The organism is uncultured Adlercreutzia sp. (assembly GCA_910585575.1).
Classification (GTDB): domain Bacteria; phylum Actinomycetota; class Coriobacteriia; order Coriobacteriales; family Eggerthellaceae; genus Adlercreutzia.
Window position 1 is genome coordinate 1 of record CAJUFS010000017.1, and the last position, 46,514, is coordinate 46,514.

Sequence of the window (46,514 nt, forward strand, 5' to 3'; positions counted from 1 at the left end):
CCTCCGGCGGCCGCGCCCTCACCCAGCTGCGCAAGAGCGGCTGCAAGACCGTGGTTGTCGACCCGCGCCTGACGCCCGACGCCGCCAAGGCCGATGTGTGGCTGCCCATCCGCCCCGGCACCGACGTGGCCCTGGCGCTGTCCTGGATCCGCTACATTCTGGACAACAAGCTCTACGATGAGGAGTTCGTCATGAAGTGGACGAACCTGCCTTACCTCATCAACGAGGAGACCAAGCTCACCTATCGCGCCGATGAGCTGGGCCTGGGCTCTCACGACGACTACGTGGTGTGGGATGCCAAGACCAACAAGCCGGCCGCCATGCCCTATCCCTGGGACGACAAGCTGGAGCCCGTGCTCGACGGCGAGTTCGAGGTGAAGGGCAAGAAGAGCCGCACCGCTTACCGTGCGCTGTGGGAGGCTTGCGAGGAGTACACTCTGGAGAAGGCCGCCGAGATCTGCTGGCTCGACGCCGACCGCATTGAGGCCGCCATCAACACCTATGCCGAGGGCGCTCCGGCCGCTGGCATCAGCCTGGGCGTGCCCACCGACCAGTACGTGGCCGCCTCCGACGGCCCCATGGCCATCGCCATCCTCGACATTCTCATGGGCAACATCAACCGTCCCGGTTCCTGGGTGCAGAAGCGCCCGAGCGGCCCGGCCGGCGTGGCCCAGCCCTGGGACAACAACGGCTTCAACGAGCTCGTGCCCACGCTCTGCGTGCCCGCCGAGCAGCAGGCTGCCAAGCTTGGCTATATCGAGCACAAGGGCCTCGAGCACTGGCACGCCTCGCACATCCCCACCATTCTGGAGGCCGTGCGCACCGGCAAGCCCTATCGTCCGAAGATCTGGGTGGACTTCTCGGGCAACAAGCCCATCATGATGGGCAATGCCGCCGGCTTCATTCAAGACATGCGCGACAATATCGAGCTGGCCGTGCACTGCTTCATGTATCCCACGGCTTCCTCGGTGGAGCTGGCCGACATCCTGCTGCCCACCTCCGAGTGGCTTGAGAACTCCTACATTGCCTACCGTATGAACACGCTCGTGGTGCGCCAGCCCTGCACCCATCTGTTCGAGTCGGTGGACAACCACATGATCTACGGCTGGCTGGCCAAGGCGCTTGCCGACCGTGGCCACAAGAACTGTCAGCTTACCTTCCAGGATCCCTTCCCGGATCCCAACTTCGGCGGCTACTGGAAGACGCTCGACGAGTTCCAGGCATGGCTGGCCGACCAGGCCGATCGCAAGGTTCTGCACAAGGGTCTTTCCTGGAAGGAACTCTGCGAGCAGGCTCCCATCGAGTTCATGCCCATGGACGAGTGGCAGAACAACTACGAGCAGTTCGCTGTCATCGATGAGGAGACGGGCAAGCCGAAGGGCTTCAACACCTCCTCGAAGAAGTGCGAGCCCTACGCCGAAGGGTTTACCGTTATGGGCCGTACAGGCGGTCGCTTCGGTGCCGACCACAACGGCAACGTGCAGCCCGCGGCCAGCGCCGACTACGAGCCGCTGCCCCATTACGAGGAGCCGGCCGAGAGCCCTCTGACGGATACCGAGTACCCCTACGTGCTGACCTCCGGCCGCGTGCCCATGTTCCACCATGGCACCCTGCGCAACGTCCCCTGGCTGCGCGAGATCTATCCCGTGCCCCAGTGCTGGATGAACCCGCAGACGGCCGCTGAAGTGGGCGTGCAAGAGGGCGACTGGGTGAAGATCGAGTCCCGTCGTGGCGAGACCCACGGCAAGGTGCTCGTCACCGAGGGTATCGCGCCCGGCGTGGTGGCCCAGGAACGCTTCTGGAACCCGGAGCTTTTGAACTCCGAGGACCCGAGCCAGGCGTGGAAAGCCATGAACGTCAACGTGCTCACCAAGAACGATCCGCCCTACAACAACGTGTACGGCTCTTACACGCTGCGCGGATTCACGGTGAAGATCAGCAAGTCCGAGAAGCCCGCCGGCGTGTGGGAGGAGCCCGAAGAGTTCACGCCGTGGCTGCCGGAGTACTCCGAGTACACCGGCGGTGGTTATGCCGCTTACGACGCAGGGGAGGCCAACTATGCGTAACGCGATCGTCGTCGATCTCGACCGTTGCATCGGATGCTTCGGCTGCGAGATCTCATGCAAGATGGAGAACAACGTCGCCTTGGGCGAGTACTGGAACAAGGTGATTATCGAGGGACCCCATGGCACGTTCCCGGATGTGGAGGAGTACTGGCTACCCACCATGTGCCAGCAGTGCGAGAACTCTCCCTGCACCCATGTGTGCCCCACGGGCGCCAGCTATCGCAACGAGGACGGCGTCGTGCTCATCGACAAGTCGGTGTGCATCGGCTGCAAGTACTGCATGATGGCCTGCCCCTACGGTGTGCGTAACTGGAACAAGGAGCAGAACGTTGTGGAGAAGTGCACGCTGTGCCAGCATCTGACGAGCCAGGGCAAGGAGCCCGCGTGCGTGCACAACTGCCCCGGCGAGGCCCGTTTCTACGGCGACTTGGACGATCCCAATTCCGATCCGTCCCGCTTGATCGCCGAGTCGGCGCCCGAGGATGTGCACCACCTGAAGAACGTAGGCAACAACCCCTCGACGGCCTACATCCTGTCGAGCCGGTTCGGAACCTGGAGGAACGGAGACTAACATGGAAATCGCCTGGTCCCTTGTGCTGTTCACGGCACTCACTGGATGCGGTGGCTGGCTGTTCGCCGGCGTGGCCATCGACGAGTTCGCGAAGAAGACCTCAAAGGCCAACTTCACGGCCGGCATCGTGGCCCTGGTGCTCATGATTGTGGGCGGTGTGGCTTCGGTGACCCACCTGGCCCACCCAGAGAACATGCTGGCGGCCCTGAACCATCCTACCTCCGGCATCTTCATTGAGGCCGTGCTGGTGGGCATTGCCTCGGCCTTCATCATCGTGTACCTGGTGGCTTACAACCGCAACGAGACGGTGCGCCGCGTGTGCGCCGTGGCCGGCGCGGTGGTGGGCGTGGCCCTGTCCTTTATGGCCGGTCACTCCTACCTCATGGACGCGGTGTACACCTGGAACACCATGCTGCTGCCCCTGGCCTATCTGGGCACGGCGGCGGCCAGCGGCCTGGGTGCCTATGCCCTGGTGGCGGCTATCCGTCACAACGAGACGACGCCGGCCGATCTGAAGATCGCCTTCATCCTGCTGGCGGTCGGCGGTGTGGCCGCAACGTTGACTTCGCTGCTGTACCTGACCGGGGTCATGGACGCGGCCGACCTGATGCTGGTGGCCGTGGGCGCCGTAGCCGTTGGCGGCATCGTTCCTCTGGCCTGCGGCATTGCCGGCCTGAAGGCAGCCAATTCCGCTCTGGTACTGTCCGTCGTGGCGACGGCCTGCGCCCTGATCGGTGCTGTCTGCCTGCGTTGCGCCATGTGGATGGCCTACGTGCCCCTGGAGAACTTCTTCGGGATTGCGCTGTAGCGGCAAAGAACTAAGATAGGCGGGATGGCAGGGGCAAGCCTGCTATCCCTTTGAGGAGAGGATAAGCGAGCCCGAGGGTAAAGCCTGTGGGCCGCTGGAAAAGGAGAGGGTCATGACCGAGGAGCTGTCCGAGCAGATTGCCGAGAATCGCGCTCGTGCCGAGATGTATCGCTTGCTGGCGTCGGTGTTCTTCCGCGAGTTGGACGAGAGCCAGATTGCCACGCTGAAGGCCGCGCCGCTGGCCGCTCCCGAAGAGGGACGGATGAAGCGAGGCTCCGATGCCGTCTACCGCGCGTTCCGCCTGGCGGCCCCCGACGTGCTCACCCGCCTGCGTGTTGATTATGCCCGCATCTTCTTGGCGGCCGGCGTCTACGAGGGCGATACCGCCGTCCCCTTCGAGTCGGTGTTCACCGGCGAGGAGGGAATCCTCATGGACGAGGCGCGCGAGCAGGTAGTGGCCATCTTCCGCGCCGAAGAGGTCACGGTGGACCCCGAGCTGCAAAGCCCCGAGGATCACCTCTCCTTCGAACTTGAGTTCATGGCCATCCTCTCTGATCGCCTTGCGGAGGCGTGGGAGCGCGAAGACGAGGCCGAGGCGCGCCGCCTCATGGAGGTGCAGGCGTCCTTTGCGCAGGATCATCTGCTCAATTGGATGCCGGACCTGGCCGAGCGGGTTTCCTCCTTCGCCAAAGAACCCTTCTACCCGGCTTTTATGGATTACGCCATTGGCTTTGTCGAAGATGACGAGAGCTGGCTCAAAGATTCTCTCGCCCAGTAAGCCAAAACATACTTTACAATGGGGCCGATGCTGTTGACGACGCATCAAGTCGTCGCGCAGCATCGGCCCCGTCGTGTTTTCCGCCCGTACTTGCCTGCGGGCGTGCTGCAGCGCAGGGAAGGAATCCTCTATGCCGTGGTCATCGCGCAGCGAGATGCTGTCAACGCTTAATAAGCTGCTTCCGAACGTCAAGTATCTGGGCGCTGCCTTCTGGGTGGGTTACCTGCTGGTGCTCTACGGGTGCGAGGTCAATTTCTTCGGCATCACGCTCGACGACGCAGCCGTCTCGGTGGTGTATGTGGTCAGCAATGCCTGTTTTGCTCTGGCATTGCTGGTGGTAGGCGCGCAGCACCGCCGTTTCCACCAGTGGCTGCAAGTGCCTTGGTTCGTGTTTGGTATGGGTCTTTTGGCCACGGTGGGCACCGTGCTCGTCTTTGCGCTTCAGCCCGTGGGTGGCCTCTGGTATACACTGGGTGCGGCACTTATCGGTGTGGGCACGTCGTTTGTGGCGGCTAAGGCTATGCTGCAGTTTACCGAGCTTGGCCCGCGCGAGGTTATCTTCATGGCCGCCGTCGTGCAGGTAGGCGGCATGATGCTCGACTACACCGTGCTGTCGGTGTCGTGGATGGTGCAGCCTTGGCTGTTCTTCGTTATGCCGGCGCTGGCGGCCGCCGTGCTGCTTATCGAGCCTGTCGACGAGCGCCATGAGATGCCCGATGACAGCTGGCAGCCACCTGCGTGGCTGTGGCGCTTTGTCGTAGGCGTGCTGTTCTTCGCCATTCCGGTCAGTATTTGCCGTGCGTGCTTCCCGCTGTTTTCCGATAACGTATCGCTTTTGGTGGACTATCGCCGCATCTCGGGCTTTCTCATTATCCTGTTTATGGTGGCCATGGGCCTGTTGGCCCTGCGATTGCCGAAAGACGCCCGTTTTGGCCGCGTGGTCTACGCCATCATTTTGGTAGTGTCCTTCGTCTATATCGGGCTGTCGGTTATCGGCCCCCAAAGCGGCTTGGTCATGGCCATCAGCGGCGGAGTGAATGCCCTGGTGAGCCTGTGCGTATGGGTGCTCATTGCCCGCATTTCGTTTAAATCGGGCGCTTCGGTGCTTCGGGTGTTCGGCTTTGGCTACGCCTCGTACACCTTCGGGGCCATTATGGGCTGGGCCGTGGCCTTGGTGGTGGCGGCTTTCGGCCTGAGCCTTGAGACTGTTCTGGCCATTATGGTGGTGTCGGCGGTGGTCATGCTGCTGGTGGCGCTGTTCCTCTTCCGCCAGCAGGACCTTCACACGATGATGGAGCCCTTGCAGGGAACCTTGGACGACCAGGAAACCGAGCCGCTGGGCGTGGCCTGCGAAGGGTGCTCCCATGCCGAGGGCGCCGGGGGCGATCTTGCGGCCGTGTGCGCGGCGTGCCCGAGCGCCGTGGTGCTGCGCAGCGCCGAAGCCGAGGAGTACGCGGCTTGGCGGCGTGCCTGCGCGCTTGCCGTGCAGAACGCGCAACTCTCGCTGCGCGAGGCGGAGGTGTTCGACGGCATGGTCCGCGGCCTTTCGGCACGCGCTATCTCCGATGATCTGTGCATCTCTTACAATACGACGCGCAACCACATCCAGCACATTTACGTGAAGTGCGGCATCCACAGCAAAGACGAGCTGCAGGACTACATTCGTAGTTTCATATAGGCGGCAACACCCGATTTTATCTTTGTTGGTACCCGGTGATTCGTTCTTCCTCCGGCCGGGCCGCGGCGTTGCATCTCTGCGCCCCTTCTTGGGTGGAGAAAGCCCCTGATGCATGGTTTAACTGGGAAAATGCTAGGCAGTGCAGTTTGCACTATCGGTCTTATTTCCCGTAAATAGTGCGACTTGAACCTTCCGCGCACCCCTTGTTTGGCGGCACAATGCTAGTCATCGAGAAGGCGTTCTTGAAGCTGAGGAACTTGGGACGCCGCTGTATTCGTCTCGTTGAGAAGAGGGGGTGCGATCTTGAATCGCGAAGAATCGCCGTCTCCGGAGAAGCCTGCGGTGAGCCGCCGCGGCTTGTTGGCCGGTGCCGGCTGTGTGGCTGCCATGGTGGCCCTGGGCGGGGTCGGTCAGGCCTTTGCCGGAGAGAATACCTTGATCCGTCTGCCGGGCGGCCAGGACGACCAACGCTTTCTTGCCACCTGTCTTAAGTGCGACAAGTGCCGCAGTGTCTGCCCGCAGCAGTGTGTTTCCATTGCCGCCCTTGAGGACGGCCTGGTAAATATGCGCACGCCCTATATGGATTTCCATAAGGGGTTCTGCGATTTCTGCAACCGCTGCATCGAGGTGTGCCCCACCCAGGCGCTCCTGCCGTTCGATCCGGAAACCGAGAAGCTGGGCATTGCCGTCATCGACGAGGAAGAGTGCATTGCCTGGAAGCAGGGCGGTTGCGTCATGTGCGTCGAGGCGTGCCCCTACGAGGCCATTACGCTGAACCAGAACGATCGTCCCGTTATTGACGAGACGCTGTGCAACGGATGCGGCGCCTGCGAGTTCGCCTGTCCTTCGGCCACCTATACCAGCTATTCGGGTTCGCGCCGCCGCGGTGTGAACGTTGAGAGGGAGGCGTAGCTATGAAGCCCTCGACCTTACGTAAGATTACCGTTGCGGCGGTGTTCATCGCCGTCGCCGTCTCCCTGGCCACCAATGCGGCCACGGGCACGCTCTCGGCTATCGGCTTCGAGTCCATCGCGCTTCTGTGCCCCGTCGGTGCCTTGGAGGTTATGCTGGGGCTCCACCAGTTCCTGCTGCATCCCTTCTTGCTGCTGTTGCTGGTAGTGGCTGCCGTTCTGTTGGTGGGCAAGGCGTTCTGCGCGTGGCTCTGCCCCACACCCATACTGCAGGCGCTGTTCCGCCCCAGCAAGAAGAAGGCGAAAAAGGCCGAGGAGTCTGAGGATCATGACGCCAAGCACGGCGCTACGGCGGCTGCTCCGACGGCGAAGGCAGAGGGCGGTAATGCGACGGCGACGGCTTCGATGGCTTTGAGCGAGGACGAGAAGGCATCGCTGACAGGCTGCTCCCATTCCTGCGGAAGCTGCGAGGCGCTCGCGCCGTACGGCGGCAAGCGCGACGGCTTCAAGCTTGACACGCGTTTTGCGGTGCTGGGCGGTGCTCTGGCCTCGGCGGCTATCTTCGGGTTCCCGGTGTTCTGCCTGATTTGTCCCGTGGGCTTGACCTTCGCCACCTTCATTGGCGTATGGCATCTGTTCCAGTTCAACGAGACCACCTGGGGGCTTATCGTGTTCCCCGCGTTGCTCGTCCTTGAGCTGGTGGTGCTGCGCAAGTGGTGCCATAAGTTCTGCCCCATCTCGGCCATTCTGTCGCTTATTTCTACGGGCAACAAGTTCTTCAAGCCGCAGGTGGACGCCGAGAAGTGCCTGCGCACGCGGGGCATTGATTGTCATGCCTGCGTGGATGCTTGCCCCGAGCTGCTCGACCCGCATATGAGTGACATCCCCGACTGCTCCAAGTGCGGCAAGTGCAAGGAAGTGTGTCCCGCCGGAGCTATCACGTTCCCCTTCATGCCGCGCCGCAAGGCCGGTGCGCCGGCACTGGAGCGCACGCCGTCGCCTGGTGCGGCATCCGATGCCGCTGCGGCCACCGAGGAATCCTTCCTCGACGACGAGCTTGTCGAAGCGTAGCTTCTCTCGATTACCGCATCTTCCTGAATAGAGCCTCTCCTCTCTCCGCCCCGAAGCCCCCTTCCTTCGGGGCGGCTCTGTGTCTAGGGCGTTTCTTCGTGGATGAAAGAGCGAGGCGCTACGCGAGGTCGGCCTACAGGACGACGCTTCCGCGACGCAGGTGCGAATCGGCGACGAAACTTTTGCGATGCGGTCATCATGCACTGTCCTTGCCCATGTCAACGTGCAAAGGGGAGGTCGACGATGGAAGTGCGCGATCTGCGGTTTAGCGAATGGCCTATGTTCAATCGAGTTATGGAGGACAATCCCGAGATCTGCCGAATGCTGTTGGAGGCCATTCTCGATGAGCCGATTGGCAGGATTGGCGAAGTGATGGTGGAGAAAGCCATCGAGCCGCGCTTGGGAGCGAAAGGCGTGCGACTTGATGTTTTCATGAAAGGCTCGGGAAAGGTGTACGACGTAGAAATGCAAGCTTCGCCAGTGGCTGATTTGGGGCTGCGCATGCGCTATTATCAGTCTGCCATGGACACCCTGTCGCTTGGTAAAGGCCGGGATTACGAACAGCTCCCTGAAAGTATCGTTATTTTCATAGGCACTCAGGACCTGCTGCACGGTGGCCTGCCGATGTACCATTTCGGGATGAAGTGCGAAGAGAGGGTCGAGGTGCATTTCTCGACGCGTTTTCAGTGGATCGTTCTGAATTCCTCGGCCTATAAGGATTTGCCTCAAGGGAGGCTGAGAAGCTTGCTAGAGTACATTGCCGTGGGATATATTGGGGAAGATGCGCTTGTGCGTACTATTTCCGAGTCTGTTGCGCGAGCTAACGCCGATGCCGTCTGGAGGGCCGAGGGGGTCAATATGCTGACGTATATCGAAGATGCGCGAATTCAAGCTGAGATCCGCGAGAAGCGAGGCCGCGAGGAAGGGCTTCGTGAGGGATTCGAGCAGGGCATCGAGCAAGGGCTCGAACAGGGGCTCGAGCAAGGGCTCGAGCAAGGGCGGCAAGAGGGAGAGAAGCGTTTTCAGACACTCATGCAGGTGCTCTATGAAACGGGACGTGCTGATGAGGCGCATGCTGCCGTTATGGATGCTGCTCGTCGGGAGGAACTGTACCGAGAGTTGGGCGTCTAGCTTTTCGTGGCTCTGTCTAACCCTGCCGATCCGGCTGGTACTGAGTCGGATCTACTTCGGTGGTCTTGATAAGTTGGATAAGCTCCTCGCGGGAATGCACGCCAGTTTTGCTGTATATGTTGCGCACGTGCGTACGCGCTGTATAGAGCGAGATGACCAGTTGCTCGGAAATGTATTCGCTGCCGTGGCCCAAGGACAGAAGGCGTAGCACCTCTTGTTCGCGAGCAGTGAGCTGGAAGGTGTCGCATACGGCGTCGCAGCGGCGGCGCCACAGCGCCTTGCCTTTGGGCGCTTGGGGAAGGGAATGACTTGAGCTTGCCGCAGGGGATGTGTTGCCCGAAGGGATAGCCGGCGAAGCGTTAGAGCCTTCCATGCTTTCGGGAAAAACAGCTTCAACTTCGTCCGTTGATTCAGGAGTGGGATCGGCGTCGTGATCGTCGATGGGAATGAGAGCAACGGACAGCACGCGCTCGGGCGCTATGCCCACGAGGGCTACGACAACGCAGAAAATAACGAGGCATGTAAGGGCGATGTTCGAGCCCTCGGTGGAGACAAGCAAAAACCCCAATTGGCTACCGGCTAAAATGCCGACGGATTTAAAGCCGTGACTGATGCCCATGGTCTTCGAGGGCGACATTTTAGATTGGTAAATCAAATAGAAAATGATGGTGTCAAAGGCCACGTTCATGAGGAAAAGTGGCACGGAGGCGCATTCTGCCAGGATGGCCGATAGAATGCTGTTTCCGTTCTCGGAAACAATCAGGTTGACTACCAAAAAGCCTACAACGAAGAGACTGATGGAGTAGTACAGAAGCTCGGCTTTGCAGGTGTGGCCCGACAGTTGATAGTACAGGACGAGGCAAACGCAGCTAATCAGCACAATAAAGGCGCCGAGTCCCTCCCAAAGAGGGGGAGAGTCCCACGATGAGCCAGGAGAGAGAAAGGGGCTGCGAATAAAGGACGCGGCGCCGGCGACGATAAGCATGGCAATGAAGAACCGGACGCTTGCCATGGTAAGAGGAACGCGCTGAGCGAGATCCTCGGCTGTTTGTTTTCGCGAAGCGTCTCCGATGGCTGCGAGGGTGCCCGAGATAAGAGGAATAGCGATGCTGAATACGCAGCGAAGGTAAAACGGTGCGGAGACGCCAACGAAATAGACGACACAGCACAGCACCATGCAGTCGCACACCATGAGGAACGACTGGGCGGGAGGCAAGGAGCCAATGATGGGGCCATAGGCAAGACAGAGGATGCCGTTGCCTATGCCATCAAGGAAACAAGCGGCGTAGAACAGCAGGGGATCGCTGATGACTCCAGCGAAGGTGCAACAGACGACCAAGGTCGAGCATGCTGCTAGGAGACCTCCCGTTAGAGGAAACCAGCGTGTAATTAGCCATTGATCGGTTTTCTTGAGAAGGGGGAGCAGAATAACGGAGGTAATGACACCTATAAGGGACAGCATCATGAGGGCGCTGGTGTCAACCTGCTGAGCTCCCTCGAGAACCGCTCCGGGGCCCGCGTTGAGAAAGCCATTGGAGTAGGTAATGAGGGACCAAGCCTGCCAAAAGCCAAATCCCATGCATCTTAGCTTCAGCAAGCTGCAATCGGTGGTGCTGCCGAACAACAAGAGACCCCTCTTCCCTTTTTGATGGTTGTAGCCGTAATAGCTACAACTTTGATTCTAGCAGAATCGTAAAACGGCACGTACTACACCATGAGGTATTTCCCGTGCTAGATGCCGATAGTGTTACTGGAAATTGCCTGATCAAACAGATCTTCTTCTTAGTTCTCAGATTGATGGCAGCGTGCGGTAATACTTAGCGAATGAAAAGGAAATACCCCATCCCGTACGTTTGCCGCCGAGCCGCGAACCGCCACTATTTAAGTGCTGACAAGCATTGGCCGAGCGGGTTCGAGGTCTGTCTCGGCTGCAAGGAAAGGAGAGGAAATGCCGACTGGGAAGGAAACGCTTCTCGATGCGCTGGTGGAAACGGTTCGGGAGGGAGGTGATTTTGCCGAAGGAGGATTTTCCTTTGGCATGGGCGTCGCTCAGCAGACTTCAGCGGATGTGGGCATTATGGCTGATGCTGACGCGAAGCGCGGCAACAGCGGAGAGGCTCCTGATGTGAAGATCGAGCCGAACGTCGAAGCCCTGAGCGCCATGAACTCCGATGAGCGCATTGAGCGTATCCGCGAAAGCGTGGAACGCCATCCGCGTCACCGCGAACTGGAGTATCTGATTATGGCCTATGTGGGAGAGCACGCTGGCGCCTCCTATGAAGAGGTTGAAAAGTACATTGCGGGACTTCCGCAGTTTGCTTCTTCGCTGCAGTCCGAGCGCATTCTCATTGCCATCTTGGAGCGAGCTGGTGCTTTGGAGTCCGATGGAAGCGACGACGGTGCCCTGACGCTGACCGAGGCGGGCCAGCAATTCGAGGCGTCTTTCACGCCAGAGGCGCGCCTGAAGGAGCTCTTCGACGAGGCCGAGGACGACCAGGTTGAAGCCTATGAGTACCTACTCAAAGCGTGCGCTGAGCAGAAACGCACCTTTGAGGAGCTTGATGCCGCAGTGCAGAAGCTGCCGGCTGTGCGTTTTCTTGATAACGGCCAAATGGCTATTTATCCCAGCACCTATATCGATCGTCTGGAGAAGGCGGCGGGTCTTCGCTGGGAGCTTGGATGGGTGACTACCGACGCAGGTAAAGCTTATGTCAAGTAGATCGTACGCAGATGCTTTTGACGGAGAGAAGTTCGCTTTTTAGAGAAGGAGGAAAGGCAGATGAGCAATGTGGTAACACGTCGATCTTTTCTGAAGCTCTCGGCGGCTGCCGGTGCTGCTACGGCGCTGGGCACCACGGCGGTGACCAACCTTGTGCAAAGCTCGAAGGCCTACGCAGAGGAAGACACTGTTGAGGTGATGGGCACGTTCTGCCGTGCTTGCGTTCTTGCCTGCCCGGTGAAGGTTACGATTCGCAACGGGCGTGCAACGCGCATCGAGGGGGATAGCCGAAGCGGTTTGTCTCTCGGCCGTGTGTGCCCCAAGGGCCTTTCGGGCATTCAGGCCCTGTATCATCCCAACCGCACCAAATACCCCATGAAGCGCGTGGGAGAGCGCGGCGTCGACAACAAGTGGGAGCGCATCACCTGGGACGAGGGCATCACCATGGTGGCCGAAGCGCTCATTGAGATGCGCGATAAGACGGGCCGCAACGGTCTTTTGGTTACCAGTGGCGGCGGCGGCAACCCCAGCTTCATCGATCCCGCCGGTTTTCGTGGCTACTGGGGCGCCGGCAATATTTTCGAGCCGGGCTGCGCTCAGTGCGCTATGCCCCGCGACTTTGTACAGAATATGATGTATGGCGGCGGTCCCGAATTCACCTCGATTGCTGACGGTCAGTGTACGGAGTACTACAATCCTACTATCAGCGCCGAGTGCTTTGTTATTTGGGGCACGGGACCTGCTCAGTCGGGCCCGGCCCAGGCGGGACGCGTGACAGTGGAGCTTCGAGAGCATGGCTGCAAAACCATCGTCGTCGATCCCCGCTTTACTGCTGACGCTGCTCGTGCCGATGTGTGGCTGCCTATTCGTCCCGGTACCGACCTGGCTATGATGTTGGGCTGGCTGAACTATATTCTTGAGAACGATCTCTACGATGAAGAGTTCGTTACCAAGTGGACCAACTTCCCGTTCCTGGTGAACCCGAATGATCCGGCAGGAGCGCTGTTGCGCGCCTCTGAGGTTGCGGGCATGGACACCGCGAAGGGCGAGGGGTACGTTTATTTCGACGAGGGCACCAACAAGGTGACCAAGACCTATGCACTCTCTCCCGAGAACGAGAGTGGCTATAAGCCTGCTTTGTTCGGGGAGTACGAGGTTACCTTGGCCGATGGCTCGAAAGTGAAATGCAAGACCGCTGGTCAGGCTTATCGTGAGAGCGTGGCGGAATGGACGCTCGAGAAGACGGCGGAAACCTGCTGGGTGGACCAGAATGACATCAAGACCGCCATCGAGATGTACGCCAGCGCCAATGCCGGCGGCATTTCCCTGGGCGTTGCCACCGACCAGCATCCCCAGTCTACCCAGGCCGGCATGGGTGTCGGCGCTCTTACCGTGCTTATGGGCAACATCGAGAAGCCGGGTTGCCCGGCTACGTCGCGTCCGCAGGCTCCGCTGGCCTATATGTGGAACGGTACCAAGCGCGCCAAGTTCTGGGACTTCACGCCCCAGCACTTCATGGATTTCGATCCGAACGACAATGAGAGCGGTTACGTCTACCAAACGGAGCAGGCCATTACCGAGCGTTTGGGCTACATCGAGCACAAGGGCTTTGGCTATTGGCAGCATTCCCATATCCCCACGGTGCACAATGCCATTATGACCGGCGAGCCTTACAAGCCCCATGTGTGGCTGGAGCGTTCGGGCAACAAGCTGGTGACCTTGGCCGACTCTTCTTCGTGGATCGACGCCATCCATAAAATGGACTTTATTTCCCACTCCTACATGTACCACACTTCGTTTACCTTCGAGGCAGCCGATGTGATGTTCCCCATTACCGAGTGGCTTGAGTCTCTGTACTCGCAGTTCGGCGGCAACATGATGGGCATGTACATGCCGGCTACCATTCTGTTCGAGCATGCCGATGACCGCTTTACCTGGGGCACTATTCTCAAGAAGCTGGGCGATTTGGGCGATCCGAATGGCTACAACGCCTATTACGTGGATAAGTCCCACTATGCGCAGTGCGATTGGGAGGAGTATAAAGAGGCGCTGACCATCATCGGCAAAACGTTTGAGGAGACGCGCGAGCTCAACCCCTGGGCGAACGGCACTCCGGAGGAAGTATGGGCGGCCACTCCGTACGAGCAGGCCTATCTTGCCCCGGCAGAAGACGGCACCTACACAGGCTTCTACTTGCGCACGGATCCTGCGGATATTACCGATTCGCCGAAGAAGCTGCCACTGTACCTGGACAAGATGATCTACATCGGGCGTCACGGCCTGGAGAAGTTCGAAATGCCTCCGGCCTCTGAGGACTACAGTCCCGTGCCCTATTACTGGGAGCCGAGCGAGTCGCCGTTGGAGGATTCCGATTACCCGCTGGTTATGACCGAGGGTCGTCTGCCCTTCATCTTCCATTCGACGCTTCGCAACATTCCCTATATCCGCGAGATCTATCCGGCTCCCGAGCTGTGGATCGATCCGGAAGCCGCCGCAGAGCGCGGCATCGAGAACGGTGACTGGGTGCGTGTGAAGTCTCGCCGCTGTGAGGGGAACAAGTTCGTGCCTGATGGCATCAATGCCGTTGCTTACGTTACCGAGGGCATTGCCCACGGAACCGTGTATATGGAGCGTTTCTGGAACCCCGAGTTCCTGGAGACTGATGGTGAGGACGCCCGCAAGAGCTGGACGACTATGAACCTGAACACCCTCACCAAGAAAGAGCCGCCCTACAACCCCGAATGCGGTTCCTATACGCTTCGCGGCTTCACCGTACAGGTGGAGAAGGGCGAGCGTCCTGAGGGTATTTGGTATGAGCCTGAGGACTTCCAGCCTTGGATGCCTCAGCCTAGCGATAACACGGGAGGTGTGTACTAATGAGTCGTTATGCTCTCGTAGTCGACCTTGATCGCTGCATTGGCTGCCAGGGTTGCGAGATTGCTTGTAAAAGCGAGAATGGCGTTGCGCTCGGTGAGAAGTGGTCCAAGGTGTTCAAGGTGGGACCGACGGGAACCTATCCAAGGCTGGAGCAGTATTATCTGCCCGTTATGTGTCAGCAGTGCAAAGATGCCCCTTGCGTGCATGTTTGTCCTACAGGCGCTTCGTACCGCGACCCCAACACGGATGTCGTGCTGGTTGACAAGGAAAAGTGCATCGGTTGCAAGTACTGCATGATGGCCTGCCCCTATGACGTTCGTAATTGGAATCGCGAGGAGCGCGTGGTGGAGAAGTGCACCTTGTGCTCGCAGCGCTGGACCGAAGACGGGCCGGTGGAGCCGCTGTGCGTGAGTGCCTGCTGTGCCTCTGCGCGCTATTTGGGTGATCTGGACGACCCGAATTCTGCCGCCTCTCAGGCCCTGGCCGCTAAGCCGGATGCCGTTCGTCATCTCAAAGACGTGGGCAACGACCCTTCGACGGCCTACCTCTTGTCTGAAAAATACGCAACATGGAAGAGCGGTGAGTAGCAGTGGAAATTCAATGGTCCCTTGTATTGTTCACGGTATTCGCTGGCGCCGGTAGCTGGATGTTCGTCGGAGTAGCGGTCAGTGAGTTCACGGGTCGCGGCAAGAGCGTGTCGTTTGCGACCTCGCTTATCGCCATGGCACTTATCATCGTCGGAGGCTTGTGCTCGGTGACGCACCTCTCGCATCCAACTCGCATGCTGGGCGCCCTTTCTCATCCGACGTCGGGCATTGCCATCGAAGCTTTCATGCTGGGCTTCACGTGCTTGGCCATTATTGTGTATCTCATTTTGCTGAAGCGCTCTTCCTCTGAGCAGGCGCGCAAGGCGGTGGCGGCCGTTGGCGGTGTGCTGGGCATTTTGTTCAGCTTCCTTATGGGCGAGTCCTACATGATGGCGGCTCGTGCCACGTGGAACCACTTTATTGTGCCGACGGAGTACGCAGTGACCTCGATGGTTCTTGGTGTGAGCCTGTACTTGCTGGTGCTTGCTTGCCGCAAAGAGAAGGAGGCGGCGGCATTTTACGGCTTGCCGCTTGCGGTTGCTGGTGCCATCTCGCTCATTGTGGGCATCATCTATGGTGTGTTCTCTGGGGTGCACGCTGAAGTACTCCAGTTCTGGGGCTGCGTCGTGGTGCTGGGCGCCCTGGTCCCTATTATCTGTGGTGCGGCGCTCATGAAGAAGCCGGAGGCTGCTTTGGGGCTGACGTTGTGCTCCAGTGTGGGCGCGCTGTTCGGCAGCGTAGTGTTCCGTATGCTTATGTGGGCCTCGGGTGTGGGCCTGTACACCTTCTTCAATGGATTGGGCTAGAACGAGAGCATCGGCTGACTGATTTGCCCGCTAGTTCAAAAGAAGTTTGAGTGAAGCGAGGCCAGGGCGCCTTTGGCGTAAGGCCTCGCTTCCCTTTGCAAGATGAAAGGAGAGGGCCATGACCGAGTCCATTCCGGCGCTCTGCGAGGCCAACGTCTCACGCGCTGCTATTTATCGAGTGCTTGCATCGCTCTATTTCAAGGAGCTCTCTGAAGAGCAGCTCGACCATATCAAGGGTTTGGATTTTTCAGCTTTCGACGGTATGGACGAGGAGTTTTCTGCCGGCTGCGCTGATATTACGGCGTATCTGAGGAGGAAGAACTCCGCCACCCGACAGTTGCTGGCGGCTGATTACGCCGGGGCCATCTTGGGAGCGGGTATGCACGACGAGCGTCGCGCTACGCCTTATGAGAGCGTGTTTACCAGCGAAAAGGGCCTCATGATGCAGGAGGCCCGCGATGAGGTGTACAAGACACTCCTCAAGGCACATCTTGAGGTCAATCCGAACCTCCGCGTGCCCGAGGATCATTTGAGCTTCATGTTCGAGTACCTTGCCGTCATGGCCGAGCGCTGCAACGAGAGTCTCCAGGCGGGGGATTTTGCCGAAGCATTGGAGAACCTGCAAATCGAGCAGTCCTTTCACCGTGATCACCTTTTGAATTGGATCGATGCCTACTGCGATTGCCTGGAGTCCTGTGCTGAAACGCGGTTTTACCAAGGCGTCGCAAAGATGACTCGCAGCTTCGTTTACCTCGACAAGGAGCTTCTCAATGATCTGACGGAGGCGGTTTCTGAGATGGTGGAGGACCGTGTCGCAGCCTAGTCGATGCGCTCCATGAGAAGCAACTTCCCAGGTCAAGTGCTGGTCAATTATTGACCAGCGAAGAAATGACCGAGAGGGCGGTGCTTTTCGGTCAAATATACATCTACGAGCTGGACAAAGCTTCCTTTACCGTTCAAGAAGTCGAATTGGCGATAAGACGAGGTCGCCAGAGAGGAGGGAGTTCTTCTCATGGAGCGAAGAACATTTCTATACGGTGCTGGCGGGTATGCGGTGCTGTTGGCGCTGGGGGGTACCGTGAAGGTGCTCGACGGCAACGGCGAGGCGAGCGACGCGCTGCGTCCTCCCGGAGGCCAGGACGAGGATCGCTTTCGCTCGCTGTGCATCCGCTGCGATAAATGTCGCACCGTATGTCCCGAGGACTGCGTCTCGGTTTCGAGCATTGAGGACGGCTTGCTGAACGCGCGACTGCCTCGGCTTGATTTCCATCAGGGGAAGTGCACGTTCTGCGATTTGTGCATCGAGGCCTGCCCGACGGGCGCCCTCGAAGCGTTTGATCCCGCCTCCGACAAGATCGGCATTGCCGTGGTCGATCCCGATCGCTGCATTGCCTATGTGTCGGGCAGTTGCGACCGATGCGATGTCTGCGAATACGACGCCATCGTGTTCGACGAGATGAAGCGCCCCTCGGTAGTTGAGGAGAAGTGCAACGGTTGCGGTGCGTGCACTGAAGCGTGCACGGCCAATGTGTTCCTGAGCTTCGACGGCGATCGCCGTCGAGCCATCGAAGTGGTTCGGGCCTAAGGGGGAGTAATGACTGAAAAAGAAGTGAAGAAATCCTCCAAGCCCACCGTCACCCAGGTGCGCACGGCGGTTCTTATCGTGGCCTTTGTAGGCATTGCCGTTGGCTTGGCATTCCATATCGGCTGGGGCACGCTGTCGTCCATGGGCATCGGCGCCATTGCGGCCATTTGTCCTTTGGGCGCGCTGGAAACGTTCGTGGCCTCCAAGACGCTCATTCCCCGCATGGTGATCGCCCTCATCGCGGTGGTTGTCATTGCTATCCTGGTGGGACGCATGTTCTGCTCCTGGATTTGCCCTGTGCCGCCGCTCTCGAAGTTCTTCCGACCGGGCAAGAAGGATAAGGCAGGGGAGAAGAACGCCGAGAAAACGGCGGAAAACGGAGCCTCCGGCACGGTGGCCGCGCCCTTGACGGTCGAGGAGCAGGCAGCCCTTAAGGCGGCTACTAGCCATCACCACGAGGAGGGCTGCTCTTCCGAGAAGGGTCATCATTGCGGCGCCTGCGGCTCGCTCTCGCCCGTGGGCGGAAAACGCGACGGGCGCAAGATCGACAGTCGGCACTGGGTGCTCGGTGGCTCGCTTGTCTCGGCGGCTATCTTCGGTTTTCCGGTGTTCTGTCTGATCTGCCCGATCGGCTTGGTGTTCGCCACGGCCATTGCCGTGGTGCGCGCGGTGGGCTATCAGGAGCCCACGTGGTCGCTCTTGATTTTTCCCGCCATCCTTATTGTGGAGCTGGTAGTGCTGCGCAAGTGGTGCCATAAGTTCTGCCCCGTGGGCGCGCTGCTTTCCCTTCTTAACTGGGGCAACAACAAGATTCGTCCCAAGGTGAACGAGGAAGTGTGTCTGCGCTCGGCCAAGGGAACCGACTGCCAGGTGTGCGTGAATGTGTGTCCTGAGGGTCTCGACCCCCACAGCAAGCATATTCCGGAGTGCACGAAGTGCGGTCTCTGCGTTGATGCCTGCCCCTCCAAGGCCATCTCGCTTTTGGGCCGCTCCAAGAAACCGGTTCTTGCCGGCTCCGAGGTTGCGGTGAAGAAGCCGGCCTTCGTGGGATCAGAAAGCGCCGCTAAGACCACGGCGCCCGACTTGGGCGACGATGCCGACCTGGTCCTCGATTAATCTGCTGCTCGATCAACCTGCTACTCGACCAGTCTGCTTCTCGGGCAATTCCCTTATATAGTGCCCCCTCCAGCTTACCCGCTGCACCATGCCCTTACGGTGCAGCGGGTTTTTTACGCTCTTGGCTAGGGTGCCAAGAGCGGTTTGACAAGAGGCGTCGCAGTGATGGGGTTGCTGCGTCTTGACGGTGGGCTTCGCGGTACTGCGGGCTGCGAAAGGCCGACGAAGAGTTTTGCAATGAGGGGGCGCGCTGCGTTTTGACGGTGAGTTTCGCGGTAATGGGGAGCTGCGAAAGGCCGACGATGAGTTTTGCAGGGATGGAGCGCGCTACGTTTTGACGGTGAGTTACGCGGTGGTGGAAGCTGCAGCGCTTAACTTCCAAAATCGGCGTCTTTGGTACCCGTCAACTTCCATCCTGAAACTAGCCACCTGGGCTTTTGCTGAGGAACGGTACCAATGTGGCTGTTTTTGACGCGCCGAAGGGTACCAAATCCCCTTCTATTGGAACTAAAGGTCGGCGAGGCTCAAGCCGGGGGTCATTGGGGAGGAACGACATGCCCTCCGGGCATCCCGGCTCTTTCGCTGGATACCTCTGGCGCTGGGCGCTGTCCTCCGCGCGGGCTCTAATCTCTCTGGCACTTCTGCGGTATCCCCCTTGCGTTTGGGGCTGCCCTTCTCGTGAACCCTGGTCCCCCTGGCTCTTTCGCCGGGTGGTCCGTTCGACCTTTGGCGCCTTCCGGTGCCGCTCCTGGTGCGCGCCGTTGCGTGGGACCCAGGCTCTTCCGAACGCATAGCGCCTCACCGATCCTGGGGTTAAGCAGTAGTTAACCCCCTTAGGCACCTTTCTTTCTCCCTTATTTTGCTCTAGGAGGACGAGGTATTTTTAGGGTAGAAAACCAGGAGTTCCCAGTTCGGCCACTGGTTAATTCTTAATTGGTTCAGAAATAACCTCGTTAGTTAATCAATTCAGATAATTATGAATCTGGGCGAGGCCGTTGCGTCCCCGTAACCTTCCCGTTGTTCGCAAGACGAGGGAAGAAAGGGGGACGGCCATGACTATGGTCATGAGCGAGACGGACACCGATACGTCCAAGGCCGACGAGCTGCCCGAGGGCAGTTATCCCGCCATCGAGGATCTGGAAGAACGCGTGCGCGCCGACGAGGAGGCCGCTGTTACGTTCACGCTTGAGGGTTTGACTCATGCCATTTGCAAGCAGCCGCTCAATCGTCCGATCTATCGCCGCATTCTCATGTTCTTCGATGAGGAGCACTCTACGGAAGAGGCCGAAGCATTCATCGCCGAGATTCCGGAGTTCACCTACGCCATTCAGCCCGAGGGCCGTTTTCTTGATGTGCTCGAGCGCTATGGCGGCATCGAGCGCGTTGTCGTGGAGGACGAAGAAGCCGAGGGCGCGGAGCCTGCCGAGGCCATTGATGACACCCAGGATGACGCCGCCGAGGATGTCGAGGCTGGCGATGCTGCCGATGCCGCAGCGGAAGAAGCGGTCGCCGAAGACGAGGCGCCCGTCGATGAGCTGGCCAGTTTGGTGGGCGCTCGCTGGATTGTGACTGATTTGGGTCGCCAGTACGTCGAGGCCACCGACCCCATGGCTCCGCTGAAGCAGCTTATTACCCAAGATGCTGACCGAACCGAAACCTATCTCATGGTGCTGGGCCTGTGCGCCGAAGCGCCGCAGCCCCTTGCCGAGATCGAGCGCGCCGTGCGCGCCCTGCAAAACGAGAACAAAAGCGCCGCCCAGATACAACCAAGCATATATCTGGATCGACTAGAGCGTGTGGGCGGGCTTTATTGGAAAGGCCAGTGGAACATTACAGAAGAGGGGAGGAAGATCCTGGCCGATCTGACGGCGTAACAGCCGAAGCGATAGTAAGAGAAGGAACGCTAGAAGAAGGAGAACAATCGTGGCTGAACTCACGATGACGCGACGCACCTTCGCGAAGGCCAGTGCCCTTGCCGGCGTGGCCGCTGCGGTAGGTGCGACGATGACGGAGGGCCTGGCTGATGCCCCGGCGGCTTTCGCCGACGCCCCCGCCGAAGTCAAAACTTACAAGAGCATGTGCCATGGCTGCATCCAGCCCTGCGCCGTGCTGGTAACCGTCGAGGACGGCGTGGTCACCCGCATCCAGGGCGACCCCGACGCTCCCAACAACAAGACCGGTGTGTGCGTGAAGTGCCTGAACCAGCTGCACACCTGCTACAGCCCGCGTCGCGTGCTGCATCCCATGAAGCACGTCGAGCGCGGCACCAACAACTGGGAGACCATCTCTTGGGACGAGGCCATCGAGCTGGCCGCCGACAAGATCGGCGAGGCCATCGAGAAGTACGGCCCCTACAGCTTCTTCGCCTCCGGTGGCGGCGGTGGTCTGTACTGCGGCTTCCACGGCTACAACTTCCCCGAGGGCTTTGGCTCGCCCAACACCTTCGAGCCGGGCGGCGCCCAGTGCTTCGAGCCCCGCGTAACCTGCGCACCCCTGGTGGGCATGGTGTGCTCGCAGTCTATGGCCGACTCCCGCGTGGTCGAGCCCTTCAACACCTACGATCCGCAGTGCGAGATGCTGGTCATCTGGGGTGCCCAGCCTACCATCTCCCAGACCGCTAACTCCGGCCATGCCATGGCCGACCTGCGCGTCGACCGCGGCTGCAAGACCGTTGTCGTTGACCCGAACTTCAGCCCCGACGCCGCCAAGGCCGACGTGTGGCTGCCCGTGCGTCCCGGCACCGACACGGCGCTGCTGCTCAGCTGGATCCGCTACATCTTCGACAACGAGCTGTACGACGAGCAGTTCTGCAAGTACTGGACGAACCTGCCGTTCCTCATCAACCCCGACACGCGCTTCCCGTACCTGGCCGAGGAGATCTGGCCGGACTACAAGAACCCGTCGGCCGACCCGAACGAGGTGTACTCCAACCCGGCCTACGTGTGCTTCGACGCGAAGACCAACTCCATTCAGCCCTTCCCCTACACCGCTCCGGCCGATTCTCCGGTCGACCCGGTCATCCTGGCCGAGGTGGAAGTGAACGGCAAGAAGGCCAAGACCGCCGGCCAGATCTACTGGGAAGAGGCCGAGCCCTGGACTCTCGAGGCCGCTGGCGAGTACTGCTGGTGCAAGCCCGAGAAGATCGAGGAGGCCATCCGCCTCTACACCGACGCCAAGGTTGCCGGCATCGCCCACGGCGTAGCCACCGACCAGCAGCGTTGCGCTTCCGAGGCGCCGCTGGGCTGCCTGATGCTCGACACCATGATGGGCTACATCTACAAGCCCGGCTGCACCATCACCCTGACCAACCAGCACTACGAGAGCCGCCCCATCGCCTACTGGGGCCCCATGATGCGCGATCTGTGGGTGAACCAGTACGGCATCAGCTGGGTGACCGGCTACACCGAGAAGTGGAACCGCGAGCGCGTGGAGAACTTCGAGGACAAGGAGTCCCAGGCCTGGTACATGCAGATGATGAAGGACAAGCTGGGCTTCAACCGCTTCCGCGGCTTCTACAACCAGGACACCACCCATGCTCCCTCCATCCTGCACGCCATCATGACCGGCGAGCCCTACAAGCCGCGCGTGTGGTACGACTTCTCGGGCAACAAGTTCGCCGTGTGCGGCAACGCCGGTTCGTGGTACGACGCCCTGGGCGAGCTGGACTTCATCATCGGCCAGCACCCCATCGTCACCTCCTTCCACTACGAGGCCTGCGACCTGTTCTTCCCCATGAAGGAATGGCTCGAGTGGAACGGCACCGGCTCTCAGCAGAACAAGACGTTCATGTACACCGAGGTGGTGCACTTGGGCGAGACCGCTCACAACTTCATCTCCTCCAACCGTGTGCTGCAGCGCTACCGCGAGAAGTACAAGCCGGAGGATCTGGACAACCCGGCACCGCTCAACCGCGGCGACTTCAAGCCCGGCGACGAGCTGACCGAGCAGACGCTGCGCAACCATGTGGCCGAGAAGTTCGAGGCCGAGTCGTGGGAGTACCTGAAGGAGCACCAGGACGAGTTCATTCCGAAGGTCATCCCCGAGGAGGACTACTACTGCTACAACCAGCACGAGGAAATCGTGGACGACGGCCTGCCGGCCGGCTTCCCCACGGAGTCCCGCAAGCTGGAGCCCTACTGCACCATGTACCTGCACATGAGCCGCACGGGCTTCCCCATTGCCTACCCGGCCCAGTGGGAGCAGCTGGAGACGGACTACAACCCCATCTGCGTGAACATCCCGCCGGTGGAGGATCCCACCACCGACACGGAGTATCCGCTGGTCATTACGTCCGGTCGTCTGCCCTACTTCCACCACGGCACCATGCGCCACGCGGCCTTCGCCCGTGAGCTGTGCCCCGTGCCCGACTGCAAGATCAACCCGAAGACGGCGGCCGAGTACGGCATCGAGCACATGGACTGGATCAAGATCACGTCTCGTCGTGGTTCCACCCATGCTCGTGCCTACCTCACCGAGGCCGAGGCGCCCGGACAGCTGTGGATGGAGCGCTTCTGGAACCCCGAGGCCTACGATGCTTCCCAGAAGAACCCCGACGGCGGCTGGCGTCAGTGCAACATCAACGTGCTGACCACCAACTTCGTCGAGAACCTTGACCTGTCCGAAGAGGACTTCGTCGAGGGCGATCCCGAGAAGACCAAGAACCCGTGGAACCTCGTGTACGGTTCGTTTACCCTGCGCGGCTTCACGGTGAAGATCGAGAAGAGCGAGCGTCCCGAGAACATCTGGGTGGAGCCCAAGGAGTTCCAGCCCTTCATGCCGACGCTCCAGTCCGAACCTCAGACGGGAGATGTGTACTAATGGCTCGAAACTGTCTTGTCGTCAACCTGGACCGTTGCTCTGGCTGCGACGGCTGCGTTGTCGCCTGTAAAATGGAGAATAAGATCAACCTTGGTGAGTACTGGAACCGCGTGGTGACCGTAGGCCCTACCGGCACTCACCCCGATATCGAGATGTACTGGCTGCCGGTGCAGTGCCAGCAGTGCGAGCATCCCTCCTGCGTGGAGGTGTGCCCCACCGGCGCCTCCTACCGCGATCCTGAGACCGACGTCGTGCTCGTCAACAAGGAGAAGTGCATCGGCTGCAAGTACTGCATGATGGCCTGCCCCTACGGCGTGCGCTCCTTCAACGAGGACGAGCGCGTTGTGGAGAAGTGCACCCTGTGCAGCCACCGCACCGCCGACGGCTCCGGCCTGCCCAACTGCGTCGTGTGCTGCGCTACGGGCGCCCGCTTCTACGGCGATCTGGACGACCCGAACTCCGACGTGTCCAAGGAGCTGGCGAAGTACTCGGATGACTGCATCCACACTCTGCCTGACAATGCGGGCACCGGTCCTATCACGCGCTACATCCTGTCCCCCAAGATTGCTGCTTGGAAGGAGCTGGCATAACATGGAAATTCAATGGTCCCTCCTCCTCTTCAGCCTCCTGGCCGGCACGGGCGGCTCCATCCTGGCCCTCGTGTCCGTCTCCGAGCTGAGCGGCATCGCGCCGAAGAGCCGCAAGGCCCTCGTGATCCTGGCGCTGGCCCTCGTCATCGTGGGCGGCCTGTTCTCGGTCACCCACCTCGAGCAGAAAGCCCACATCATGGCCGCCGCGGCGAACATCCTGTCGTTCAGCGCCATCTCCCTGGAGCTCATCTTCGTGGGCCTGGTGGCCATCATGGCGGTGGTCTACCTCGTGGGCATCGTGCGCGGGCTTTCCGCCGGCGCCATGAAGGTGATCGCCGTGGTGAGCCTCGTCGTGGGTCTGCTTCTGGGCTACGTCACCGGCTCGGGCTACCAGATGGGCGCCCAGCCTTTGTGGAACACGCCGATGCTGCCCCTGGCCTACCTGGGCACCGACCTGGCTCTGGCCGCCGCCGTCTACGGCGCGGTGACCGTGGGCACCAAGGACGCCGGCGAGGCCGCTTCCAAGCGCTGCGCGCTGTACTGCGTCATCGGCGCCGCCGCCTCGCTCGTCTTCTGCCTGATCTACGGCGTCATGTCGGGCGCGGCCATGGAGCCGGCGCTCTTCTGGGGCGGCGTGATCGTGCTCGGCGGCATCGCCAACATGGCCTGTGCCGTAGCGGCGCTCAAGAAGGCCGACTGCGTGGGCATCTACGTGGCAGCCTGCGTGTTCGCCCTCATCGCCGGCGTGTGCCTGCGCGCCTTCATGTGGCTCGTGGGTACGGGCACCCTGGACTTCTTCGCGGCCGCGGCCGACCGATTGGTCCTGTAGGCAGCCCATTTTCCGCTCCACCGCACCCGTTCTCCTTTCCCTCCAAAGCCCCGGTGCGGTGGAGCTCTTTCCCTGAAAAACGACGGGCGCCTTTTCCGCTTCGGCAGAAAAGGCGCCGTGGCCCTTGAAGGAGGCTTTTATGCAAGAGGCAATCATGGTCGGGTATGCGGACCTGCTTAAGGGTCACAGCGCCTTTTTGGATATGCTGGCCCGTCTCTATTACAAACCCCTGTCCCAGGAGGAGCTGGATGCCATCGCTCAGCTTTCCGTGGACGATCTGCCTGAGGATGCGCGTGTGACCGACGGGTTTTCCGAGATGCTCGCGTACCTGCATCGAGGCGGCTCTACGCTGCGTCAAGACGTCAACGTCGACTACACGTCGGCGTTCTACGGTATCAATTCCTACGAGGGCCAGGTGGCCCATCCCTGCGAGTCCGTGTTCGTGGGGGAGGAGGGCTTGCTCATGCAGGCCGAAACGCGCACGGTGTACCGCATCTACAAGGCCGAGTGCATCAAGAAGGATCCGGAGATCGGCATTCCCGACGATCATCTCTCCTTCGAGCTTCAGTTTTTGAGCAAGATGTGCGAACGGGCTGCCGCCGCGCTGGAGACGGGCGACATGGCCGAGGCCGCTCGCAATATCGCCGTGCAGGAGGCGTTCCTCGCCGAGCACATTCAAGCTTGGTTCCCCGCCATGCAGAAGGTGGCGCTTCATTTGCTGAACACCCCCTTCTATAAGGGCCTTCTCAAGGCCACTGAAGGCTATCTTGAGCTGCTTGCTGCCGATTTAGCCGACGTCGAGAGTGCTTTGGGCGCCCCGGCCGATGCAAGCGAGGAGTCTGCGGCTTAGGAAATTCCTCGTCGGGCAATTCCAGGAAGACGCCGAAGGGTCCCGTCGTCATGGTGACGACGGGACCCTTCTTGCGTTTGGCGCAAAGGACGAGGTGGCGTAGCTGGTCGGGGAAGAGACGGGTACGACGAAAGCGCGCTGCGATCGAGGGCGTCCGGCGCCCCACGCTTGGAACACCCGCGCTATTCGATGGTGCTCATAAGGTCGACCAGCTCGTCACGGGAGTGGACGCCGCATTTGTTGTAGATGCTCTGAATATGCCCACGGACGGTGTGGACGGACAGGTTCATGTGCTCGGCGATTTTCTGGGCTGATTGCCCGCGCTGAATCTCCAAGAGTACGTCGTACTCGCGCTGGGACAGGTTCATGCGCTCTTTGATAGAGAGCGCCTGTTGGAGGCGTCGTTGCTTGCCTCGGGAAACCTGCTCGCGCGGGCGCTCGACCGATCCCATGACGCTGTCGTAGGTTTTGTCTTGAAGAAACAGCAGGGCGTCGGCGGCGCTCAGCACAACGACGATGAGAAAAACGGTGCTCAGGGCTTCGGGGGCCAGCGCCTCGATGGCCCAGCCAATGCCTTCGGCAATGGGCACCACGCCGTAGAGCGCTCCCAGGGCCAAGGCGCCAATGAACAGCGAGCGCTCCGGTGTGCGGTACATGAGGCAGGCGGCAATGGCCAGCGTCAGGCACTCGAGCACCGGATGGGCGAAGGCAGTGAGCGTGAAGAGCCAGAAGCTGTCAAATCCGGGAAGCGACATGCAGGCCAGCACGGCAAGGATCATCACCATCACGAAGACGCACATGCGCGAAAAGGGGAATCGCCGGGAGAAGAAGACCACGCCTCCCAGAATGGCCAGGGCCAGAAGAATGCGTCCCAAGGCAGGCCACGCGAGCATATTGGTCGAGAAAGGGTCGGCGATGCCCTGCGTGGACACGAGGCGCGCGAGATAGCAGGTGATGGAGAGCAGGGCCACGAAAAGCGCAAATTTCAGGTACGTGCTCTTCGGCACGGCCGCTTCGTCAGCGGTCGCCTCGATGCGCGCGGGCCAATGCCGGGCAGCGCGGTCTCCCAAGCTGGCTGTGACCCCTGCCAGCAAGGGGAGCGCAGCGAAAAGGAACGAGGCCAAAGGTCCGGCGGTGCCGAGCACGACGAAATAGATGCTCACGACGACAAATTCCGTGTAGGCGAGCCAGATCCAGATCTCTGTCGGTCGGAGCCGTCCCAGAAGCATGCACGACTTGATGGCGATGCAGCCAATGCCAAGACCCGTCAGGGCGGCGCCGGCCAGCGAGAGAGCTTGAATCAGCATCGACGAGGCCAAGGGTCCCTGGGGTCCTGCGAAGAGCAGACAGAGCGTGCCGAGGGAGGCGAGGGCGCCCAGGACGGTGACGGGAATGGTAAGCGTGCGCTTCGTGAACCGTGGAAGCGCGACGGCCCCTATGCAGCCCATGAGCAGCGTGAGATAAAACAGTACGTCCTGCTTCCCCAGTCCAATGCTCATGGTGCCACTGAAGGCGATGAAGCGCCAGCTGATCCAGAATGCCAGGGACAGAAGCGGCAGCATGGGCCAGCGATCGAGAATGCGGTCGATGCCGTTCTGGTCGAGGGCATCTGCTCCCTCGATGTCTTCGCTCATAATCCTCTCCTCGCTTTACTCCTACGGGAGGACGCTGCGCAGCGGTGTGACGAGCGCCGTCTATCTTGCAGATTCGGTTCGCTCTACACCTGCGCGGCCAGGTCGGCCAGGGTGGTAGCGGCGAGCTCCTCCTCCATGGCTTTTTGCGCCGCATCCAGCTTTTGCCCGAGGACCGGTTTGATGCGGCGCCCCACGGGACAGTCGGGATTGGGGGAGTCGTGAAAGTCGAAAAGCGAGCCGTCCACGGCCTCCACCGCCTGGAATACGTCTAAGAGCGTGATGTCTTCCAGGGGGCGTCCCAGATGGGCGCCGCGCTGGCCTTGTCGTACTTCCACCAGACCCGCGGCTTTCAGCTTTTGGAGCACCTGGCGGATGACGACGGGGTTGACGTTGACGCTGCCGGCAATGAAGTCGGATGTGGTGCGCTCGGCCCCGTCAAAGTAGTCGATGCATAAAAGAGTGTGCACGGCAATGGGAAAGCGCGTCGCAATTTTCATGATCCCCCTCCGAAAAGCTGCTCGGAGCGCAGCTGAATCGTTCGTTGCTCAATAGTCATTTATGTAAGTATTGACATTACATATCGTAACGCCGATACTGTCAAGCGTAAGTTGTAATTACGATAATTACAAATTGAATCGAAAGGAGCCATTATGAAAATTGCCGTTGTCGCTGCCAATGGTCGTGTCGGTCGTCTGGTTGTAAAGGAGGCTGTGGACCGCGGTGAGGATGTGACCGCTATCGTGCGCGGCGAGAACAAGACCTGCGCCCAGCATGTCATCCAGAAGGACATCATGGATCTGACCACCGACGACCTGAAGGACTTCGACGTGGTGGTCGACGCCTTCGGCACCTGGGAGCCCGAGACCCTCGACCAGCACTCCGCAACCATCAAGCATCTGGTGGACATCCTGGCGGGCACCGATGTGCGTCTGCTTATCGTGGGCGGCGCCGGCTCGCTGTACATGAATCCCGAGCACACGGTGCAGCTCATCGACACCCCCGATTTCCCCGACGTGTTCAAGCCGCTGGCCAGCGCCCAGAACGTGACGCTCGACTTCCTGCGCGGCGTCGACAACGTGGAGTGGACCTTCGTGTCCCCGGCTGCCGACTTCCAGGCCGAGGGCGATCGCACGGGCGATTACATTCTGGCTGGCGAGGAGTTCACGGTGAACGACAAGGGCGAGTCCCAGATCAGCTATGCCGACTACGCCATCGCCATGGTGGACGAAGCCGAGCGCACCGGCACGCCCGAGGCGCATATTCGCGAGCGCATCAGCGTGGTGGGCAAGTAGCAAGGGGCGCCAAAGTAAGATGTAATTTCCGTACTTACAATGTGCTAAACTGCCTCTCATGGAGATAAAGCACATCAACAGCTTTCGAGCGGTGTACCAAGAGCGCAGCCTGTCGCGGGCGGCCAAAGTGCTGTTTATCAGCCAGCAAGCGCTCTCGAAGCAGATTGCCGCCCTCGAGCAAGAGCTGGGCGTGACGCTGTTCGAGCGCACGAGCGCCGGCATGGAGCCTACGGCTCTGGGCACGTTCCTCTTTGAAGACACCGAGCGCCTCGTCAGGGAATATGACGAGGCGCTCGCGCGTTTCGAGGAGGCAAAGCGGGCGGTGGGCGCCCAGGTGACGCTCTGCGTTGAGAAGGGGCTTCTGCGCAATCGCCCCGACGCCATGCCCGCTATTGTGCAGGAGTGCGCCGCTTCCGCATGGCACCCCTTCCGGCTGATCGTAGATGACCTGGATGGCGACGAGTGTCGCATCGACGTGCAAAGCGGAGCGCGCAGCTTGGGGCTCGTGGTGTCGAGCGGAGGAGCCGATGTGGGGGAGCACGCTGTCAAGCTTGCCGACATCAAAGTGTTCCTTGCTCTGAAGCGCGATCATCCTCTAGCGGCCAAGGAGGTTTTGACGCCGATCGATATCGCGACTGTTGATTTGCCTGTTCCCAATGAGGTGACGCGGGCCTGGATTGATGCAGTGCTTGCCGACTACGGTTGCTCGCAGCCGCCGCAGTTCGTGCCCCAGGCACGCGATACCATGAACCTCGACGGCTTCGTTCTGACCTACTGCGATGGTGTCATCAGCTGGCACAGTCTCCTGTTTGAGGGAACCCGTGAAAAGCTGCGCTTTTATCCCCTCGGCAAGGTGGGGCTCTATCTTATGCGCTCTCCGTTCTTCTATGACGATAAAGCCGTTGAAGTGCTTCGCGAGGCACTGGTGCCCTATCTCTCTGTCGTGTAGGAGCGGGAAGGGCGACGGGGCTCGGCCGTCTTTCGCTCCGCCGCCTCTCTATGGTTCTTCGCGATGCCGAGCCGTTCCCGAACCGGTTGCCCCCATTCGGTGATTTGCTGAAGGCTTGCGGGATGGCAATTTCTGTAACATGCGTCCTTACAACGAGCAGTCAGTAACGTAAGTCCAGTTGCACGGCACTCGCTCGTTGGATTTCGGGGACCGTGCAGCGGTGCGGAACCGAAGAGGATCCATGAACAAACGTCAAGTCATTCCCATGTTGGCCGTCTTATACGGCAGCGCATTCGTTGCCTCGTTCAATGAGAACACCATCAATGTGGCGCTCATCAGCATCATGAACGAGTTTTCCATCGGCGCCAATACGGCGCAGTGGCTGGTTACGGGCTATATGATTGTCACCGCCATCGTGGTTACTACCACGGCGTTTCTCTTCAAACGCCTGAAGCTGCGCACCTTGTACCTCAGCGCTGCCGGCTTCCTGGGCGCGGGCCTTATTGTGGATATGTTTATGCCTACCTGGCCCCTGTTCCTTGTCTTCCGCCTTGTTCAGGCGGTAGGGACGGGCCTGTTCATTCCGCTCATGATGAGCACGGTACTGGCCGTGGCGCCTCACGAGAAGACGGGCACCTACTTGTCCATCGGCAGCTGCATGATCACCTTCGGGCCCGCGCTGGCCCCGGTGGTCAGCGGCGTTATGGTGACCACTTTCGGATGGCGCAGCGTGCTTGTGCCGCCTGCGGCCGTCATTGTGCTGCTGGCCATTGCCGGCGTGTTCTTCATGCGCAACATCGACGAGCCGGAGCCGGTGAAACTGGATTTGCCGTCGGTGGTCCTTTCGGCGGCGGGGCTGTTCTTCTTCGTGTTCGGCCTGTCACTCATTGCGTCCGAGACGCTTTTGGCGCTGGGGACCATCGTGGTGGGTTTGGCCGCCATGGCCGTGTTCGTCATTCGCCAGCATCGAATTTCCAACCCGCTGCTGAACCTGGGGCCGTTGCACAACTCCCTGTTCGCTCCCGTGTGCGCGCTGATGGTAGTGGCCATGATGACCACCTTCTCCATGAGCGTGTTGCTGCCGCTGTACTTCGAGGGCGCGTTAGGCGCCACGGCTCTGGCGGCCGGTGCGCTTTTGCTGGCGCCCATTCTGGTGAACGCGGTGACGGCGCTTGTCGGCGGTAAGGTTATGGATACCAAGGGCTGCTGGCCCCTGCTGCCCGCCGGCTTCGGGCTTATTGCCGTGGGTCAGGCGGCGGTGTGCCTGTGCGCCACGCAGCTGTCCCTGATAGGGGTGCTTCTGGCCTCGGTGGCAGTGTACGCGGGGGTGGGTCTTATCTTGTCGCCCTCCCAGGCGGCCGGTCTGCAGACGCTGCTGCCTCACCAGCATCCCCACGGTGTGGCCATCTTGAACACGTTCATTCAAATTGCCGCTTCCATCGGCCCGTCGCTGTTCATCGGCGTGCTGTCGGCCGTGGCGGCCAACGTACAGGCCGAGGGAACGACCGCTGCCGTGGCCCAGGCCGACGGCTTTGCGGCAGCGGTGGCAGTGGCCTGTGCCATCGCCGTCATCGGTACCGTCATTGCGTATCTGTACGCTCGCAAGCGTCGCGCTCTGGCCCTTGAAGCGGTCGCCGAGGATGCGGTAGCCGATGCCGAACTGCGCGCCGTCGATGCTATCGAGTAACCAGCGCACTGGACGGTTCTGACGTCTCTTCCCGTGGACGGGCTACAACGGGCGGTTGTAGCAAGCACAATAGGTTGATTATTCTCCCGCGCCTTCGCTGAACCTAGACTTCAAGCCATGAAGTTTTGGAGACTTCGAAGGAAAGGGAGAAACATGACTGAATTTGAAAAGACCGAGGGCGTATCTCGTCGTGCGTTCCTGAGCGGCGCTGCGGCCTTCGGCGGCATTCTGGCTGCCGGCGCGCTGTCCGGCTGCGCACCGACGGCAACGAACGCCTCGACGGACGAGGCTCCGTTGGCCGACACCGGCGAGACCGCCGAAGAGGCCAAGAACGTTGCCGAGACCATTGATTGCGACATTGTCGTGCTGGGCGCTGGCTGGTCGGGCCTAGCCGCAGCGGTCGAGGCCATGGAGTCCAACGTGAACGTCGTCGTGCTCGAGCGCGCTGCCACCTATGGCGGTACCGGCATCTTCACCGAGGGCATGTTCGGCAGCGGCAGTTCGCTGCAGAAGGCCGCCGGCGTTCCCGACTACGATGTGCGCGACATGATCGCTGAGGAGCAGGAGTACGCTCACTACTTCACCAACTACTGGCAGTACGAGGAGTTCTTCGGTACTTCGGGCGAGAACGTCGACTGGATGGTCAACCATGGCGTCGAGTTCGGCGAGATCGATAACTACCAGGGCATGGGCAAGTTCGACTGCTTCCACTGGTGGAAGGAGCACAACGGCCAGCAAGCTATGGACTGCCTGGCCAAGGCTCTGGAAGATGGCGGTATCAACGTTCGCTACAAGACTTCTGCCACCGAGCTCATCATCGAGGACGGCGCCGTAAAGGGCGTGTACGCCCAGGAGGACGGCTCCAAGGACTACCTTCAGGTGAACGCCAAGGCCGTTATCATCTGCACCGGCGGTGCGGCGGGCGATCTGGAGCTTATCGCCGAGAAGATGGGCATTGACACCACCTTCTCCGCCTCTACCACGGGCCAGGACTCCACTGGCGACGGCTACCGCATGGCCATGCAGGCCGGTGCGGGCACCCGTTCCATGTGCGTGCTGCAGAACTCGTACGTCTACGGTGCCGGCGAGGCGCTCAACGGCTGTGCTACGCGCCACTGCCTGTTGGCCGTGAACAACAAGGGCCGCCGCTTCATGCGCGAGGATCTTCAGCAGGAGATCGACCTGAACATCGCCACGAACTGCATCCGCACCCAGGGTGCCGTGCATACCATCTTCGACTCTTCCATGGTGGATCTGTTCGAGAAGGGCAGCGGCGTGTACGTCGACTACATGTTCGGCCCGGGCATCGGTGCCAACCTGGAGGGCCTGCAGGACGAGATCGACGGAGCTATTGCCGACGACGCCGGCTCGGTGTTCAAGGCCGACACGATCGAGGAACTGGCTTCCCAGATGGGGCTCGACCCCGCTGTGCTGGCTGAGACCGTGAGCAACTACAACGGCTACTGCGAGGCTGGCAAGGACGACGAGTTCGGCACCGATCCGACCTACCTGAAGCCCGTGGCCACCCCGCCTTTCTACGCGGCTCGCATCGACTTCCAGATCATCAAGTCCATCGGCGGCTACAAGCTCAACGAGGACATGCAGCTGGTGTCCGCCACGCAGCAGGTCATCCCGGGCCTCTACGGCGCCGGCATGGACGGCTGCGCCATCTTCGGCGACACCTACAACATCGCCGTATGCGGCGGCAACTCCGGCTATTGCTGCTACTCGGGCCGCAAGGCCGTGCAGAGCGCCATCAAGGAGCTGTAAGCCGAAGCTGCGATTCGCAACCAATTCGAGGGCCTCGCAGGCGCCCGCCCCTCCCTCCCTTATGGGTGCCCGCCAAGGTCATAACCTCTTTGCCCCGCCTCCCCCTGGCGGGGCTTCTTTTTTGCTAGGTTGGCTAGGCTAACGGCTTCTCGCCGCTGATGACGGGGAAGGTCTGGGCAATGTCGCCCTCGATGGCAATACCGCTCTTGATAGAGCCGTCCACCTCAGCGCTGTCGTAGTTCATGCGAATGAGCGGGCTTCCCGTCTGCTTGGCGATGCGCTCGAAGGGCATGCGAATCCACACCGGGGTGTTCCAGCCCACGCCCAGCTCTAGAAGAAGCGTCTTCTTCTCGGGGATCTCCGACACGAACTCCCGGTAGCGCTTCTCGGCGGCGTACCAGTCGTCGGTCTGCACGAAGGAGTCGTCCACGCGCAGATGCATGTTCATCGGCGCCCCGCACACGTCGCAGGTGGGTACCAGGCTCGCGTCGGTGATGCGGGTACGCTTGCCATGGTCGGTGTCCTCCTCGATGCGGGCGAACAGCTCAGCGTCCTCGCGGATGCCGTGCTGGCCGGTGATGCACTGGATGTGGGCGTAATCGCCCTGGGTGGCGAAGATGCGCTCCGGGTCGAAGCCGGCCTTAAAGAACTGCATATCGGCGTTAGTGGTGATAACGAAGTAGTCGCGGGTGCGCGCCCACTCGTAGATCTCCTCGTAAAGCGGCTGGGCGACGAGCCCCAAGTTGTTCACCGTAGCGTGGTGCGCCCAGTAGGCCCAGCGGTCTTCCTCGGTGGGGAAGGGGTAGAAGCCTGCCGAGTACATATCCGTCATGCCGTAGCGCTTGATGAACGAGGGGAACGTCTCTTGGAAGCGCTGGCCGCCGTAGTTGATGCCGGCGGCCGTGGACAGTCCGGCGCCGGCGCCGATGAGCACACGGTCGGTCTCGGCCATGACGGCGCGGGCGCGCTTCAGGGCCTCTTCGCGCTCTTCGGGGGTTTGCGGGCAGGGCGGGGTGGAGAAAAAGGGAAGCATGGGAATCCTTTCGCATAAGGGCGGAGGGGGAGAACGGCTCGCTTTCCAGAAGCGAGCCGTTCCTTACAGTTCGAGCAAGCGGCGGTAGAGCATCTCGTCGGTTTCGCCGAAGACGTTGAACACGACGATAAGCGATGATTGGGGGTGCTCCTGGAACCAGTCGCGTACGACGCTCACGGCAATGGAGGCTGCCTCGTCCTGAGGGAAGCCGAACACCCCGGTGGAGATACAGCAGAAGGCCAGCGAGAGGCAATCGTGGGCATGGGCTGTGTCCAGGCAGGCGCGATAGCTTTGGGCCAGCTGGCGGCGGTGCGTATCGTTGGGGCGGCCGTTGGCGATGGGTCCCACGGTATGGATGATGTGCTTGGAGGGAAGGTTGTAGGCCGAGGTGATCTTTGCGTGCCCGGTGGGCTCCTCGTGGCCCTGGGCCTCCATGATACTGTGCATCTCGGCGCGCAGCTGAATGCCGGCGTAGGTGTGGATGGCGTTGTCGATACAGTAGTGCAGCGGCTGCCAGCAGCCGGTCATGCCCGAGTTGGCGGCGTTCACGATGGCGTCCGTGCCCAGCGTGGTGATGTCGCCGCGCCAAAGCCGCAGGCGGCTGTCCAGGGGGCTGCGCTCGGCGTCGGCCACGGTGGCAACGCCTGCTTCCTCGATGAGGCCCTCCAAAAGCTCGTCCTGGGCCACCAGGAAGTCAGCCGCGGCCGGCCACGGGGGACGCACGTTGACCAGGGCGCGGAAGGCCAGCCACAATGATTCGAAGTCGGCGTTCGGGTTGCTCAACGTGCGCGTGATATCCGCCGGGGTCCAAGCGCCATGGCTCTTCGCCTCGTCGGCCAGATATCCTGCCAAGGTGCGTACCAGCTCCATTTTTCGTTCGTATCTCACGGGAAACCTCCTTTGCGAGAAGGGGAGAGGCGGATGCGCCGCATGTCGCGCATGGGTCTGTCCGTTCAATTACCAGTCCCATAATAATTTGTAATTGTTGATATTACAAATGTGATGCCGTACCGTCAACGAATCGAGCGCACCTTGTTGCGGGCGGCTCTTAAGGGGCACCTCCCCACGCCAGGAGAAGCTTTCAGCCGGGTTTCAGCTTTGCTGATATTTGTTGAAAACTATATCCCCGGCAGGGTGAATCAAACGACCATAGGATAATTTGTAAAATCAACTATTACAAGATCGGATTCGGCCCTTCCGCTTCCTTGGGAGGCGGCGGTCGGTCCCCTCTCAGAAAGCAGGTTCCCATGAGAATGAGACTTGTGCCGGCCAGCGCCCTGGCGTGCGCTCTGGCGTGTGGCGCCCTGGTGGGCTGCCAGGCAACCACGGTCGACAATCAGGCTGCTCCGGCTGCCGAGCAGCCCAGTGCGGATGCCGCCTCACTTTGGAGCCAGGTGGATATGAGCGCCTGGCACTTCAACGCCGACCATAACGTGTATTGGCAAACGGGCATTGCCTACTGCCAGAACCCCGCCGATGCCTCTGCGGAAACCCTGGGGCTTTTCGTGCCGGCCGCCTACTTCCAGGCTACCGACAACGGGGACGGCACCTACACCTGCACCCTGAACGAGACGGGCGCCGTCGGTGACTTCACCGCCGCCACCGCTCCCATCGTACTGCCGGTGGAAACGCCCGGCTATATGGCCATGGCGGCTCCCACCGACTACGTGGAGAGCACGGCAACCTACACCGATGCGGGCTTCGTCTACGTCTATGCCGGATGCCGCGGTCGCGAGGCCGGTGCTCCGGCCGGCGTCACCGACCTGAAGGCGGCCATTCGCTATGTGCGCAGCAACGAGGGAACACTTCCGGGCGCCATGGACCGCATCTTCAGCTTCGGCATGAGCGGCGGCGGCGCTCAGAGCGCGGTGCTGGGCGCCTCGGGCAACAGCGCCCTGTACGATCCGTACCTCCAGGCTATTGGGGCCGTGGAGGGGGTAAGCGACGCTGTCAACGGCGCCATGTGCTGGTGCCCGGTTACCAGCCTCGACACGGCCAGCGAGGCCTACGAGTGGAATCTGGGCTCGACGCGCACGGACCTCTCCGACGAGGACCAGGCCATTTCCGATGACATGGCCGAGCAGTTCGCGCTCTCGCTCAACGCCCTGGGACTGAAGGACGAGAACGGCAACGTGCTCACCCTCGAGAAATCCGACGAGGGCGTCTATCAGTCTGGCAGCTATTACGAGTATCTGAAGAAGGTTATCGAGCAGTCCCTCGACAACTTCCTGGCGGACACCACCTTCCCCTACACGGTGCAGGAGAAGGGCAAGGGCGGCTTCGGCACCTTTGACGGCAACGGACCCGACGGCGACGGCCCTGACGGCGCCTTCCCCGGGCCCGATGGCGATGGGAACTTCGGCGGCCCGAACGGCCAGGGTGGTAAGGACGGCCAGGGTGGCAAGGACGGCCAGGGCAAGGGCGATTTGCCAGCCATTGACGGCGAGAAGCCGACCCGCGACGGCCGTGGCGATCCGAATGGCACGGGCGGCACCGGCGCCACTGATGGCAACGGCGACACCGAGGGCGAGGACTTCGCCGCCATGGACAACATCGCTCGCATGGACAACGCCGGGGGCATTACCCTGTCGGGCACCTACGACACGCCTCAGGATTACATCGACGCCCTGAACGCCGACGGCACCTGGGTAACCTATGACGCCAAAACCAACACGGCCACCATTACCAGCATCGCCGACTTCACTAAGGCGCTCAAGCGCGCCTCGAAGACCCTGGGAGCCTTCGATGCCCTCGATGAGTCCCAGGGCGAGAACGTGCTGTTCGGCGACGGGGACGGCGAGGGCGATCACTTCGACGCGCTCATGGCAAAGGTGCTGGAGGGCACCGAGTATGCCGATGCCTACGCCCAGGATTTGACGCGCACCGACGCGCTGGGCACGTCGGTGGACACCCGCCTGAACATGTACAGCCCGCTCTATTACCTGGCCTCTACTTCCGAGGGGTACCATACCTCCGAAGTGGCCAAGTTCTGGCGCATTCGCACGGGCATCAACCAGGGCGATACGGCCCTCACCACCGAGGTGAACCTGGCGCTGGCCCTTGAGAACGACGGCGCCGATGTCGACTTCGCCACCGTGTGGGGCCAGGGGCATGTCAAGGCCGAGCGCACGGGAGACTCCGACGAGAACTTCATCGCCTGGGTGAAGGAGTGCGTACAGTAAGGACGAGGAACCCTTTCTCCTCCGCTCGTATAACAGCCTGTCTCGACGGCCCGGCTCTTCGAAGAGCCGGGCCGCTTTCGTGCTGATCGCGGCTCTTTTGTTGCAAGACGATGGCGATGCGAAGATGTTGACGCGCGAAGAAGTCGCAACTGGTAAACTTAAGCGCGATCATCAGGTTTGGCGGGCTCGACCTCGCCATCGCATTCAGGGGAGGCGCTTATGCTTCACGCCCACGACGAATCGGTTCGTGCCCATCTGCTGGAAGGCGGCTTTGGGCTTGAGAAGGAAAGCCTGCGCATCGACGGAGGCGGCTTTCTGGCCCACACGCCCGCTGACTTCGCCGACGACGTTCACATCGTTCGCGACTTTTCCGAGAACCAGGTGGAGGTGAACACACCGGTATGCGGCACCGTGGCCGAGGCCATGCAATCGCTGGAGTACTACAACGAGAAGGTGCAGCGTGCCTTGGCCGAGGCGCAGTACCACGAACTGGTGTGGCCCTTCTCGAACCCGCCCTATATTCTGAACGAGAAGGACATCCCCATCGCCCAGTACTACGGTGACCAGGCGGACAAGACGGAGTACCGCGAGTACCTGTCCGATCGCTACGGCCGCTACAAGATGGCCTTCTCGGGCATTCACATCAACTACTCCTTTGGGGAGGAACTGCTGCGCGCCGACTTCGCCCTCACTGGCGGCGACGACTTCGACGCCTACCGCGACGAGCTCTACGTGCGCCTTGCCGAGAACTGCGTCACCTACGGATGGATCCTCACGGCCGTCATGGCAGCCAGCCCGGTCATGGACTCCTCCTACGTGGAGAAGGGCAAGATCGGCGGCGACTTGTTCCAGGGCCTTGCCACGGTGCGCTGCTCGGAGTTGGGCTACTGGAACTTCTTCGCACCCATCCTCGATTACTCGAGCCCCGCGGCCTACGCGGCCTCCATCCAGGACTACATCGATCGCGGCATGATTCGCTATCCCTCCGAGCTCTACTATCCCATCCGCCTCAAGAATTTCGGTCCCTACAGCCTGGAGGGGCTCAGCCAGGGCGTCAGCCACATCGAGCTGCGCATGGTGGATCTGAACCCGTTGGTGAAAAGCGGGCTGGATGAGCGCGATGTGCTGTTCAGCCAGCTGTTCTTGGTGTGGGCCGCTTCCATCGAGGGCCCGCGGCTTTCGGCGAAGGATCAAGTGCAGGCGGTGCAGAACTTCAAGAACGCGGCCCACTACGATCTGAAAACCGTGAAGATCGTCATGCCCGACGGCAGCGCCCATTCGGTGGTAAAGGCTGGCAAGAAGATCATCGACGCTATGGATACGTTCTACGCCGACTTCGGCAGCGTGGTTCACGACTGCCTGGCCTTCCAGCGCCAGAAGTTCGAGGATCCCCATACGCGCTACGCCTGGAAGATTCGCGAGGAGTACGGCCAGGGCTTCGTGGCCCGCGGCCTGCAGCTGGCCCGCAAGCGCCAGCGCGAGTACCTGGAGGATTAGCGGTATCCGCCGCTCTTTCGGCGAAGGGTCGGTGCGCGCCCTCGCGAAGCCCCGCGTTCTCGTGTATGGTGTGATAAAGCGAGAAGTTGGCAGAGCGGAGGCGCCATGGCATTCGTTGAATTTCACGACGTAAGCAAAATCTATCAGATGGGCGAAGTGGAGGTGGCCGCCGTGCGCGCCATGGACTTCACCATCGAACGGGGCGAGTTCGTGGTCATCGTCGGCCCCTCCGGCGCCGGCAAAACCACGCTGCTCAATATGCTGGGCGGCATGGATCGCTGCACGGCGGGCACCATCATGCTCGACGGCAGCTTCGTCAGCTCCTACGACCCCAAGCGCCTGACACTCTATCGGCGCTACGATATCGGCTTCGTCTTCCAGTTCTACAACCTGGTGCAGAACTTGACGGCTCGTGAGAACGTCGAGCTGGCCTCGCAGATTTGCAAGAACCCCCTGGATGCCGACGCCACCCTCGATGCGGTGGGCTTGGCCGATCGCAAGATGAATTTCCCCGGCCAGCTGTCGGGCGGCGAGCAGCAGCGCGTGGCTATTGCCCGTGCGCTGGCGAAAAACCCCAAGCTGCTTTTGTGCGACGAGCCCACGGGTGCGCTGGACTACCAGACGGGCAAGGCCATCCTCAAGCTGCTGCAGGATACCTGCAAATCGACGGGCAAAACGGTCGTCGTCGTCACCCATAACACGGCCTTCACCGCCATCGCCGACCGGGTCATTCATGTGCGCGAGGGGTCGGTGGCCGCTGTCGAGGTGAACGAGAATCCGCTGTCCGCGGAGGTTTTGGAATGGTAGCGGCGGTCTTCGTCCGCGCGGTGCGTTCGGGGAAGGCGAGGTGCGGCCATGAGCGCTTTTAACAAGGACATCGTTCGCTCCATCCGCCATTCCCTGGGCCGTTTCGTTGCCATTGCCGCCATTGTGGCCTTGGGTGCGGGCTTTTATGCCGGCCTGCGCATGACGGCGCCCGACATGAACTTGGCGGCCGATGCCTATTACGACGGCACGGCCCTCATGGATATTCGCGTGGTGTCCACCATGGGACTTACCGACGAGGACATCAATGCCCTGCGCCAGGTGGACGGCGTCTACGCCGTCATGCCCGCCTACCAAACCGACGTGCTGGCCACTTTGGGCGACGAGCAGTACGTTATGCGCGTGCACTCGCTACCCGAGGGAGCTGCGGCCAGCTATCAGGCCGATGCCGCCACGGTGGCTTCCGATGACCGCAGCTACCTCAACCGCCTCGAGCTGGTGGAGGGGCGGTGGCCTGAATCGGCGGGGGAGTGCCTCATCTTCAACGATCGCGTGATGAGCGCCCCGGCGGACATCGGTGATGTGGTAACCGTCGACGCCGGCGTCACCGCGGTGGAGGACACGCTCAAGCGCACCGAGTTCACCATTGTGGGCAAGGTGCATTCGCCGCTCTACGTCAGCTCGACGGCCATGGGGCCTACCACCATCGGCTCCGGCACCATCGAGCAGTTCATGTACATTCCCGCCGATGACTTCGATGACGACGTGCCCATTTCCGAGGCGTTCGTCGCGGTGAAGGGCGCGCGCGAGCTTGACAGCGCAAGCGACGCCTATCAGCAGCGCATTGACAAGGTGACGGCGGCCATCGAGGCCATCGCCCCCGAGCGCGAGCAGGCGCGCGTCGCCAGCTTGCAGGAAGAGGCGCAAAAGGAGCTCGACGAGAAGCGTGCCGAGTACAAGAAGGAAAAGGCCAAGGTCGAAGCGGAGCTAGCCGATGCGAAGGCGAAGCTCGAGGACGCGCGGGCCGACATTGCCGACGGCAAGAAAGAGCTTGAGGAGGCCCAGGCAACTCTGACGGAGAACGAGGAGAAGCTGGCCGAGGGCCAAAAGGACTACGACGAGGGCGTAGCCGAGCTCAAGAAGCAGCGGGCCGATGCGGAGGAGAAGTTCGCAAAAGCTCAGGAGACCATCGACGAGAACCAAAAGAGCGTTGACGAGGCCGCAGAGCGCTTGCCCGAGCTGCAGAGCTCCCTGGCGCAGCTGGAGGCAGCGTTGGCGGCTCCGGGCCTTCCCGACGAGCAAAAGACCGCCCTGGAGGCGCAGAAATCCCAGGTTGAGGCCGGTATCGCCGAGGTCGAGCAGGGGCAAGCCCAGCTCAAAGAGGCCAAGGCCGAACTGAAGGCCCAGCGGGCGGCGGCCGAGAAGCAGTTCGCCGCGGCCCAGAAGAAGCTCGATGCGGCCAAAAAGCAGCTTGAGACCGGTCAGAAGAAGCTCGATGAGGGCCGCGCCGAGTACGAGAAGGGCAAGGAGGATCTTGCCAGCGGACGCGGCGAATACGAGGACGGCCAGGCAGAATACGACGAGAGTGCCGCCAAGGCCGCCGACGAGCTGGAGCGCGCCGAGAAAAAGCTCGAAGACGCCCAGCATGAAATCGACGACCTCAAGGCGCCCGAGTGGCTCATCATGGACCGCACGAAGAACAGCGGCGTGGTCAGTTTCGAGGCCGATGCCGAGCGCATCGACTCCATCGCCTCGTTCTTCCCGTTCATCTTCTTCTTAGTGGCGGCGCTGGTGGCCCTCACCACCATGACGCGCATGGTGGATGAGGAGCGCGCCCTTATCGGCACCTATAAGGCGCTTGGCTATGGTCGCTGGCGCATCACGTCAAAGTACCTCGTCTACGCCGCGGCTGCCTCCCTTCTCGGCAGCGTAGTGGGCATTGCGGTGCTCTCGCAAGTGCTGCCGTGGGTCATCATGGAGGCGTACTCTATCGTGTACTTCGTGCCCCGCGGAGCCATGCCCGTCAACTGGCCCCTTGCCTTGGCGGCCACGGGGCTGGGCGTGGGCGTCACGTTGGTGGCCACTTGGGCGGCGGTGGCCGCCACCCTGCGCGAGACGCCGGCGGCGCTCATGCTGCCTCGGGCGCCGAAGGCCGGCAAGCGCATTCTGCTCGAGCGCATTCGGCCCCTGTGGCGGCACCTCTCCTTCTCGTGGAAGGTGACGCTGCGCAATCTGTTCCGCTACAAGAAGCGCCTCGTCATGACCGTTATCGGCATTGCCGGCTGCACGGCGCTGCTGCTGACGGGTCTGGGGCTGCAAAACTCCATCAACGACATCATCGACGTGCAGTACGGCCAGTTGGTGCACTACAACGTGGTGGTGTCGGGCGATGAGGACGCCACCACGGGCGAGCGCGAGAAGGCCGATGCGCTGCTGGCCGACGAGACGACGGTACGCCAGACGGCCCGTGCCACGGTCGACGCCATGATGGCCCTCGGCTCCGATGGCACCGAGGTGATGACCACGGTTGTGGCGCCCGAGGACCCAGCCGCCTTTGCCTCGCTGTGGACCTTGCGCACCCGGTCCGCCCAGCGCCCGGTGACGCTTTCCGACGGCGGCGTGGTGCTCACCGAGAAGCTGGCGAGCCTGTTGGGGGTGAAGCCTGGCGACAAGGTGCGTTTCGCCGAGCAGGACGACATGGGTAACGCTACCGACACCACCTACACGGCTCCCGTGGCAGCGGTGGTAGAGAACTACGTGGCGAACTACGCCTTTATGACGCCGGCGGTGTACGAGCGCACCTTCGGAGAGGCCGGCGCCAACCTGACGGTTTACGCCTCGGTCACCGAGGACGAGTCGACTCAGCAGGCGCTCAGCGAGGCGCTGCGCGACACGGGCGCCGTGGAGACAGTGGCTTTCAACGAAGAGGTCATCAGTTCCTACAAGAAGATGCTGCGCTCGGTGGACATGGTAGTTATCGTGCTGGTGGTGGCTGCGGCGGCGCTGGCCTTCATCGTGCTGTACAACCTGACGAACATCAACATCACCGAGCGTGCGCGGGAAATTGCCACCCTGAAGGTGCTCGGCTTTTTGCCACGCGAGGTGGACGCCTACATCTTCCGGGAAATTGCCCTGCTCTCCCTCATGGGAGCGCTGCTGGGTCTGGTGCTCGGCGTGGTGCTCGAGGGTTTCGTGGTCACTACGGCCGAGGTGGACCAGGTTATGTTCGGCCGCACCATTCACGGGCTCAGCTTTGTGGTGGCCTTCGTCCTCACCATGGTGTTCACCTTGCTGGTCACCCTGGTGATGCGTCCGAAGCTGGCCCACGTCGACATGGTGGAGAGCCTAAAGAGCAACGAATAGGCGGCCGAGAGCGCGCTCCTTTAAGCGGCAAGACAATTATGGGCTTCCCTGGCTGTGCGACGGGGGAGCCCTTTGCTTTGCTACAATAACGCCCGAACTATCGGGTGCGTCGCACCCCCCCTTCAACCTGTGAGGAGAACCTGACCCATGCAAGTAACCGAGAAGAAGATCGCCGACGGCATCATTCGCCTTTCCTGCGAAGCTACCGCCCAGGAAGTGAACAACGCCCTGCGCGAGGCCGGCGAGGCCTTTGCCCAGTCCATGGGCGTGCGTCTGCAGCCCGGCAAGACCGTGGACGAGTGCGTTAAAGAGGCCCTGGGCATCACCGATCTGGACAAGGTCATCGAGGCCAATGCCATCGAGGTGCTGGTGCCGCGCGCGCTGGATCGACGCAACCTGGTGCCGGCGTTTCCGCCGAAGGCCACGCCGTCCCAGAAGTTCGAGCGCGGCAAGCGCTTCGCCTTCACCATGGACGTCACCGTCAAGCCTACCTACGAGCTGAAGTCCTACGAGCCCGTCGAGGTGACGGTGCAGCCCTTCGCCTTCGACGATTCCGTTATCGACCAGCAGATCGACGAGCTGGCCCATCGCTATACCGCTTACGTGACGGCCGATCCCAAGCCCCTGGCTGCGGGCGACGCCTGCGAGATTGCCATGACCATCTCCCAGGACGGCCAGGAGATCAAGGCGCTGTGCACCGAGGGCCGCACCTATGTGATGAGCCAAGGGTTCATGCCCGAGGGCTTCGACAAGGAGCTCATCGGCATGGAGCCGGGCCAGACCAAGGAGTTCTCCTTCGAGGCCCCGCAGCTGAACGAGGCCGGCGAAGAGGTTATGCAGAAGCTCGACTGCAAGGTTACCGTGAAGGAAGTGCAGAAGGAGGCCGTACCTGTCATCGACGACGCCTGGGTGAAGGCAAACCTGCCCGGCATGGAGACGGTGGAGGCCCTGCGCGCCGACATGCGCCGCGTGTTCGAGGCGCAGCAGCGCGAGGGCTATCAGAACTACGTGCAGCAGATGGTGCTCTCGCAGCTGGCGCGCCGCTTCGAGGGCCGCATTGCCGACGAGATCTACGAGGCCACCCGCAACCAGCTCATGCAGAACCTGCAGATGGAGCTGCAGCAGCAGGGCATGGACTTCCAGCAGTTCGTGGCGGCTAACGGCGGCGAGCAGCAGTTCGGCATGATGCTCATGATGCAGACCCGCGAGGTGCTCGTCCAGGGCTTCTGCCTCGACGCGGTGTACCGCCACGAGCGCATGACCCTTACCGATGCCGATCTGGACGCGGCCTGCCTGGCCATGAATCCCCAGGGCAATCCCAGCTACCTGCGCCAGCAGCTGGAGGCCGCCGGCCGCGGCTTCGCCCTGCGCGAGACAGCCGAGCGTAACAAGGCCCTGCGCTTTGTGGTGGAGAAGGCCGTTATCACCGAGCAGGAGCCGGAGGCTCCCGCCCCGGCAGCCGAGTAGCCGATAGCGTTTTGGGGCGGTCGGCGTTGCCGATCCGTTCCCAGCTAAGCACGATGAACCGAAGGGCGGCTGCGGGCCGCCCTTCTTTGCAGGGGCCTCGACCCCGGAAAGGCGTCTTCCTGTGACGAAGCCCTCCAAGAAATCTTCGACGAAGTCTCATCGGTCGGGAGCGAAGAACCCTGTCGCGAAGGGCGCCGCTGCCCCGAAAGCGACGAGCTCTCCAAAGAAAGGCAGTGTTGTGAGGGCGGCTAATGCCGCGCGGAAGGCCGGCGCCTCTGCCGCGCCGCTTTCGGCGTTTCTGCCCACCACGCGGGCCGAGGCGGACGCGCGCGGGTGGGGCCAACTTGACTTTGTCTACGTGTCGGGCGACGCCTACGTGGACCACCCCTCCTTCGGGCCGGCCATCATCACGCGGGTGCTGGAGTCCCATGGCTACAAGGTGGGCATCATCGCCCAGCCCGATTGGAACGATCCGGCTTCCGTGGCCGTGTTCGGCGAGCCGCGCCTGGGCTTTCTGGTGTCGGCCGGCAACATGGATTCCATGGTGAACCACTACACGGTGAACAAGAAGCGCCGCCACGAGGACGCCTACACGCCGGGCGGCGAGGGCGGCAAGCGCCCGAACCACGCCGCCGTGGTGTACTCCAACCTCATTCGCCGCACTTTCAAGAAGACGCCCATTATCCTGGGCGGCATCGAGGCGAGCCTGCGGCGCTTGGCGCACTACGATTACTGGTCCGACTCCCTCAAGCGCTCCATCCTGATGGACTCCGGTGCCGACCTGGTGTCCTACGGCATGGGGGAGCGCTCCATCGTGGAGATTGCCGACGCGCTGAACGCGGGCTTGGCGGTGTCCGACCTGACGTTCATTCCCGGCACGGTGTACAAGACCCGTTCGCTGGAGCATGTGGTGGACTACGTTATGTTGCCGTCTTGGGACGAGGTGTCTTCCAGCAAGCGCGCCTTCGCCGAGAGTTTTGCCGAGCAGTACCGCGCGAGCGACCCCATTACGGGCAAGCGCCTGGTAGAGGCTTATCCCCACGATGTGTACGTGGTGCAGAACCCGCCGGCGCTGCCCTTAACCACCGCTGAAATGGACGCGGTCTACCGCTTGCCCTACGCACGCACCTGGCACCCTTCCTATGATGCCGCCGGCGGCGTGCCCGCGTTGGCCGAGGTGAAGTTCAGCCTCACCAGCTGCCGCGGGTGCTTCGGCGAGTGCTCGTTCTGCGCGCTCACGTTCCATCAGGGGCGCATTGTCACGGCGCGATCCCAGGAATCATTGCTGGACGAGGCGCGGCTCATGATCGAGGACCCCGACTTCAAGGGCTACATCAGCGACGTGGGCGGCCCCACGGCGAACTTCCGTGCTCCGGCTTGCGCCAAGCAGCTGAAGGCCGGCGCGTGCACCGACAAGCGCTGCCTGGGCACCAGCCCCTGCAAGGCTCTGCGCGCCGACCATCGCGACTACGTGGGATTACTGCGCAAGCTGCGGAAGCTGCCCGGCGTGAAGAAGGTGTTCGTGCGCAGCGGCATCCGCTTCGACTACGTGCTGGCCGATCCGGACCCCAAGCAGACCTTCCTGCGCGAGCTGACGGAGCACCATGTGTCCGGCCAGCTGCGCGTGGCTCCCGAGCACGTGTCCGACCCCGTGCTGGCCGCCATGGGCAAGCCCCCGCGGGCGGTGTACGATCGCTTCTGCCAGGCCTTCGAGGATATCAACCGCGAAGTGGGCAAGAAGCAGTACGTGGTGCCCTACCTTATGTCGTCGCACCCAGGCAGCACGCTGAAAGAAGCGGTGGAGCTGGCCGAGTACGTGCGCGACATGGGCTTCAACCCCGAGCAGGTGCAGGATTTCTACCCCACACCTTCAACGGTGTCCACCTGCATGTACTACACGGGCCTCGACCCGCTTACTATGGAGGAAATCTACGTGCCGCGCACGCCCCACGAGAAGGCCCTGCAGCGCGCTCTCATCCAGTACCGCAACCCCGCCAACTACGACTTGGTGCGCGAGGCCCTGGTGAAGGCCGGCCGCACCGACCTCATCGGCTGGGACGAGAAAGCCCTCATCCGCCCCAAGC

At 61.4% G+C, this 46,514-nt stretch carries 35 protein-coding genes; 30 read left to right on the forward strand and 5 right to left on the reverse strand.

Going from position 1 to position 46,514, the window contains the following annotated elements; all coding sequences use genetic code 11:
- The 8 genes from QZ307_RS03535 to QZ307_RS03570 form a co-directional block, all read left to right on the forward strand.
- A partial coding sequence (locus QZ307_RS03535) for a molybdopterin-dependent oxidoreductase (protein WP_295995952.1) occupies nucleotides 1–2,066 on the forward strand: 2,066 nt, incomplete at its 5' end.
- Nucleotides 2,059–2,637: a 4Fe-4S dicluster domain-containing protein gene (locus QZ307_RS03540; RefSeq protein ID WP_275206715.1), complete on the forward strand. Its 579-nt coding sequence runs from the start codon at nucleotides 2,059–2,061 to the stop codon at nucleotides 2,635–2,637. The genes QZ307_RS03535 and QZ307_RS03540, both read left to right, overlap by 8 nt.
- Before the next feature lies 1 nt (nucleotide 2,638).
- A complete protein-coding gene (locus QZ307_RS03545) occupies nucleotides 2,639–3,445 on the forward strand; it encodes a DmsC/YnfH family molybdoenzyme membrane anchor subunit (protein ID WP_295995958.1) in 807 nt (268 codons plus the stop codon).
- 112 nt (nucleotides 3,446–3,557) lie between these two features.
- Nucleotides 3,558–4,223, forward strand: a complete 666-nt coding sequence (locus QZ307_RS03550) for a molecular chaperone (protein ID WP_295995961.1) — start codon at nucleotides 3,558–3,560, stop codon at nucleotides 4,221–4,223.
- 130 nt (nucleotides 4,224–4,353) lie between these two features.
- Complete coding sequence (locus tag QZ307_RS03555) at nucleotides 4,354–5,901, forward strand: LuxR family transcriptional regulator (RefSeq protein ID WP_295995963.1); 1,548 nt, start codon at nucleotides 4,354–4,356, stop codon at nucleotides 5,899–5,901.
- Nucleotides 5,902–6,204: 303 nt separating this feature from the next.
- On the forward strand, nucleotides 6,205–6,813 hold the full coding sequence (locus tag QZ307_RS03560) for a 4Fe-4S dicluster domain-containing protein (RefSeq protein ID WP_295995966.1): 609 nt from the start codon (nucleotides 6,205–6,207) through the stop codon (nucleotides 6,811–6,813).
- 2 nt (nucleotides 6,814–6,815) lie between these two features.
- A complete protein-coding gene (locus tag QZ307_RS03565) occupies nucleotides 6,816–7,883 on the forward strand; it encodes a 4Fe-4S binding protein (protein WP_295995969.1) in 1,068 nt (355 codons plus the stop codon).
- A gap of 243 nt (nucleotides 7,884–8,126) precedes the next feature.
- Nucleotides 8,127–9,014: an Rpn family recombination-promoting nuclease/putative transposase gene (locus QZ307_RS03570; RefSeq protein ID WP_295995971.1), complete on the forward strand. Its 888-nt coding sequence runs from the start codon at nucleotides 8,127–8,129 to the stop codon at nucleotides 9,012–9,014.
- A gap of 16 nt (nucleotides 9,015–9,030) precedes the next feature.
- Here QZ307_RS03570 and QZ307_RS03575 read toward each other — a convergent pair whose 3' ends face one another.
- Nucleotides 9,031–10,593: a helix-turn-helix transcriptional regulator gene (locus QZ307_RS03575; protein WP_295995974.1), complete on the reverse strand. Its 1,563-nt coding sequence runs from the start codon at nucleotides 10,591–10,593 to the stop codon at nucleotides 9,031–9,033.
- 369 nt (nucleotides 10,594–10,962) lie between these two features.
- On the opposite strand from QZ307_RS03575, the gene QZ307_RS03580 reads away from it, so the two are divergent.
- The 12 genes from QZ307_RS03580 (at nucleotide 10,963) to QZ307_RS03635 (ending at nucleotide 25,791) form a co-directional block, all read left to right on the forward strand.
- Nucleotides 10,963–11,733 (forward strand): hypothetical protein, encoded by a 771-nt coding sequence (locus tag QZ307_RS03580; RefSeq protein ID WP_295995977.1) that lies wholly within the window; start codon nucleotides 10,963–10,965, stop codon nucleotides 11,731–11,733.
- Nucleotides 11,734–11,793: 60 nt separating this feature from the next.
- The gene (locus QZ307_RS03585) at nucleotides 11,794–14,610 is read left to right on the forward strand and encodes a molybdopterin-dependent oxidoreductase (protein ID WP_275206727.1); all 2,817 of its coding nucleotides are present in this window, start codon (nucleotides 11,794–11,796) and stop codon (nucleotides 14,608–14,610) included.
- Nucleotides 14,610–15,197, forward strand: a complete 588-nt coding sequence (locus QZ307_RS03590) for a 4Fe-4S dicluster domain-containing protein (protein WP_295995982.1) — start codon at nucleotides 14,610–14,612, stop codon at nucleotides 15,195–15,197. The genes QZ307_RS03585 and QZ307_RS03590 overlap by 1 nt, the downstream gene beginning before the upstream one ends.
- A gap of 2 nt (nucleotides 15,198–15,199) precedes the next feature.
- Nucleotides 15,200–16,003: a DmsC/YnfH family molybdoenzyme membrane anchor subunit gene (locus QZ307_RS03595; protein WP_275206731.1), complete on the forward strand. Its 804-nt coding sequence runs from the start codon at nucleotides 15,200–15,202 to the stop codon at nucleotides 16,001–16,003.
- 118 nt (nucleotides 16,004–16,121) lie between these two features.
- A complete protein-coding gene (locus QZ307_RS03600; RefSeq protein WP_295995986.1) occupies nucleotides 16,122–16,826 on the forward strand; it encodes a molecular chaperone TorD family protein in 705 nt (234 codons plus the stop codon).
- Nucleotides 16,827–17,015: 189 nt separating this feature from the next.
- The gene (locus QZ307_RS03605) at nucleotides 17,016–17,588 is read left to right on the forward strand and encodes a 4Fe-4S dicluster domain-containing protein (RefSeq protein ID WP_295995989.1); all 573 of its coding nucleotides are present in this window, start codon (nucleotides 17,016–17,018) and stop codon (nucleotides 17,586–17,588) included.
- Between the two features lie 9 nt (nucleotides 17,589–17,597).
- Nucleotides 17,598–18,704 (forward strand): 4Fe-4S binding protein, encoded by a 1,107-nt coding sequence (locus tag QZ307_RS03610; RefSeq protein ID WP_295995992.1) that lies wholly within the window; start codon nucleotides 17,598–17,600, stop codon nucleotides 18,702–18,704.
- 1,052 nt (nucleotides 18,705–19,756) lie between these two features.
- On the forward strand, nucleotides 19,757–20,578 hold the full coding sequence (locus QZ307_RS03615) for a hypothetical protein (RefSeq protein ID WP_295995995.1): 822 nt from the start codon (nucleotides 19,757–19,759) through the stop codon (nucleotides 20,576–20,578).
- A gap of 49 nt (nucleotides 20,579–20,627) precedes the next feature.
- A complete protein-coding gene (locus QZ307_RS03620) occupies nucleotides 20,628–23,522 on the forward strand; it encodes a molybdopterin-dependent oxidoreductase (protein WP_295995998.1) in 2,895 nt (964 codons plus the stop codon).
- Nucleotides 23,522–24,112 carry a 4Fe-4S dicluster domain-containing protein gene (locus QZ307_RS03625; RefSeq protein WP_275206737.1) on the forward strand — a complete coding sequence of 197 codons (591 nt, stop codon included), beginning with the start codon at nucleotides 23,522–23,524 and terminating at the stop codon, nucleotides 24,110–24,112. The genes QZ307_RS03620 and QZ307_RS03625 overlap by 1 nt, the downstream gene beginning before the upstream one ends.
- A 1-nt stretch (nucleotide 24,113) precedes the next feature.
- On the forward strand, nucleotides 24,114–24,941 hold the full coding sequence (locus QZ307_RS03630) for a DmsC/YnfH family molybdoenzyme membrane anchor subunit (protein WP_295996001.1): 828 nt from the start codon (nucleotides 24,114–24,116) through the stop codon (nucleotides 24,939–24,941).
- 139 nt (nucleotides 24,942–25,080) lie between these two features.
- Nucleotides 25,081–25,791: a molecular chaperone gene (locus QZ307_RS03635; RefSeq protein WP_295996004.1), complete on the forward strand. Its 711-nt coding sequence runs from the start codon at nucleotides 25,081–25,083 to the stop codon at nucleotides 25,789–25,791.
- A 182-nt stretch (nucleotides 25,792–25,973) separates the two neighbouring features.
- Here QZ307_RS03635 and QZ307_RS03640 read toward each other — a convergent pair whose 3' ends face one another.
- Nucleotides 25,974–27,425, reverse strand: a complete 1,452-nt coding sequence (locus QZ307_RS03640; RefSeq protein WP_295996009.1) for a helix-turn-helix transcriptional regulator — start codon at nucleotides 27,423–27,425, stop codon at nucleotides 25,974–25,976.
- Nucleotides 27,426–27,508: 83 nt separating this feature from the next.
- On the reverse strand, nucleotides 27,509–27,922 hold the full coding sequence (locus tag QZ307_RS03645; protein ID WP_295996012.1) for an Rrf2 family transcriptional regulator: 414 nt from the start codon (nucleotides 27,920–27,922) through the stop codon (nucleotides 27,509–27,511).
- 153 nt (nucleotides 27,923–28,075) lie between these two features.
- On the opposite strand from QZ307_RS03645, the gene QZ307_RS03650 reads away from it, so the two are divergent.
- The 4 genes from QZ307_RS03650 (at nucleotide 28,076) to QZ307_RS03665 (ending at nucleotide 33,123) form a co-directional block, all read left to right on the forward strand.
- Complete coding sequence (locus QZ307_RS03650; protein WP_295996015.1) at nucleotides 28,076–28,717, forward strand: NAD(P)-dependent oxidoreductase; 642 nt, start codon at nucleotides 28,076–28,078, stop codon at nucleotides 28,715–28,717.
- 58 nt (nucleotides 28,718–28,775) lie between these two features.
- Complete coding sequence (locus QZ307_RS03655; protein WP_295996017.1) at nucleotides 28,776–29,666, forward strand: LysR family transcriptional regulator; 891 nt, start codon at nucleotides 28,776–28,778, stop codon at nucleotides 29,664–29,666.
- A 241-nt stretch (nucleotides 29,667–29,907) separates the two neighbouring features.
- The gene (locus QZ307_RS03660) at nucleotides 29,908–31,353 is read left to right on the forward strand and encodes an MFS transporter (protein WP_295996020.1); all 1,446 of its coding nucleotides are present in this window, start codon (nucleotides 29,908–29,910) and stop codon (nucleotides 31,351–31,353) included.
- Nucleotides 31,354–31,506: 153 nt separating this feature from the next.
- Entirely contained in the window at nucleotides 31,507–33,123 is a 1,617-nt protein-coding gene (locus QZ307_RS03665; protein WP_295996022.1) for an FAD-dependent oxidoreductase, read from the forward strand.
- 133 nt (nucleotides 33,124–33,256) lie between these two features.
- On the opposite strand, the gene QZ307_RS03670 is transcribed toward QZ307_RS03665, so the two are convergent.
- Complete coding sequence (locus QZ307_RS03670; RefSeq protein WP_295996024.1) at nucleotides 33,257–34,156, reverse strand: Sir2 silent information regulator family NAD-dependent deacetylase; 900 nt, start codon at nucleotides 34,154–34,156, stop codon at nucleotides 33,257–33,259.
- A gap of 63 nt (nucleotides 34,157–34,219) precedes the next feature.
- The gene (locus QZ307_RS03675) at nucleotides 34,220–35,044 is read right to left on the reverse strand and encodes a protein-ADP-ribose hydrolase (RefSeq protein WP_295996027.1); all 825 of its coding nucleotides are present in this window, start codon (nucleotides 35,042–35,044) and stop codon (nucleotides 34,220–34,222) included.
- 359 nt (nucleotides 35,045–35,403) lie between these two features.
- Here QZ307_RS03675 and QZ307_RS03680 point away from each other — a divergent pair, with 359 nt between their 5' ends.
- The 6 genes from QZ307_RS03680 to QZ307_RS03705 form a co-directional block, all read left to right on the forward strand.
- On the forward strand, nucleotides 35,404–37,338 hold the full coding sequence (locus tag QZ307_RS03680; RefSeq protein ID WP_295996028.1) for a subtype A tannase: 1,935 nt from the start codon (nucleotides 35,404–35,406) through the stop codon (nucleotides 37,336–37,338).
- A 219-nt stretch (nucleotides 37,339–37,557) separates the two neighbouring features.
- Nucleotides 37,558–38,835, forward strand: coding sequence for a hypothetical protein (locus QZ307_RS03685; protein ID WP_295996030.1), 1,278 nt, complete (start codon nucleotides 37,558–37,560; stop codon nucleotides 38,833–38,835).
- A 105-nt stretch (nucleotides 38,836–38,940) separates the two neighbouring features.
- Nucleotides 38,941–39,642 carry an ABC transporter ATP-binding protein gene (locus tag QZ307_RS03690; protein ID WP_295996033.1) on the forward strand — a complete coding sequence of 234 codons (702 nt, stop codon included), beginning with the start codon at nucleotides 38,941–38,943 and terminating at the stop codon, nucleotides 39,640–39,642.
- Between the two features lie 48 nt (nucleotides 39,643–39,690).
- Nucleotides 39,691–42,963: an FtsX-like permease family protein gene (locus tag QZ307_RS03695; RefSeq protein WP_295996035.1), complete on the forward strand. Its 3,273-nt coding sequence runs from the start codon at nucleotides 39,691–39,693 to the stop codon at nucleotides 42,961–42,963.
- 147 nt (nucleotides 42,964–43,110) lie between these two features.
- Entirely contained in the window at nucleotides 43,111–44,430 is a 1,320-nt protein-coding gene (locus QZ307_RS03700; RefSeq protein WP_295996040.1) for a trigger factor, read from the forward strand.
- 238 nt (nucleotides 44,431–44,668) lie between these two features.
- Nucleotides 44,669–46,514 (forward strand): YgiQ family radical SAM protein (locus QZ307_RS03705; RefSeq protein ID WP_295996043.1); only part of this gene is annotated, 1,846 nt, incomplete at its 3' end.

Bases quoted from the DNA above. Each gene is read 5' to 3' on its own strand.
- QZ307_RS03540 (WP_275206715.1), top strand. From the start codon at position 2,059: ATGCGTAACGCGATCGTCGTCGATCTCGACCGTTGCATCGGATGCTTC.
- QZ307_RS03545 (WP_295995958.1), top strand. From the start codon at position 2,639: ATGGAAATCGCCTGGTCCCTTGTGCTGTTCACGGCACTCACTGGATGC.
- QZ307_RS03550 (WP_295995961.1), top strand. From the start codon at position 3,558: ATGACCGAGGAGCTGTCCGAGCAGATTGCCGAGAATCGCGCTCGTGCC.
- QZ307_RS03555 (WP_295995963.1), top strand. From the start codon at position 4,354: ATGCCGTGGTCATCGCGCAGCGAGATGCTGTCAACGCTTAATAAGCTG.
- QZ307_RS03565 (WP_295995969.1), top strand. From the start codon at position 6,816: ATGAAGCCCTCGACCTTACGTAAGATTACCGTTGCGGCGGTGTTCATC.
- QZ307_RS03570 (WP_295995971.1), top strand. From the start codon at position 8,127: ATGGAAGTGCGCGATCTGCGGTTTAGCGAATGGCCTATGTTCAATCGA.
- QZ307_RS03575 (WP_295995974.1), bottom strand. From the start codon at position 10,593: ATGGGATTTGGCTTTTGGCAGGCTTGGTCCCTCATTACCTACTCCAAT.
- QZ307_RS03580 (WP_295995977.1), top strand. From the start codon at position 10,963: ATGCCGACTGGGAAGGAAACGCTTCTCGATGCGCTGGTGGAAACGGTT.
- QZ307_RS03585 (WP_275206727.1), top strand. From the start codon at position 11,794: ATGAGCAATGTGGTAACACGTCGATCTTTTCTGAAGCTCTCGGCGGCT.
- QZ307_RS03590 (WP_295995982.1), top strand. From the start codon at position 14,610: ATGAGTCGTTATGCTCTCGTAGTCGACCTTGATCGCTGCATTGGCTGC.
- QZ307_RS03600 (WP_295995986.1), top strand. From the start codon at position 16,122: ATGACCGAGTCCATTCCGGCGCTCTGCGAGGCCAACGTCTCACGCGCT.
- QZ307_RS03605 (WP_295995989.1), top strand. From the start codon at position 17,016: ATGGAGCGAAGAACATTTCTATACGGTGCTGGCGGGTATGCGGTGCTG.
- QZ307_RS03610 (WP_295995992.1), top strand. From the start codon at position 17,598: ATGACTGAAAAAGAAGTGAAGAAATCCTCCAAGCCCACCGTCACCCAG.
- QZ307_RS03615 (WP_295995995.1), top strand. From the start codon at position 19,757: ATGACTATGGTCATGAGCGAGACGGACACCGATACGTCCAAGGCCGAC.
- QZ307_RS03625 (WP_275206737.1), top strand. From the start codon at position 23,522: ATGGCTCGAAACTGTCTTGTCGTCAACCTGGACCGTTGCTCTGGCTGC.
- QZ307_RS03630 (WP_295996001.1), top strand. From the start codon at position 24,114: ATGGAAATTCAATGGTCCCTCCTCCTCTTCAGCCTCCTGGCCGGCACG.
- QZ307_RS03635 (WP_295996004.1), top strand. From the start codon at position 25,081: ATGCAAGAGGCAATCATGGTCGGGTATGCGGACCTGCTTAAGGGTCAC.
- QZ307_RS03640 (WP_295996009.1), bottom strand. From the start codon at position 27,425: ATGAGCGAAGACATCGAGGGAGCAGATGCCCTCGACCAGAACGGCATC.
- QZ307_RS03645 (WP_295996012.1), bottom strand. From the start codon at position 27,922: ATGAAAATTGCGACGCGCTTTCCCATTGCCGTGCACACTCTTTTATGC.
- QZ307_RS03650 (WP_295996015.1), top strand. From the start codon at position 28,076: ATGAAAATTGCCGTTGTCGCTGCCAATGGTCGTGTCGGTCGTCTGGTT.
- QZ307_RS03655 (WP_295996017.1), top strand. From the start codon at position 28,776: ATGGAGATAAAGCACATCAACAGCTTTCGAGCGGTGTACCAAGAGCGC.
- QZ307_RS03660 (WP_295996020.1), top strand. From the start codon at position 29,908: ATGAACAAACGTCAAGTCATTCCCATGTTGGCCGTCTTATACGGCAGC.
- QZ307_RS03665 (WP_295996022.1), top strand. From the start codon at position 31,507: ATGACTGAATTTGAAAAGACCGAGGGCGTATCTCGTCGTGCGTTCCTG.
- QZ307_RS03670 (WP_295996024.1), bottom strand. From the start codon at position 34,156: ATGCTTCCCTTTTTCTCCACCCCGCCCTGCCCGCAAACCCCCGAAGAG.
- QZ307_RS03680 (WP_295996028.1), top strand. From the start codon at position 35,404: ATGAGAATGAGACTTGTGCCGGCCAGCGCCCTGGCGTGCGCTCTGGCG.
- QZ307_RS03685 (WP_295996030.1), top strand. From the start codon at position 37,558: ATGCTTCACGCCCACGACGAATCGGTTCGTGCCCATCTGCTGGAAGGC.
- QZ307_RS03690 (WP_295996033.1), top strand. From the start codon at position 38,941: ATGGCATTCGTTGAATTTCACGACGTAAGCAAAATCTATCAGATGGGC.
- QZ307_RS03695 (WP_295996035.1), top strand. From the start codon at position 39,691: ATGAGCGCTTTTAACAAGGACATCGTTCGCTCCATCCGCCATTCCCTG.
- QZ307_RS03700 (WP_295996040.1), top strand. From the start codon at position 43,111: ATGCAAGTAACCGAGAAGAAGATCGCCGACGGCATCATTCGCCTTTCC.